Genomic DNA, 54996 nt, shown 5'->3' with positions numbered 1-54996 from the left:
CGGCCGGTCGATGGAGAAGTTGTGCGGATGCGCGAAGAAGTAATGGGTCGAGGTCGCGGTCTCTGGCGTCAGGGCCTGGCAGCCGCGGAACTCGATGGCGCCTGCGCGATTGCCTTCCTGCGCGCCGCCGCCGGCCGGGGCCATGCCCGAATCCATCAGCAGGATGCCCGGCAGAGTGAAGTTGTAGATGTTCCAGCGGTCCACCCGGCCGGGCCATTCGCGGACTTTCTTGGCAAAGGCGGGCGCTTCGGTATCGAGCGTCCAGCGCGTGATGCGCACGCCGTCGGGCAGCCGGTCGACCTTGGGCGAGACCGAAGCATAGTCTTCGCTGCCGCCCAGGGTGGTCGGATGCACGAAGGGCAGGTGCGAGAAATCGAGCAGGTTGTCGGCAATCAGCAGATAGTTGACGTCGTAATGGATGTAGCCGTCCAGGCTGCGCCAATCGGGATGATCCAGCCATTGGGTGTCGGGGATGAGGGCCGGATCGGCGCGTTCCGGATCGCCCATCCAGATCCAGATCCAGCGGTGCCGCTCCACCACCGGAAAGGTGCGCACCCGGGCCTGCGGCGGAATGCGCGCCTGCGCCGGCGCTTCGACACAGGCGCCGGTGGGATCGAATTTCAGGCCGTGGTACATGCAGCGCACGCAATCGCCTTCGCGCCGTCCCACCGACAAGGGCGCGCCGCGATGGCAGCAGCGGTCTTCCAGCGCCACCAGCCGGCCGCCGCCGTCGCGGTACATCAGCACGGGCACGCCGGTGATGGTGCGCGAGAACAGGCCGTCGGCGCTGACTTCCTGGTCCCAGGCGGCGACGTACCAGGTATTTTTGATGAACATGGGTTTGCTCCTGTTTATTTGACGTAGCGCCAGCCGCCGTCCTTGATCTGCACCATGACAGCGGCGCGCTCGTCATAGCCCTCGTGGTCGGTGGGCGACATGGTGGACACGCCTTGGGAAGTGACGGCGTCGCGGGTCGCTTCCAGCGCGTCGCGCAGGCCGGCCCGGAATTCCGGCGTGCCCGGCCGGGCCTTGGGCAAGGTGGCCTTCAATGCCTGCTGCAGCACGATGCCGGCATCCCAGGCATTGGCCGCGAACACCGACATGGAGTCCTTGCCGTGGGCGGCTTCGTAGCGCTGCGTCAGGTCCATGGCGACGGCGCGTATCGGGTTGGCCTCGTCCAGCTGGCTGGCGACCACGACCGGGCCCACGGCGAACAGCGCGCCCTCGGCGTCCTTGCCGGCGATGCGCAGGAACTCGCGGTTGGCGATGCCGTAGGTCTGGTAGATGCGGCCGGCATAGCCGCGCTCGCGCAGGGACTTCTGCGGCAGCGCGCCAGGCGTGCCGGACGCCGCGACGATGACCGCATCCGGTCTGGCGGCCAGCAGCTTCAGGGTCTGCGCCGTGACGCTGGTGTCGGTCTTCACGTAGCGCTCGGTGGCGACCAGCTTGATGCCGGCGCGCTGCGCCTGCGCGGAAACTTCGGCCAGCCAGCTGTCGCCGTAGGCGTCGGCAAAGCCGATGTAACCCAGCGTCTTCACGCCCGCGGCCTGCATGTGCGCGACGGTGCTGGCGACCATCAGGTTTTCGTTCTGCACCACCTTGAACACCCAGTGGCGCTGCGGGTCCATGGGCTCGACCAGCTTGGCGCCGGCCGCCAAGCTCATCAAGGGCACCTTCTTCTCCTGGGCAATGGGTAGCAGGGTCAGGGTGGCAGGCGTGACCGAGGTGCCCAGCACCACGTCCACGTTGTGCTCGTCGACCAGCCTGCGGAAGGCGCGGGCGGCGCCGGTGGCGTCCGAGGCGTCGTCCAGCACGATGTAGCGCACCGCCTCGCCCGCGATCGCGCGCGGCAGCAGGTCGATGGCGTTTTTGGCCGGGCCGCCCAGCGATGCGGCCGGGCCGGTGAGCGAGAGGATGACGCCGACGCCGACATCGGCCGAGGCGGCGCTACAGGACAGCAGGGCGCACGAAACCAGCACCGCGCGCACGGGGTGTAGAAGGGGCTTCAAGATCTTGTCTCCTTGTGGAAACGCCGGTCTGCGCGGCGTTTGACAAGACGATAGAGAGCGGCGGAATATGCGTCAATGTCATGAGCATGATTCTGGAAATGCACACTATGCATAACGAGAAGCTAGACCTCAACCTGCTCGCCGTCTTCGACAGCCTGATGCGTGAACGCAGCGTGACCCGCGCCGGCGAACAGCTCGGCCTGTCGCAAAGCGCCATGAGCCATGCCGTGAACCGCTTGCGCGTGTTCTTTGACGATCCGCTGTTCGTGAAGACCGGCCAGGGCATGCAGCCCACCCCCAAGTCCGAGAGCCTGGCGCCCACCATCCTGGCGTTGATGGCGACCATACGCGGACAGGTGTTGTCGCAGGCGCAGTTCGATCCGGCCTCGGCCATGCGCGTGTTCACCCTGTGCATGACGGACATGGGCGAGCTGGTGTTCCTGCCGCCGCTGATCAAGCGCCTGCGGGAACTAGCGCCGCATTGCACGCTGCGCACGCGTCAGGTGCCGCTGCAGCAGGTCGAGCCGCTATTGGCCTCGGGCGAGGTGGATCTGGTGCTGGGGTCGCTGCGCGCGGCGCCGCAGGGCTTGTTCCAGCAGCAGCTCTTCATGCACCGCTTCGTGACCCTGGTCAGCGTGAAGAACAAGGAGGTGGGCGATGCGCTGACGCTGGAACAGTTCCAGCGCATGCCGCAGATCGTGGTGACCTTGGCCGGACGCTCGTCCGAAGCCTATGACAGCGCGCTGGAAGAGCAGGGCGTCAAGCGCAACATCTTCCTGTCCACGCCGCACTTCCTGGTGGTGCCGCTATTGCTGGACCAGCATCCGGACCTGATCGCCACCGTGCCGCAGGAATTGGGCAATGTGTTCAGCGGCTACGGCGTGGTCAAGGTGCTGGAGCCGCCGCTGCCGCTGCCGTCCTTTGCGTTGCGCCAGCATTGGCATCCGCGATTTCACCAGGATCCCGCCATCATCTGGCTGCGGGAGCTGGTGAAGGATACGTTCGATGGGTACCCGTGGGACGCCATGCCCGCCGCAGGCCGGAAGGCATGAGCTGGCGCGCCAGCCTCAATTGATCTTGATGTTGCGTTCCTTCACCAGCGTCTTCCACTGCGCGGTCTCGCGCGCCAGGTGGTCGCGCAGTTCATCCGGCGTGCCGCCGATGGGCTCGGCGCCGATGGAGTCCAGCGTGGCGCGCACCTTGGCGTCGTTCAACGCGGCGCGCATGGCGGCGTTCAGTTTCGCGACCACCTCGGGCGGCGTGCCGGCGGGGGCGAAGGCCGCGAACCAGGGCATCAGCTCGTAGCCGGGCAGCCCGCTTTCGGCCACGGTGGGGACGTCGGGCAGGGCGGCCGAACGCTTGCTGGTGGTCACGGCCAGCGCGCGCAGCTTGCCGGCTTCGATGTGCGGCTTGGCGGAGGTGATGCTGTCGAACATGTAGTCCACCTGTCCGCCCAGCAGGTCGGCGATGGCCGGACCGCTGCCCTTGTACGGCACATGCAGCATGTCCACCTGAGCCATGGACAGGAACAACTCGCCCGCCAGATGGATGGACGTGCCCACGCCGGCCGAGGCGTAGGTGTAGTGGTTGGGCTGAGCCTTTGCCTTGGCGATCACGTCCTGCACGCTGGTGGCGCCGGTGCGCGCGGGATTGGTGACCAGCACATTGGGCACCACGGCCAGCAGCGAGATCGGGGCGAAGTCCTTGATCGGGTCGTAGTTCAGGTCCGCATACAACGCCGGATTGACGGCCATGCCGTTGGCGACGATCAGGATGGTGTAGCCGTCGGCCTTGGCGCGGGCCACGCTGGCCGCGCCGATATTGCCGCCGGCGCCCGCGCGGTTTTCCACGATGAAGGTCGTGTTGAGCTGCTTGCCCATGGATTCGCCCAGGGTGCGGGCGATGCTGTCCATCGCGCCGCCGGGCGGGAAGGGCACGATCCATTTGACCGGATGATCCGGATAGGTTTGCGCCAGGGCGGCGGATGCGCCGCCCAGCAGCGCCAGGCCTACGCAGGCCCGGGCGAGTCGTTGGAATGCAGAGCGCAAGCGCATGATGGTCTCCGTAATGCTGGAATTATTGTGTCGCCGCGCACCGACGGTCCGCAGACCCACGGGAAGATGTTCCCGCGATTCATACTTTCCGCGATCAGGTGCGTGCGATGGCTTAGTATGGCTTGCGTTTTCCCTGCGAGTCCAAGACTATATGGGTTCCGATTGATACCTTTATGGTATGTATAAGGCCATGCCATGCAACTGAGGCAACTGCGTTATTTCCAGGCCGTGGCGGAAGAAGGCAGCTTCACCCGCGCGGCCGCCAGGCTGCACATGGCCCAACCGCCGCTCAGCCGCCAGATCCGCCTGTTCGAGGAAGAACTCGGCGTGCAGCTGTTCGAGCGAACCACGCGGGCGCTGCGCCTGACGGAAGCGGGCCGCTTCCTGCTGGAACAATCGCGCCTGTTGACCGCGCGCCTGGAAGAGGTGCTGGAGGGCACGCGCCGGCTGGGGCAGACGCAGCGGCGCTGGTTCGGCATAGGCTTCGTGCCATCCACCCTCTACGGTTTCGTGCCGGAGCTGATCCGGCAGCTGCGCAACGCCGATCCGCAAGTCGAGGTCGGCCTCACGGAAATGACCACCTTGCCGCAGCTGGAGGCGCTGAAGGCTGGACGCATCGATCTGGGCATAGGCCGCATCCTGTTCGACGATCCCGCCATCGAGCGGCGCGTGCTGATGACCGAAGCGCTGATGGCGGCGGTGCCGCTGGGCCATCCGATAGCGCGGCTGCGGCGGGTGTCCGTTGAACGCCTGGCGCGCGAACCCTTCGTGCTGTATCCGGCGCGCCCGCGCCCGAACTTCTCCGACCATGTGCTGGGCCTGTTCCGCGCGGCGGGACATGCGCCGCAGGTGGTGCAGGAAGCCAACGAACTGCAGACCGCCATCGGCCTGGTGGCGGCGGGGCTGGGCGTGACGGTGGTGCCGGCGTCGGTGCAGCGCTTGCAGCGGCAGGATGTGGCGCACGTGGCGATCGACGCCGATACTTTTGTGTCGCCGGTGATCGTCAGTTACCGCAAGGATGATACGTCGGCGTTTCTGGCGCGGGCGTTGGGGCTGGCGCAGGCGCTGGCGGCTTAGCATCAAGGAAACATGGCCATGCCGGATCAGGCAGCAAAATCCCTCTCCCTCAGACAGCTGGAGCTGTTGCTTTCCTTGTCGTCCGCCGACAGTATCGCGGGCGCAGGCGCGCGGCTGGGCATGACGCCCTCGGCCACCAGCCACGCCCTGCGCACGCTGGAGGCCACGCTGGGGGCGCCCTTGCTCGACCGCAATGCGGCGGGCGTGCACTTCACCTATGCCGGCCAGCAGATCCTGCCGCATGTCAGGGACGTGTTCGCGTCCCTGCAGATCGTGCGGGCGACGGCCAGCGCCAGCGCGGGCCTGCGTTCGGGCCTGCTGAATCTCGGTTCCCTAGGCGCGAGTTCCTCCTTGAACATCCTGCCGCAGCTGTTGGAAATGTTCAAAGCCCGCTATCCAGGCGTCGACGTTTTCGTGACCGAGAAACCGGACCCTGAACTGGAGCGCGCGCTGGTCGAGCGCCGCATCGAGATCGGCGTGGTGGCCTTGCCCAAGCTTGATTTCGACACGCTGCCGCTGGTCACGGATGAACTGATGGTGGTGGTTCCGGCCGGCCATCCGCTGGCCGAGCGCAAGGCCATCGCGGTGAAGGATCTGATCGACTATCCCCTGATCATGACGCGCGCCGGTTCGCAGCCCGTCATTACACGGATGTTCGAACGCGCCGGCGCCAAGCCGCATATCGCGCACGACCTCTCGCAGATCATGTCCATCCTGGAGTTCGTCAGGCGCGGGCAGGGCATCTCCGTGCTGGCGTCGCTGGTGCTGCCGCAGGCCTACGACGGGCTGGTCTACCGGAAGATCAGCCCCGCCTCCAAGCGCAGGATCGGTTTGGCCTGCCTCAACGAACGCAAGCTGTCGCCCGCCGCGCATGCCTTCTGGGCCATGGTCAGGGAGGCCGCGCCCAAGCTGAAGTTTCCGGTCAAGTAAAGCCGCGCATCGCTCTTCCGGCTGGCACGGCGAGGATCGCTTCATATTGAAAAAAAACTCAATTGAAGGTGAGGATTGCGAATTTTAGACTGCATCGATCGACTCTGATGGAGAAGGCGTATGCAGTCAGTGGAAGCTTCCGCGCTCAAGGGCGTGCGTGTCCTGGACCTCTCGCGCATCCTGGCGGGTCCGAGCGCGACGCAGCTGTTGGGCGATCTGGGCGCGGACGTGGTCAAGGTGGAAAAGCCGGACGAGGGCGATGACACCCGGAAATGGGGGCCGCCTTACATCAACGGCCAGGACGGCCGCGCGACCGCCGAAAGCGCCTACTACCTGAGCGCCAACCGCAACAAACGATCCATCGCGCTGGATATCGCCACCGAGGCTGGGCGGGACGCGCTGCATCAGCTGCTGGTCCATGCCGACGTGCTGGTCGAGAACTACAAGGTCGGCGGCCTGGCCAAGCATGGGCTGGACTATGCGCAGCTCAAGAACAGGTATCCGCGCCTGGTCTATTGCTCCATCACCGGATTCGGGCAGACGGGTCCGTACGCCAAGCGCGCGGGCTACGACTTCCTGATCCAGGGCATGGGCGGAATCATGAGCCTTACCGGCGAGCCGCAGGGCACGCCCATGAAGGTGGGCGTGGGCATTGCCGACGTCATGACCGGCATGTATGCCGCGGTCGGCATTCTGGCGGCGCTGCGCCACCGCGACCTGACCGGCCAGGGGCAGCACATCGACATCTCGCTGCTGGATAGCCAGATTGCCTGGCTGGTGAACGCCGGAACCAACTATCTGGCAGAGCAGGAGCCACCCACGCGCCTGGGCAACGGCCACCCCAACATCGTGCCTTATCAGGTGTTCGACGCCGCCGACGGTCCCATGATTCTTGCCGTGGGCAACGATGCGCAGTTCCGGCGCTTCTGCGAGGCCGCTGGCGTCGCCGGCCTGGCGGACGACGCGCGCTACGCCTCCAATGCCGCCCGGGTCGCCCATCGCGCTGAACTCTGCCAGCGGGTACAGGAAGCGCTGGCCCTGCGCCCCAGGCAGGCCTGGCTGGAACAGTTGGAAGCCGTGGGCGTGCCTTGCGGCCCGGTCAACGACCTGTGCGATGTGTTCAACGATCCGCACGTCCAGGCGCGCGGCGCGCATCTGCGCATGCCCTGCGCCTGGGCGCAGGGCGGCGAACTGAACCTGCTGGCCAACCCGCTGAAGCTGTCCGCCACGCCGGTTTCGTACCGCAGGCCGCCGCCCCGCCTGAACGAGCACGCGCAGCAAATCCTGGGCGATTGGACGGCAGACGGTTTGCCGGGCTGACGTCGCACACCTTAGACAACACCGCCCCGCACGAGGGCGGACACATGAGGAGAGAGGCATGGATAGGAGACAGTTGTTGGCGCTGGCCGCATTGACGCCATTGAGCCGCGCATTTGCGCAAGGCAAGTATCCGTCGCAAAGCATCAGGCTGATTGCGCCCTATGCGCCGGGCGGCACCGTGGACATCCTGTCGCGGCAACTGGCCGAGCCGATGCGCGCCAGCCTGGCCCAGTCGGTCATCGTGGAGAACCGTGGCGGCGCCGGCGGCACGCTGGGCGCGGACGCCGTGGCCAAGGCCCGCCCCGATGGTTACGCGATCCTGTTCGGGGCGGTGCATCACGCGATTGCCCAGTCCGTGTATCCGAAGCTGGGATACGACATCCGCGAGATGGCGGCGGTAGGCTTTCTGGGACGCGTCAACCACGCGTTGATCGTCAACAAGGATCTGCCCGCGCGGAATGTGCAGGAACTGGTGGCGCTGCTGAAGGCCAATCCGGACAAGTACAGCTATGCCACGCCGGGCGCGGGCACCATGCAGCACCTGATGGCCGAATACTTCAAGAACGTCACCGGCACCCAGATGATGCACGTGCCTTATCGCGGTTCCGCGCCGGCGATCGTGGACATCATTGCCGGGAACGTACACATGATGTTCGAAACCATGCCGTCGGCCATCCAGCACATCAGGGCAGGCAGCGTGCGCGCGATCGCGGTGACATCCAAGGTGCGCTCGCCCAGCCTGCCCGACGTGCCCACGGCGGCGGAGAGCGGGGCGGCCAACTACGACGCGACCAGCTGGTACGGCATCTATGCGCCGCCGTCCACGCCGGCGGAAGTGGTGCGCGTGCTCAACGCGGCGGTCAATGCCGCATTTGCGGACCCGGGTTTCGTGCAGCGCTGGATCGCTTTGGGCGCGGATGCGGGCGGAGGCACGCCGCAGGAACTGGCCGCGTTGACGCGCAGCGAGGTGGAGCGCTGGGCCGAAGTGGCGCGGCGCGCCGATATCAAGGTGGGTTGATGCCGGCGGGCCTCGCGGCCCGGCCGGAGTTTGCATGGAGCAAGGATGAACGATGACTGAACTTTCGAAAGAACAATTGGCGCTGCGGCAGCGCGCGCGCGAACTGGCGCAGACCGTATTCAAACCGACGGCCGCGGCCACCGACCAAGCCGAACAATATCCCTGGAACAATGTGGGCCTGCTGCGCGAAGGCGGCTTCATGGGCATGACGGTCCCGCGGGAATACGGCGGGCAGGGACTGGGCTATCTCGATACCGTCCTGGTCGTGGAGGAAATGGCCCGCGCCTGCGCCACCATGGGACGCATCACGGTCGAAGCCAACATGGGCGCAATCGGCGCCATCATGCAGTACGGCACCCATGAACAGAAGACGCTGGCCGCCGGCTGCGTGCTGGCGGGCGACAAGCCCGCCATCTGCATCTCGGAGCCCCAGGCCGGCAGCGCGGCCAGCGAAATGGGCACCCGGGCTGACCGCCTGGGCGACGACTATCTCATCAACGGCGAGAAATACTGGATCACCGGGGGCGGGGTCTCGCGCCTGCACCTGATCTTTGCGCGCGTGTTCGACGAGGGCGTGGATCTGGGCATAGGTGCCTTCATCCACGTGCGCGAGCCGGACGCGGCCGACGATGGCCTGGAAATCGCCAAGCGCTCCTACGCCATGGGCGTGCGGGGCATACCCGAGACCTACATCAAGTTCCGCGACCTCAAAGTGCACAAGTCCATGCTGGTGGTGCCGCCCGAGGGCTTGAAGCGCGGCTTCGCCGGCCTGATGCAGGCCTACAACGCCCAGCGCGTGGGCGCGGGCACCGTGGCGCTGGGCATCGCGCAGGGCGCCTTCGAGGAAGCCGTCGACTACGTCAAGCAACGCCAGCAATTCGGCCGGCCGATAGCGGAGTTCCAGGGTTTGCAGTGGATGGTCGCCGACATGGCCATCCAGCTGAATGCGGCCCGGCACATGCTGCACGCGGCCGCGCGCAGCGGCACGCCGCAAACCTTCGGCTTCCCGGACCTGTCACAAGCCGCGCAGGCCAAGATATTCGCGGCCGAAACCGCGCAGCGCGTGACCAACGACGCCTTGCAGCTGCATGGCTCGTCCGGCTATGGGCGCGACCTGCCGATGGAACGCCACGTGCGCGACGCGCGCATGTTCACCATCGCGGGCGGCACGGCGCAGATCCTGCGCACCCAGGTTGCTTCCGCCGTGCTTGGGATGAAGCTGCCGCAGACGCGGGATGGGTATATCCGAGGGCGGTGATGCTTGACGACGAATTCCACCGCGCGTAGTATCTTTTGAACCGATCGGTATAAAAGGAGCTTTAGCGATGGAATTCCAAGGCAAAGTCGCGCTGGTCACCGGGGGGACGCGCGGCATCGGCGCCGCCATCGTTCGACGGTTCGCAGAACGGGGCGCCGATGTGGCCTTCACCTATGCCAGGTCGGATCAGGCCGCAAAAGACCACGTCCGCGAACTTGGCAAAAGCGGCGCCAAGGTCCTGGCCTTCAAGGCGGACAGCCGCGATCCAGCCGCCGTCCGGGCGGCGGTGGAGCAGACTGCCCAGGAACTGGGCAGGCTGGACATACTGGTCAATAGCGCTGGCGTGTTCCCCTACGGGCCTGTCGAGGACGCCACGCTCGAGGAAATCGACGACACCCTGGCGATCCACTCCAGAGCGGTATTCGTGGCCTCGCAAGCCGCGCTGGCTCATATGGGGGCCGGCGGGCGCATCATTTCCATCGGTTCCTGCTTCGCGCAACGAGTGCCTTATGGGGGCGTGACGCTCTATGCGATGAGCAAGTCGGCGCTCATCGGATTCACCAAGGGCCTGGCTCGCGAGGTCGGCGGCCGCGGCATCACGGTCAATATTGTCGATCCGGGATCGACCGACACCGAGATGAATCCCGCCGATGGTCCGGCGGTAGCCGCCGAGTTGGAACTCATGGCGGTCAAACGCTACGCCGAACCCGAGGAAATTGCCGCCGCCGTGGCCTATCTTGCGGGGGCCGAGAGCCAATTCATCACCGGCGCATCGCTCGCCATCGATGGCGGCTTCACCGCCTAGGGTTTCGGGAAGTCCAACAGAAATGGGGATTCAGATGGCCTGGGTATTTCTGATTCTGGCCGGCATGCTTGAAATCGTCTGGGCATTGGCGCTGAAGCAGGCCGATGGATTGACGAGGTTCTGGCCGAGCCTGATCGGCATAAGCGTCGCCATGCTGAGTCTCGTCCTGCTTTCCCTGGCCCTGAAGCATCTGCCGGTGGGCACCGCTTACGCCATCTGGGTAGGCATCGGCGCGTTCGGCGTGGCGGTTTTCGGTACATTGGTGCTTGGCGAGCAGATGCCGCCGGCCAAACTGTTGTGCCTGGGGTTGATAGGCATGGGCGTAGCGGGCCTGCGGATAATTGAATCGTGAATTCTGGCAATCAAGCAAAATCGGCCACCGCGCCGAAAATCGGGCGTCCGAAGGAGTTCGACAAGGACCTGGCCTTGCTGGCGGCCATGCGCATCTTCTGGACGCAAGGATATGAAGGCACCTCGATCCAGGATCTCGTCAGCGCCACGGGCGTCAACAAACCCAGCCTCTATGCGACCTTCGGTTGCAAGGAGGAGATCTTCCGGCAGGCGGTCGAGCTGTACGACCGCGTCGAGGGGCGAGCGACGTCGCAGAGCCTCAGCGCAGCCCGTACGGCCCGCGATGCCGTCGAAACCATGCTGCGATCGAACGCACGAGCCTATGCCGTCGCCGAGGGGCCGAGAGGCTGCATGATCGTATTGTCTTCGCTGCTGGGCGCGCCCGAGAACGAAAGCGTGCGCGCGTTTCTGGCCGCAAACCGGGAGGACGGGGAATCGATGCTGAGGCAACGGCTATCGCAAGGCATGGCAGAGGGCGACCTCTCGCCGTCCGCGGACGTCCATCAGCTTGCCGCCTTCTATACGACCGTGCTCGAAGGCCTGTCGATCCAGGCCCGCGACGGCGCGGGCGTGAAGAAGCTCAACATGATCATCGATGCCGCGATGCTAGCGTGGCCGGCCGATTGACGTACGTCAGCGTAGCCACGCAGGGTTCATGCCGGCGCTGCCCAGCCTATGGCTGGACCACCATCCAGGCGACGATCCGCCGCACGACGGGCAGCAGGAGCAATAGGCTGGGAAAGGCCACGATCCAGGAGGCCCCCCAGGCACCGGGCCAACTGATGACAAAATCCGGGCCCACGCCCACGCTCGCGGCAGTCGCCACCGCTGAGACGATGGCCGACATGAAAACCGAAAGAACCAGCGGCATCAAGAAGGGGGCATAGCGCTGCGGGAGTCTTTTCCGCGCGGGTCTGGGCGTGTGCTCAGGCATCTGGATACTCCTTGCGGTTGGGTGCGGACTGTTTCTCGGCCACCAGGTCCTTGATGTACCCGCGCAGTGAACGAGGGTCCCGTCCGAGCGCGGCCTTCAGCGCAAGGCTGTTGCCCCCGAGCCCGCAGGCCCGATAGTGATCGAAAACCTTGGACAGCAGACGCAACTGCTGCTCGCCATAAGGCAGGCGCGCGCTTTCCGCCCATGCGCTGAAACCGGGCTCCAGCGCGACAACCGGAGATCCCAGTTCCTCGCCCAAGGCCGCCACGATATCCATGCGGCTGTACATGCCGGCGCACAGCTCCAAGGTCGCGTAGGCCAGTCTGTCTTCGGTCAGGGCGATTGCGGCGACCTCCGCCACATCGCGATAGTCCACGCGAGCGATTCTGGTGTTCTTGGGAAAGGGTTCGCCGAAACTGGAATGGTTGCGGATCGATGGCCAGGCCAAACCGATGTTCTGCATGAAGTTCGCGGGATGCAGGATCGTATAGTCCAGCCCCGACGAGTAAAGCGCGTCCTCCACAGGGATCTTGCTGGCGTGATTGGCCAGGCGCACGTTCGTCGGCTGGATGACCGATGAAAAGACGAATTTCCTCGCGCCGCTGCGCTTGGCCGCGTCGACCAGGGCAACGCCCATCGGCGCTTCGTCAGCGGTGAACGCGGGGCCGATATGAAAGACCCCGTCCACGCCTTGCGTCGCAGCCACGAGGCTGTCGACGTCGCGGAGGTCGCCGAGGGCGGTCGCGGTCGCTCCCAGCGAGCGGGCCTGAGCGGCGCGTGTTTCGTCGCGGACGAGCGCCCGGACAGCGACCTTGCGCCGCTGCAATTCGGGAACCACCAGGCTGGCGAATTTGCCGGTGGCGCCGACCACCAGAACGATAGGCTGAGTGCCGTTCACAGGTTTCTCCTTCGTATGCGTGTGAGTACGAAGGCAGTGTATTTTCTACTGTTTGGTGGAACAATACGTGCAGAAATTGAAAATGAATCACGATATTCGAGATAAATAATGAGCCGCCTCGAAGACCTGGAAGCGTTCATCCATATCGCTGAAACGGGAAGCCTGACGAAAGCCGCCCGCCGCCTCGGCCGCTCGCTGCAGGCCGTCAGCCGTTCTCTGGCAGCGCTGGAAGAGGACGTTGGAGTGCAACTGGTCCATCGCACCACGCGCCATTCCTCGCTCAGCGAAGCCGGCGAGGCGTTCTTTCGGCGGGTCAAGCCGGCGATGGAGGAAATCGGCGAGGCCCGGCTCGAGGTCGCGGACCGTAGAGCCGCGCCGTCGGGCATATTGCGCGTGGGCGCCCCGGTGCTGTTCGGTCCGGACTTCCTGGTTCCGATCATCGCGCAGTACATGCGCGCGTACCCGCAGATCGAAGTCGATCTGCAACTGACGGACTCCTTTGTCGACCTTTCCGCCGCAGGCCTCGATCTGGTCGTGCGCATCGCAGACCTGCCGGATTCCGGTTTGCAAGGCAGGCGATTGGGAGCCTTGCGCAGAGTCGTGTTCGGCGCGCCTTCCTATTTCGAAGAGCATGGCCGTCCCGCGCATCCTTCGGAACTGCGGCAGCACGACTGCATTGTCAGGACCATCGATCAACGCTCGGGGCAGTGGGCCTTTGAGATAGACGGCAAACGGCGCAGCGTCGGGGTTCGTGGTCCGTTTCGGACCAACACGATGGCGGCGATCTATTCTGCCGTCAGCGCCGGGCTCGGGATCGGCTATTCGCCTCTGTGGCAGATCAGGCATCTGCTGGATGCGGGGCAGGTGGAAGTCATACTCGAAGACTTCGAGTCCAAGCCTGTGCCCATACACGTGCTTTGGCAGGAGCACAGGCTTCCCCCCGCCAAGGTGCGCGCTTTCATTGATTATCTGGCGGCGGGGCTGAAGCTCGATCGGTTCTAGCTGGCACGGTAGACTAAGAATCCTCCCATCCTGATGCCCGGCGATCATGTCTGCCCAAACGCACGTCCGAATAGCCCAGAGCGGAGACATCGATTCGATGGTTGAACTGGATCCGATCGCCAGGCAAGAACCGGGCAGGAGGACCTTTATCGCCCAGGCCGTGGCTGCTGGCCAATGCTGGGCCGCGACAGAAGCGGAGGATGCTTCGGCGCTGATCGGTTACGGGGTGCTTGACCGCTCGTTCTTCGAACACGATTTCATCCCGTTGATCGTCGTCAAGCATTCGGCACGACGCCGTGGCGTCGCTACGGCCATCATGCGGACGCTGGAATTGCAATGCCGGGGAGGAAAGTTGTTCACGTCGACCAATACTTCCAATATCGCGATGCGCCAATTGCTCGGCCAGCTTGGCTTTATCGGAAGCGGCCAAATCGACAACCTGGATGACGGCGACCCCGAGCTCGTGTTCGTGAAGCTTCGATCATCCCGTTGAGGGGTGCCATACGTCTGGAGTTGGCCAATACCAACCTTATCTCTCTCGGCCCAGGAGGATCATCATGCCGGCATTTCAGATCAAGCACTTGGACCACGTCGTGCTCAGGGTTCAGGACCTGGCGCGTAGCGTGGACTTTTACACGAAAGTACTAGGCTGTGAGATCAGCAAGAAGAACGATAAGTACGCGATGATCCATCTGCGCGCCGGCGCTTCCATGATCGATCTGGTCGATGTGCAAGGGCCATTGGGTGCCGCGGGCGGGGGAGCGCCAGGGAAAGACCGGCACAACCTGGACCACTTTTGCCTGCGGGTCGAGCCGTTCGATGAAACGTCCATCCTCGAGCATCTGCGTACTTTCGGCATTACGGCGGACAAGGCCGTGATGCGATATGGCGCGGAAGGCGAAGGGCCTTCGATCTATTGCTTCGATCCCGACGGCAATCAGATCGAACTGAAGGGGCCGGCGAGCTAGGGCAGGCGCATCCGTTTCGCACCTGCACCATGGATTCAGATCGGACCTCTGTATTTGGTCAGCGCACCGGCAGCAGATACTTCAGGGCCTGCATGAAACCGCGCGGCGCCACGGTGAGATGGTCCTCGTCATTCAGGACCACGGACTTCAGTTTCAGGCCCGGATATTTCCGGCCTTGCAATGCTGCCTCCAGCGCCCGGTTGTCGGCGACCATGTCCACCGTCTGGTTGTAGCGCCGGTCGCCTTTGCGCAGGGCTTCGTAGGCGCCGACGTAAAGATAGACATTCGCCGTCAGGTCCCGATGCTGCTGGGCATAGCGGGCTTCGAGCTTCAAGGCATGCCGTTTGTCATACCAGAGGGACGGGCTGCCGAGGACATAGCCGTTGAACATGCCGGGCTCGGTGAACAGGATCTGTGTCCCCAACAACGCCCCATAGGAGTGGCCGAGAAAGAAGGCTCTGTCCGGCTCGGTCCGGTAGCGGGCGGTAACGTATGGCTTTACCTGATCGCGTAGATACGCTTGATAGGCGCGCGCCTGGCCATGGACCGCGTTGGCCGGCGCGGTGCTTGGGCCGTTCGGCGTAGGCGTGTAGTCGCGCTGGCGGCTGACTCCGCCATCCTCGCCTTTGCCATATGACAGGCCGACAAGAACGAATTCCTCGATCTGCGGTCCTTCCACGTTCAGGCGGCGCGCCAACTGCCGGATGATAGGGAAGGCGTAGTCGGCGTCGGTCACATACAGCACGGGGTAGCGCCGCTGCGGCTGCTTCGCGTAGGACGGCGGCAAGGCGACGTAGACCTGGTAGCCCCGGCCTGACACCGGATCGGGCACGTCCCATACTTCGCTATCGGCGATTTCGTATGGGCGGCCCTCGCCAGGTTGTATCTTTGGCGTCGATTGGGGCTGGGCTTGCGCTGGAACGCCAGGCATGCCGACGTTGACGAGGAGGGCAATCAACAGGGCATTCAGAAGGCGTCGTTGCATGTGGGGAAGCGGTGTCAACCAGCGAATTTTTGAGCGCATGAGGTGGGCGGAATTGTAGACTGAAACCATTATTCCAATCCGTTGGGGCCGGCAAGCGCGATGAGTTCTTCATGGCGAGACTGGCTGCCAGGAAGACCGCCCGTTAGACCCGCCGCGGCGCCCGTACCGCAAGGAGCAAGATCATGTCCACTAGCCTGCGCGCAATCCGTTCAGATATTACGAAGCTTCATGTGGACGCCATCGTCAACGCCGCAAACTCCTCGTTGCTGGGCGGGGGCGGCGTCGATGGCGCCATCCATCGCGCCGCGGGCCCGGATCTTCTGCATGAATGCAGCTTGCTGGGCGGCTGCAAGACGGGGGATGCGAAAGTGACCCAAGCCTATCGCCTGTCCGCGCAGTACATCATCCATACCGTGGGTCCGGTATGGCGGGGCGGCGATCGCGGGGAACCGGCGCTGCTGGCCAGCTGCTATCGCCGATGCATCGAGCTGGCGGAGGAACGGGCGGTCAAGTCGATTGCGTTCCCCAGCATCAGCACGGGGATATACGGGTATCCCATCGAATTGGCGGCGCAGGTGGCCGTCGAAAGCGTCCGCGTAAGCCTGGCCGAAGACTCATCCATACTGGAGGTGATCTTCTGCTGCTTTTCGGCGGAAGACCTGCTTCAGTACGAAAGCATCTTGAACCGGCCGCTTGCATGACTAGATGCTGGGGCGCGGCCAGCGAGGCGCAACTTACAGCCGCTGCCCACCTGTCGCATCGATACTCTGCCCCGTAATCCAGCGCCCCTCATGCGACGCCAGAAAGGCGACGATGTCCGCGATATCCTCAGGCTGTCCCACGCGTCCCAATGCAATCGTCTTGGCGATGACCTTGCTCTGCTCCGGATCGCGGGCGCGGGCATTGAGGTCGGTGGCCGTGGCGCCCGGCAGCACCGCATTGATGGTGATGCCGCGTGCGCCGAGTTCGCTCGCCAGCAGCAGGGTCAGCGCTTCCAGCCCGGCCTTGGCGGGCGCGTAGACGCTCATTTCCGGATAGGCGGCGCGGGTGCCCATGGAGGACACGTTGACGATGCGGCCATGGTCGCGCAGGAAGGGCAGGGTCTGCTGGATCAGGAAGAAGGGGGTCTTCAGGTTGACTTGCAGCACCCGGTCGAACGCGTCCGGCGTGACGTCCGGCAGGCGGGCGCGCAGGCCCACGCCGGCGTTGTTGACCAGGATGTCCAGGCCGTCGTCGGCGTAGCGTTCCTTGAGCGAGGCGCGCAGCTCGCCCGCCAACGCTGACGCGGCATCCGCTTGTGCCAGGTCGGCCTGCAAGGCCCAGGCTTGGCCGCCGGCTGCCTGGATCTGGCGCACGACTTCGTCGGCGGCATCGCCTGCGTTGTTGTAGTGCACCGCGACGCGCGCGCCGCGCCGGCCCAGGGCCAGGGCGATGGCGCGGCCGATGCCGCGGCTGGCGCCGGTGACCAGGGCGGTCTTGCCGGCGAGGCTGTCGGGGGTTTCAGTCTGGCTCATGCCGTTTCCGTTTCGGGTTGGGTCCACGCATGTTGCGCTTCCAGTTCGCGCGCGGCAAGCAGCAGCGCATTGCGGTCGACTTTGTTGGTGCCGGCCCAAGGCAGTTCATCCACGAAGCGGATGCGGCGCGGGTGCTGGTAGGCCGGGCCGTGCTCGAGCGCGTGGCGCTTGAGCGCGTCGGCATGCAACTGGCTGCCGTCGCGGCGCACGACGAAGGCGACGGGGATATGGCCGCGTTCCTCGTCGGCCAGCGGCACGACGCAACTTTGGCGCACGTCGGGATGAGATTCCAGTAGCTTCTCGACCTCGACCGGATAGATGTTCTCGCCGGAGCAGACGAACATGTCGTCGGCGCGGCCCACGAAGTAGTAGAAGCCGTCGGCATCGCGCCGCAGCACGTCGCCGCTGTGGTACCAACCGTCCTTGAGCACCTGGGCGCTCTTTTCGGGCAGGTTGTGATAGCCGGCGAGCACGGCAGGGTTCTTCATCAGCAGCACGCCCTGGTCCGGGCCGGGGCCGTCCGCGAGCCGCACCTGGGTGGGATCGAGCGGGTAGCCCAGCGCCAGCGCGGGCGTGGGCAGGCCGTCGGGGTGCGGGCCGAACACCGCCGGGCCGGCCTCGGTGGTGCCGTAGCCGTGGGTCACGCGCACGCCCGGCAGGGCGCGCTGGATGCGTTCCAGCAGCGCCGCGGTCATGGGGGCCGAACCCAGCATGACGCGGGTCAGCGCCGACAGGTCGCGTTCTTGCAGCAGCGCCGGATCCTTGACCAGCCGCGCGAACATGGTGGGCACGGCGGTCAGGACGGAGATGCGGTAACGCTCCAGCGCGGCGGCGTAGGCGGCGACGTCGAACGAAGGCTGGATCACGAGCAGGCTGTTGCTGGCGAAGGCGCGCTTGGCCATGAACAGGCCGTTCATGTGGAATAGCGGCTGGGCCAGCAGATAGCGTTCCTGCGTATCGGCGCGTGCGACGACGGCGCCGGAGGTGGCGGCCAGCGCCCACAGCTGGCCGCGGTGCGTAAGCGGCACACCCTTGGGCTTGCCGGTGGAACCCGAGGTATACAGCATCTGGGCGATATCGTCGGCCTGCGGCGTGACGAAGCCGAAGTCCGTGGGCGCGATCTGCGCGGCAAAGCCCTGCGGACCGGCGTCGTCGAAGTCCAGCACCGGCACCTTGGCCTCGAAGGCGGCGCGGCGTGGTCCGTCCACCAGCGCGAGTGCGATGCCGGCGTCGCGCAGCACGTAGTCGATGTTCTCCTGTGACTGCTTGATGTTGACGGGGACGGCCACGTAGCCCGCGCGCATGATGCCGAAGTAGGCGATCAGGTATTCGGCCCGGTTCAGCGCGGCGATGGCGATGCGGCTTCCGGCTGCGAGGCCGCGCGCGGACAGCCAGGCGGCCACGCCGCCCGCCAGCAGGCGGACCTGGGCATGGGTGTAATGCAGCGGCGCGTCGGACTGGCGCAGGTCGATGATGGCGGGCAGATCGGAAGACAGTTCCGGGTCGGCCAGATGGCCCAGATTGAGTAGGGAGTGCGTCATGGAATTTTCCGAAGAGAATGCGGCTCAGCGCTTTTGCAGCTTGGGATTGAGCGCGTCGTTCAGGCCGTCGCCGACCAGGTTCAACGACAGCACGGCCAGCATGATGGCCACGCCCGGCACGGCGCAGATGTACCAGGAGGAGCGGATCAGGCTGCGGCCTTCGCCGACCAGCCGGCCCCAGCTGGCGATGTTGGGGTCGCCCAGGCCCAGGAAGGAAACCACCGATTCGTAGAGGATGGCGCCGGCCACCACCAGCGAGGACATCACGATGACGGGCGGCAGGGCGTTGGGCAGGATTTCGGCGGCGACGATGCGCAGCGGACTCATGCCCAGCGCCCGGCAGGCCTGCACGAACTCGCGTTCCTTGAAGGACAGGAACTCGGCCCGGGTCAGGCGCGCAATGGGCGGCCACGACACCAGCCCCACGGCCAGCGTGATGTGCTCGATGCGCGGTCCCAGGATGGACACCACCGTCAGCACGAACACGACGTTGGGAATGATCTGGAACAGTTCGGCCACGCGCATCAGGCCTTCGTCCACCCAGCCGCCGGCCCAGGCCGCGGCCGCGCCCACGCTCACGCCGATCAGCGTGGCGGTGGCCGCGGCCACCAGGCCGATCAGCAGGGTGGCGCGCGCGCCATGGGCGATCATGGCGGCGATGTCGCGGCCCATGGAATCGGTGCCCAACGGATGGTGCCAGGACTCGAACGGCCAGATCTCGGGGGCGCCGACGATGCGCAGCGGGTCGGTGGGATACAGCCAGCCGGCGCCCACCGCCAGAAAGGCGACCAGGACCAGCAGCGCGGCGCCCGCGACGGCGCCCCGGTTGCGCGCAAAGCGCGCGGCGAACGAGGCGCGGCGGTGGGGGGATGCTGCGGGAAGGGCGAGGGTAGGGGATGCGGACATGTCAGGCAGCCTTGATGCGCGGGTCCAGCCGCGTGTAGATCAGGTCGACGGCGATGTTGGCGATGATCACCACGAAGGAGCTGAGCACCAGGATGCCCAGGACGACGGGATAGTTGCGGCTCATGACGCTGTCGAACAGTACGGCGCCTATGCCGGGCCAGCTGAACACCGCTTCGACCACGATGCTGCCGCCCAGCACCGCGCCCAGTTGCAGGCCCAGCAGCGTGACGATGGGCAGGAAGGCGTTGCGCAACACATGGCGCAGGACCACGGCGCTGCGCGTCAGGCCCTTGGCGTAGGCGGTGCGCACGAAGTCCATGCGGCTGACCTCCAGCATCGAGGCGCGCATCACGCGGGCATAGGCGGCGGAATAGAACAGCCCCAGGGCCAGCGCCGGCAGCGCCAGGTGATGCAGCACGTCCAGCGCCTGGCGCCAGGCGCCACCGGACAGGCCGATGGTGACCATGCCGCCGACCGGAAACCAGCCCAGCTTCACCGAGAAAAGAACGATGAGCATGATGCCCAGCCAGAAACTGGGCGCGGCAAAGCACAGCACCGCGAACACCGATACGGCGCTGTCCCACCAGGTGTTGACCTTGACAGCCGAGACGATGCCCGCCGCCATGCCCACCAGCACCGCGATGGCCAGGCTGGCGCCCATGAGCAGCAGCGTGGCCGGCAGGTGCGCCAGGATCACGTCCAGCACCGGCAGGTTGTGGCGGTAGGAATAGCCCAGGTCGCCGCGCGCTACCGAGCCCACGTACTTCAGCAGCTGCACCGCGGGAGGCTGGTCCATGCCGTAGGTCACGCGCAGGCGCTCGATGAGCGCCGGATCGGTGACCTGCTGCTCGGCCGTCATCACGTCCAGGAAGGTGCCAGGCACGGATTGGATGAGCGCAAAGTTCAGCACCACCACGCCCAGCAGCAGCGGCACGGCCTGGGCCAGCCGGCGCAAGATCAGTCGGATCGGCATGCGCGCGCCTCAGGCCTGCAGCCAGACGTCGGCCAGGCTTTCGCCCTGGACGTTGGCGCCGGTGGTGAAGTTGCGCACGTTCTTGCCGGCTAGCGTGAACGACTGGATCTCCACCAGTGGCACGTGGGGCACGTCGGTGGAGGCCAGGCGGGCGAACTGGTGCGCCAGCGCCCGGCGTGCGTCCGGGGAGGTTTCCTGGGTCAGCTTTGCGACCAGGGCGTCCATCTCGGGATTTGAGTAGCCGGTGGCGTTGCGGAAGGCGGCGCCCTTGACGATGCCGTCGGTGGTGTAGAACTGCGTGACGGTGGGCACCAGTTCCAGCGGCGAGGTGAAGTTGGAGACGGCGATGTCGTAGTCGTAGTCGCCATAGATGCGCTTGAGCGCCGTGGCGCGGTCCACCGAATCCAGCTTGACCTCGATGCCCACGTCTTGCAAGGCCTGCTTCAGGTACTGGCCGAGCTTGGCGTTTTCCTCGAACCAGGCGGCGGCCACCAGGTTCACGGTGAAGCGCTTGCCGTCCTTCACCGGCAGGCCGGCGGCGTCCAGCAGCGCGGCGGCCTTCTTGGGGTCGAAGGGATAGCGCGGCACGTCCTCGGTGTAGAACAGCGGGTTGCTGCTGAAGACCGGCGCGATGGCGGGCTTGCCGCGGCCGTAGTAGATGGTGTCGACGATGAACTGGCGGTCGATGGCGTGCAGGATGGCCTGGCGCACCTCGCGGCGGTTGACGATGTCGCGGCGCTGGTTGAATTCGGCGGTCACGGTCCAGGCCGAGTTCTGGTAGCCGCGCGTGTCCACCACCACCTTGCCGGTCTTGAGCAGGCGGTCGATGTCGCGCGCCGGCACGGGATTGGAGTAGGCCAGGCCCAGCTCGCCGGTCTCCAGCGCGGCGCCGCGCGTGGCGGGGTCGCCCCACCAGCGGATGATGAGGCGGTCCAGGTTGGGCTGGCCGGCATTCCAGTAGCTGTCGTTGCGCAGGTATTCGACGTGGCTGCCGCGCACCCATTTGCCGTACTTCCAGGGGCCGGTGCCGACCGGCGTGTTGTTCAGCGGATTGGTGATGATGTCGCGGCCGTCGTACAGGTGCTTGGGCACCAGCAGCTGGAACTGGCCGGCCAGGGTGGATTTCAGGAAGAACTCCGGCACGGGCGCGTCGAAGTTCAACACCACGGTCAGCGGATCGGTCGCGGTGGCGCCGGTCAGCGATTTCAGCGCGATGCCGGCGGAGACCGGCTTCCAGTGCTGCAGCACGTTGTAGACCACGTCGGCCGAGGTGAAGGGAGCGCCGTCGTGCCAGGTGACGCCTTCGCGCAGTTTGATGGTGTAGCTGCGGAAGTCCGCGGCCGGCGTGACGGACAGGGCCAGCGCGGGCTGGAACTTCAGGTCGGCGTCCAGCTTGAGCAGGCGTTCCAGGATCTTGGTCGCGGTCTGGAACGGGCTGGACCCGCCGCCGCCGGGGACGAACAGGGCCTGAGGCTCCAGGCCGCCCCAGCTTGCCACCAGGGTGCCGCCCTTGCGGGCGGGGCCGGCGTCGACGCCGGGCTGGGAAGTCGCGGCCAGCAGTGCCTGGGGCGCAATGCCCAGGCCGGCGGCCAGGCCGCCCGCGGCGGTACGGGTCAGGAAGGCGCGCCGTCCGGGGCGCTGCGCAGTGGTCATGATGGTGTCCTTGAAGATGAGAGTCCGCTCAGCCCTGGCTGAGCGTGGCGTAGGTGGCGCGGCCGATGGCCACCAGCGCGCCCTGGTCGTTGTAGAGATCCACGTCGGCCACGCCCACGCTGCGGCCGTTGCGGCGCACGCGGGCCACGGCGGTCAGCGCGGTGTTGACGGCGGGACGCAGGTAGTCGACGCGGAAGTTGATGGTCGGCAGGCCGCGGCCCAGCAGCATGCCCACGGCGAAATCGCCCACCGTGTCGATCACGGCGGCCAGTGGTCCGCCATGCCATTGGCCGCTGGCCGCGCCGCGCTCGAATTCGGGGCGCATGGGGGCCAGCACGGTCAGTTCGCCTTGTTCATGGTTCACGTCGCGCACCGACAGGCCGAGCCAGGCGATAAACGGCGAATCGTCGAACTTGGCCTGGATGGCGGCGGCGTCCAGGGTGGCGGCGGGCGCCAGCGCCTTCGGGTTCGCGCTCATGCCGACACCAGCACTTTGCCGACGATCTTGCGGTCTTCCAGCGAGGCCAGCGCCTGGGCGCCTTGTTCCAGCGGCCACTTGCGGTCCACGTGGACGCGCAGCCGGCCGTCGCGCACCAGCGCCAGCAGCTCATGCAGGTCCTCGCGTTCCCAGCCGTTGGAGCCGCGGATCTGCAGCTCGAAGGTCCAGATGTAGCGCAGGTCTTCCTTGGGATCGAAGCCCGCGGTGGCGCCGCAGGTCAGCAGGCGGCCGCCCAGGCGCAGGCAGCGCAGCGATTTGACCCAGGTGTCGCCGCCCGTGAAGTTGACCACCACGTCCACGCCTCCGGGCTTGCCGCTGCGGCGGCGCGACGGCTTGCCGAAACGCTCCTGGACTGCCTTGAGGAAGTCTTCCTCGGTGTACAGGATGATGTGGTCGGCGCCCAGGGCGCGCAGCGTCTCGGCCTTTTCGGGGCTGCCGGCGCAGGCGATGACCTCGGCGCCGGCCAGCTTGGCCAATTGCACGGCGCACACGCCCACGCCGCCGCTGGCGCCCAGGATCAGCACTTTTTCGCCGGGCTGGATCTGGCCGATGCGGTTCATCATGCGCAGGGCGGTGCCGTAGGCCACGGGCAGGGCCGCCGCCTGGTCGAAGCTAACCTCGTCGGGCAGGCGCAGCAACTGGTGCGCCGGCACGCGGCACAGCTCGGCCAGGCCGCCGTGGATGGTCTCGCCCACCAGTCCGCCGTCGACCCGGTCTATCGGGTCGACCAGCACGCGGTCGCCCGCCTGCCAGTCGCGCACGTTGGCGCCGGTCTGCACCACCACGCCGGCCACGTCCAGGCCGATGATGACGGGAAAGGGCAGCTTGATGCCGGGCATGCCGCGCCGGGTGAACACGTCGTGGTAGTTCAGGGACGAGGCCCCGACGCGGATGACCACGTCATCGGGACCGGCGACGGGATCGGGGAATTCGGTTTCCAGGCGCAGCTTGTCGCTGCCGCCGTGTTCACGCAAAACGATGGCTTTCATGAGTTTCTTGAAGTGTGGATAAGGGAAAGAATCACCACGCGGCCAGGCCGGCTATGGCCTGACGCGTGATCTGCAGGCCGTGGGCCACCACATTGCGGCGCCAGACGCTGGAAACGGGAACGAAGGCGTCGACCAGGTCGGCGCGCAGTTGCGCATCGCGCACCGTGTCGGGCGCGGCCGGTGCCTTGAAGCGCAGCCACTGGTCCAGGCGCAGGGCCGGGCGCATCTGTAAGCCGCGGGTGCCGAATTCGACCACCGCGCCGGCCAGCGGCCGCTCGCCCAGCGCCTGCTGCACACCACGGAATACCAGGCCTTGGTAATCGGGGCGGGCCAGGCCGTGCGGGCGCTGGCCCAGCACGCGCCCCGCGCCCCACCAGGCTGCGGCCTGTGCCTGCTCCGTGCTGCCATCCGGGTTGAAGCACAGAAAGAAGGGTTCGCCGTATTCGCCGATGCCGGTGTGCCAGTCGATGAAGGCCACGCGCTCGCTTGCGCCCAGGTGCTCGTCGACGATGCGGCGCAGGGTGCGGTTGGACCATTCGGGACCGCTGCCGCCGTAGACCAGGCCGTCCGGATGCGTGTATTGGCCGCTGGCCGTCGCGTTGAAGAGCGCGTCCGCGCCATGTTCCTGGCGGAAGCGCTCCAGCGCCTCGGCGCCGGCGTCGAGCGTGGCTTCGGTCCAATGTGGCGGAATCAGGTGTGGATGCAGAACGCCGTAATGCGGGTTGGTCGGCGCGGGCCGGGTGTGGTCGATGAAATTGCGGTTCAGGTCGACGTTGTTTTCGGTGGTGCGCGTGTCGTGCGCATAGCCGTAGGGATTCAGCGCATGCACCAGCACCACGTTGACGTCGTCCGGCAAGGGCAGGCCGCCGTCCACCTGCAGCCAGGCCAACTGCACCGCCGAGCCCGCCGCGCCTTCGAGACCGTGGGTGCCGCTGATGGCCAGATGCGTGCGGGCGGCGGCGGGGCGGCCCAGTACCGCCACGTCCACCGTCAGCGGCCGGCCTTGCGGGTCCCGCGCGGTGGGATGCTCGTGGCGCGAGAGCGCCGCGCCGTGCGCGGCGGCGGCGGCCACGAAGGCGCCGCGCGCCGCGGCGTAGTTGGCGGAAAAGCAGGTCCAGTAGTCGGGCAGGGGCTGGCCCATCATGCCTCCTGCACGAAGACTTGCAGCGCGCCCGCGGCATGCTCGGGCGCCACCGCCAGTTCGCCTTGCGCGTTGGCGCGGTAGGGGACCTTGTTGGCGTCGAGCCACGCGCGGGTCTGTCCGATATCGCGCACGCCGATGACCGAGCCCGCGAACCAGCCGCCCTGGCTGCTGGCGGGCAGGCCCGCAGGCACGCGCACTTGGGGGAAACGCTGCTCGAAGGCGGCGGGTGCAAGGAAGTCGATGCGCAGGCTGCCGCGCCGCACTTGCAGGCCCAGGCCGGGAAGTTCGCTGATGGCAATCGGGCCGAGCACGCGTTCATACGCGGCGCGCAAGGCGCGCGGCTCGGGATGCACGACGATCAGGGACTCGATGCGGCGCGCGCCGTTGGCGTGATCCTGCCATTCGGGCCGGTAGACCAGATGGCGCGTGAGGTGGCCGCAGGTGAAGAAGTCCGGCACCGCGAACAGCCCCGCGGGAAACTGGGTATTGTTCCAGGCCGCGTCCTCGCTGCCTTTGGGCAGGTGCACGGGACGGCCGCCGCGCTGAGGCGGTTCGGCGTCTATGCCCAGGTACGCAAGCTCCGCATGCACTGCGGTGCTGTCGGTGGTTTGCAGTGCGACGGAAACCGGGCCTTGGTGGGCGTCGTCGAATCCCGCGAAGCGCGACTGCTCGCGCAGCTCCGGCGGAAAGGCCAGCAATTCCAGATAGTTGGCGTCCAGGATCAGCGTCTGGTTGCGCGTGCCGCGATGGTGCCGGCCTTGCGGCGCCAGGGCGAAGCCTAGCTTCTGATATTGCTCGGTTGCGGCCTGCAAGTCGTGCACCCGGATAATGTAGTGGTCCAGGCCGGTGACTGAGGGTAGGGACATCGAATTTCCTGATTGCGCTTGAGTGAAGGGCAGTCTGTCCGATGCAGGGCCCTGCTAGAACGATTGAATTCGCATGTGGATATCTGTTTTCTGATGACGAACCGCAGGCGGAGATAGAATGCGCACTTCCACATGCGTCATGACATACAGGACCGCCGTGCCCGCTTCCCGCCCACCCGTCTCACGCCGCTGCGCAACGCGCGCCAGCATTGCGCTGACGCTCGCGTTGCTGATTGCCGGCGGCGCGCAGGCGCAGGGCGCGACGCCCGCGCCGGGCAAGGTCAGCGAGGCCATGGGCGATTTCCGGATCGAGGGATATGAAGGTTCGAGGCTGCGGCAGATCAAGTACCGCGGCAAGACGTATCGGCCGCTGAACGCGTACGAGTTCATCCGCGTGCAGGCGCTGGGCCCGACGATGGGCGGCCAGCCGGTGCTGTTGGCCGTGTCGAACGATTTCATGGGCGTGGGCACGATTTTGATTGCGGTACAGAACGACACGCCGCTGGCGCGCGTGCTGAGCCCCACCATCGACATGCGCGATCCCGACCTGGGCCTGCCGCAGCCCGGGCGACAGGACTTGTTGCTGTTCACGGCGGGCTCGCGCGCGCTGGTGACGTCGACCGGGCAGGTGCTGTGGTTCGAACATCTGCTGCCCAAGGAGTACCAGCCGTCAGGGGTCAGGCTGGTGTCGGTAGCGCCGGACAACCGTAGCGGCGCCTTGCTGCTGGACAACGAGATCCGCCTGAGCAAGCAGGACGACGGCGTCTATGCGCGCGTGCCGTTCACGAGGGCGATGCAGAGCAAGGCCTTCAAACCGCTATGGGACGAGAGCTATGCGACTGCGGGCAAGGCGCTGGACGAGGGCAAGCGCATCGACCAGCGCCGTCTGTACGACAACCTGAAAGCCGAATGGATCAACCGCAATTTCCGCTGGCACGAGACCCGGCAAGGCTGGCAGCTGCGAGGGCAGGGGCTGGATTCATCGCCGGTCCTGGCTCAGGAACCAGGAGAAGTTCGATGATGGCGCGCACCATGTTCCAGCTGACCGCAAGGCGCGCGGCGCGCTTGGCGGCGCCCGCGCTGCTGGCGGCGCTGATGGCGGGGTGCGCGACGCAGGCCGATGTCTTTGAGAAGCACTTGCGCAGCGAAGACGCGAAACCCACGGATGCCGCGCTGACGCTGGACGTCACCTTCGCCCGCGCGCCCGACCACACCCCCAAAACCGACGTCTACGGCGCCGAGAAGCGGGTCGAGTATTCGGGCTATCCCAGTATCGACGTGCCCTTCTATCGGAAGGGCCTGGGTTTCGAGCTGGGCGTGCTGGGGGATCCGCGGGCGCTGCTGGCCTTGCCCTATCCGTCGCCCAAGACCGATTCGTCCTTGGCCCGCCTGAAGATCTTCGGCCAGCGCCTGGATGCCCGGCACTATCGTTTCCTGGTCCTGCCCCGGCCCGGATGGCGCAGCCTGGACAGCTTCCAGGTGTCGTTCGCCATCAATGGCCGGCGCGAAGGCATGACCTTCGCCTACAGCGCCCAGACCGTATGCGACAGCAGCTTCGACGTGACGACGCCCACCTATGGCTTCGGCATGTCGGTGTCGGCGAGCTTTCCCGGCGGCAAGCCGGGCTGCCTGAAGGCATGCGATGCGCGGCCGGGTTACCCGGGCCATTGCGCGTTCTTCTCCGACTTTGACACGGTGTCCGGCCTGTAGCGCCGGTTTCAAGCGCTATCGGCCGTCCGCATATTCATATCTGAAAGTCTTCTTTGTCGTGGACTGCGCGGACAAGCAGCATGGAGGTCCGTTCAATGCACATCCATCGACAACGACATGGCAACTCGCAAGACTCCGGGCGGCGCCCGCATCGCAATCTCCCTGGCGCTGGCTTTGGCCGCCGGCGCGGCGCAGGCCGACGCCACGCTGGACAAGGTCAAGGAACGCGGCACCATCACCATAGGCGTGCTGGCCAATGGCGGGGTGTTCGGTTCGCTGGATCCCGCCACGCAGCAATTGGTGGGCTGGAACCCTGAGCTGGCGCGCGAGCTGGCCAAGGGCCTGGGTGTGAAGGCGGAACTGGTGCAGGTGCAGACCGCCACGCGCACGCAATTCCTGATCTCCGGCAAGGTCGACCTGCTGATCGCGTCCATGGAGCTGAACCCGGAGCGCGCCGAGATCCTGGGCTACGTGCCCACGCCGTTCTTCCGTGTGGGCGGCACGGCCGCCACCCTGAAGACCAGCGGCATCGCGAAGTGGGAGGACCTGCGCGGCAAACCGGTGTGCGTGTCGCAGGGCAGCAGCTTCGCCCGTCCCCTGTCGGCCGACTATGGCGCCGTGGTCAAGGGTTACAAGAGCTCGTCGGATTCGCTGCTGGCGCTGCGCGGCGGCCAGTGCGTCGCGGCGGTGCACGATTCGACCTTGATCCAGCCGCTGCTGCGCAGCAACCCGGAATGGAAGGACTATCACGCGCCCATCGCCACCGAGGTGCTGCCGGCCAACTCGGTGGTCTGGACCCGCAAGGGCGAGGCCGACACCATCGCCGCCGTGGACAAGGTGGTGCAGGACTGGCACCGCACAGGCTGGCTGATTGCCACGGAAACGCGCCTGGGCATCGCTCCGCCGCAGCCGCTGCTGCAGGAACTGCACGCGAAGTACAAGCAGGGAAGCTGAGGCGGGCCGGGACATGTTGGAATCGGCATTGCAAGCCTGGGTCGGCTTTTTCAAGCCACTGGGCCTGAACTACGGCTTTGTGCTGGACGCGGGCGAGCTGTCCGCGTTCGGCCGCGGGCTGCTGGTGACGCTGCAGCTGTGCGCGTGGACCATACCGGCGAGCCTGCTGTTCGGCGTCCTGATCGCGGCGGGCCTGACCAGCGGCCGTGCCTGGCTGGCCCGGCCGTTGCAGGCTTTTGTGGAAGTCACGCGCAACACGCCCACGCTGGTGCAGCTGTACTGCGCTTTCCTGGTGCTGAACATGCTGATCACGCAAAAGCTGGGCGGCGGCAGTCCGATAGCGCCGTTCGCATGGGTGGTGATCGTGGTGGCCCTGCACAAGGGGGTGTTCCATGCCGAGGCCCTGCGCGCGGGTATCGAAGCGGTGCCCGCGGTGACGATGGAGGCGGCGCGCTCGCTGGCGTTTTCGCGGCGCCAGATCCTGACCCAGGTGCAGCTGCCGCTGGCATTGCGCTTTGCCTTGCCGGCACTGGTCAACAACCTGGTCGACCTGGTGAAGATGACCGCCATCGCCTCGGCCATCGCGGTGGGCGACGTGACCTATGAAGCCATCATGATCTGGTCATACCGCGACAACGTGCTGGAACTGTTGCTGTTGATCCTGCTGTACTTCGGCTTGCTGACCTGGCTGGTGGGCCTGGGCGGGAAATGGCTGGAAGAACGTTTGAGGATGCCTGGCTATGGCCAATGACCTGGTCCTGGACGCAGGGGCCGCGGGCCGACGGCTGCCGGCGGCCTTGCGCGATCCCTGGCTTGCGGTGTTGTTGGCGCTGGCGGCGCTGAATCTGGCGTGGGCGGCTACCGGCACCGCGCCCGCCGCGGTACAGGCCTTGTGGCATTGGTCGCCCGCCTTGCTGCGCGGGTTGGCGATGAACATCCAGATCAGCGTGCTGGCCATGGCGCTGGGCACGCTGGCCGGGCTGGTGGTGGGCGCGCTGTCGCTATCGCCGTCGCTGCCGTTGCGCCGCCTGACGCGCGCCTACGTGTTGCTGTTCCGCAATGCGCCCATCCTGGTGCTGGTGTACTTCACCACCTACGTATTTCCTTTTGAGTTGCGGCTGGGCGGATGGAGCCTGCCGTTTCCGGAGTGGATCAAGGTGGTCATCGGCCTGGGCCTGCCTGCCAGCGCCAACGTGGCCGAGATCTTCCGGGGTGCGATCCAGTCCATCCCCAGCGCGCAATGGGAGGCCGCGCAGTCGCTGGCATTCCGGCGCACGCAGATTTTCCGCATGATCGTCTTGCCGCAGTGCCTGCGGCGGATGCTGCCGTCATGGATGAACCTGTACGCCAGCATCACCATGAGCACCTCGCTGGCTTCGCTGGTGGGCGTGCACGATCTGGTCGACGCGGCCACGGTGGCCAGCAATACGGTGTCGCGCAGCGACTTCACCATATTGGTCTACTTCACGCAATTGGCGCTTTTCTTCGCCTATTGCTACCCCATCGCGCGCTGGACGCGGTATCTGGAAAAACGCCATGAGCATCATTGAGTTCGAGGCGCGCGCAGCGGCCTCCCTCGGCGCGGCTGCGCCGCCGCTGGTCAGCCTGCGGGACGTGCATCTGGCCTTCGGCCAGACGGAGGTGCTCAAGGGCATAGACGTCGAGATCCAGCAGGGGCAGGCGGTGTCCATCATCGGACCCTCCGGGTCGGGCAAGTCCACCATCCTGCGCTGCATTACGGGACTGCTGCGCCCGCAGCGCGGCCGCATCGAGGTCGGCGGCGTGCGCGTCGACGCCTTGAAGACGGAAGCCGAGCTGATCAGCCTGCGCAAGCGCGTGGGTTTCGTGTTCCAGCAGTACAACCTGTTCCCGCACCTGAGCGTGCTGGAGAACCTGACAATCTCCCCCGTCAAGGTGGGCGGCGTGCCGCGGGCGCAGGCCGAGGCGCGGGCGCGTGAGCTGCTGGCTCAGGTGCGGATGGAGCACAAGCAGGACGCCTATCCCGGCGAGCTGTCCGGCGGCCAGCAGCAGCGCGTGGCGATCGCGCGCGCGCTGGCGTTGCAGCCCGAGCTGATCCTGTTCGATGAAGTGACTTCCGCGCTGGATCCCGAGATGGTCGGAGAAGTGCTGAGCGTGATCCGCGAACTGGTGGAGGACGGCCTGACCTGCGTGCTGGTGACCCACGAGATGCGCTTTGCCGAAGAGGTCAGCGACATCGTGTATTTCACCGAGGCCGGCCGCATTGTCGAGTCTGGGCCGCCGGCGCGCTTGTTCGGAGCGCCGGCCAGCGAGCGCACGCGCGCCTTCCTGCAACGCGGGACCGGCGCGGTTCCTCTGCGGGGGAAGAACCCCGATCCCATACAGACCTATTTGAATTTCGATCCGCTGCGCCTGGCGGTATGAACCCTGATGGAGGTGTGCATGACTTTCGTATCGCTGATCCAGATTCGTACCGAGGTGCGAGCATGAGCCTGGCCAGTGCCCGCATCCAGACCCGGCTGGTGCATGCCGGCGCGCCCGACCTCAAGCAGGGTGCCGGGCCGGTGAATGTGCCGGTGGTGCGCACTAGCACTGTGCGCTTTGCCGATACCGCCGCACAGGCGGCCCTGGGCCGGCAGCGCGCGGCCGGCGAACGCGTGGCGACCTACGGGCGCCATGGTCTGGACACCCATCAGGCGCTGGAAGAGGCGGTGGCGTTGCTGGAAGGCGGCCATCGCACCCTGTTGGCGCCTTCTGGGCTGTCGGCCATCGTGCTGGTGCTGCTGGCGACCCTGGCACCGGGCGAGCACGCCTTGGTGGCCGACAGCGTCTATTCGCCGGTGCGCAAGGTGGACCGCGCGCTGTTGCAGCGCTATGGGATCGAGGTGGAGTATTTTTCCGCCGCGCGCGACGACCTGGAGCCGCTGATCCGCCCGAACACGCGCCTGCTGTACCTGGAATCGCCCAGCTCGCTGCTGTACGAAGTGCAAGACCTGCCGGCGCTTGCCGCGGTGGCGCGGCGGCATGGCGTGCTGGTGGCGGCGGACAATACGTGGAGCGGCGGCCTGTACTATCAGCCGCTGGCGCTGGGGGCGCACATTTCCATCCAGGCGGCGACCAAGTATCTGGCAGGGCATTCCGACGTGATGATGGGCGTGGTCACCGTGGACAGTCCCGAGTTGGCCAGGCGACTGGGCGCGACCCACGACGCCCTGGGCCTGTCGGTGGGCGCGGACGACGCCTACCTGACCTTGCGCGGCCTGCGCACGCTGGATGTGCGGCTGGCGCGCCACCATGAAAACGCGCTGGCCGTGGCCGAGTACCTGGCGCGGCACGAGGACGTCGCCAGAGTCTATTACCCCGCGCTGGAACAGGATCCGGGCCATGCCCTGTGGAGGCGGGATTTCAGCGGCGCCAGCGGCCTGGTGTCGTTCGCGTTCCGGCATCCCGATGCCGCGGCCGCTGCGCGCTTCATCGATGTCTTGCGCTATTTTTCGATCGGCGCGTCCTGGGGCGGCTACGAAAGCCTGGCGCTGGAGGCCGCGCCCGAGCGCCTGGCCGAGCACAGCCATTGGCGGGAGGGCCGGCAAACCCAATCGGTGGTGCGCCTGCACATCGGGCTGGAGAGCCCACTGGATCTGGTGGCCGACCTGGGCCGCGCGTTCGAGGCCACGCGCCAGGCCCTGCGGCGCAGCGCTTGATGCATATGCAAATGAGTGATTTTCTTTAGGGTTTCGGGCTATGTAGAAGCAACGTATACCTCTTTGTCCGTCAGTACCCGCGACCACTAGAATTTGCCCTGTTCCATGATTGGCGGCAGGGCATGTCTACTATTCTTTCCATCGGATCGGTACAGCTTCCTTTTCTTGCGCAACGGCAGGAAACGGTACGCGAGTTCTATAGCAACATCATCGGCCTGGACGAAATGGCCGGCGCCGGCGGCCAGCGCTTGCTGTTCGCGCTGGGCGAGGCGACCTTGTCGCTGTCTCCCGTGGAGGAAGTCAGCCGGGAAGTGAAGCCCGATTACCTCGCCCTCAGAACCGGCGCCTACGACGAGATCCTGGCGCGTCTGCGCCTGGCAGGACACCATCCGGTCTGCTCCTTGCCCGACGCCGAGGCGCGCGTGATGTATGTGAAAGACCCCTCCGGCAATCAGCTGGCTTTCCTGGGCTGAGGCGCGCGATGAACTTTCAGCAATTGCGCTCCGTGCGCGAGGCCGTGCGCCAGGACTTCAACCTGACCGACGTGTCCGAGAGCCTGCATACGTCCCAGCCCGGCGTCAGCCGGCAGATCCGCGAGCTCGAGGAAGAGGTGGGCGTCGACATCTTCGTGCGCTCGGGCAAGCGGCTCATTGGACTGACCCCGCCCGGTGAACTGATCCTGCCGCTGGTCGAGCAGATCCTGCAATGCGCCGACAATATCCGTCACGCGGGCGCGGAATACGCGGACAGCCGGACCGGGGTGCTCTCCATCGCGGCGACCCATTCGCAGGCGCGCTACGCCTTGCCGCCTGTCATCAAGGAATTCCGCGAGCGCTATCCTGACGTGGTGCTGCACCTGCATCAGGGTTCGCCCAAGCAGGTATCGGAGATGCTGCTGGAAGGCGAGGCCGACATCGGCGTGGCGACGGAAGCGGTGGCCGACTATCCAGGGCTAGTCAACCTGCCGTGCTACCGCTGGAGCCACAGCATCATCGTGCCTCGCGGCCATCCGCTGGAACGGCAGCAGGATGGCGTGACGCTGTCGCAGCTGTCGCGCCATCCCATCATCACCTATGGGCGCGGCTACACGGGCCGGGCGCATATCGACGAGGCGTTCGCGCGGGCCGGCATCACGCCCGACATCGTCATGACGGCGATGGACGCGGACGTGATCAAGACCTATGTGGAGCTAGGGCTGGGCCTGGGCATCGTGGCCTCGGTGGCCTGGGATGCCGAACGCGACACGCGCCTGTGCGCCATCGACGCCCGCCATCTGTTCGAGATCAACCTGACGCGGCTGGCGATACGGCGCGGCGCATGGCTGCGCGGCTACGCCTTCCATTTCGTCGAGATGTTTGTGCCGACCTTGACGCGCGAGATCGTCGAACGCGAGCTCAAGGGCGAAGGCTGAGCCAGGCGGCGGACTGGCCGTCGTCCTGCGCATATCGTTAGTTGCATCGCTTCGTTCCCGTCGCGGCGCAGCGCACGTAGGCTGACCTTTTCTTCGACACGGAATCCAGGGTCATCCCATGAGCACATCTGTACCGACGTCAGCGGCCGAGAACATCCACGACCAACGCGCAGAGGCGGTGCGCGAATTCATTGCCCAGGCGCGGCGGCTGGCGCCCGACGCAGCCAGCGCCACGCCCGGACAATTGGCCGAAGTGGCAACCCTGCTGGAAGCGCTGGGACGGCGCCGCGAGCTGTTTCCGGCGGAAGCGTTCGCGGTGGTCCCGGGCCGGCCGACCGCCATCTACCGGCTGGCCGAGGACCTGGACGGCGGCCACGCCTTGTACCTGTCGCTGGGAGCGCCGGGCAAGGCCCAGCCGCCGCATGACCACACCACCTGGGCCATCATCGCCGGCGTGCAAGGCAATGAGCGCAACGAGGTCTATGCGCGCGAACGCAGCGCCGATCCCCTGCGCGACGTGCTGACCCACGTCAAGCGCGTGGAGGTGCAGCCGGGCAGCTCCATCGTGCTGGGACCGGCGGACGTGCACACCATCGAACTGGTGGACGACGAGCCCGGCGCGCATCTGCATTTCTATGGGCTGGCGCTGGACCGCCTGCATGGCCGCGTGGTGTTCGAGAGCACCGCGGGCGGTACCTACCGCACATTCTCGCCGCCTGCCGCGATCTACCATGCGCGCATCTCCGCCTCCGCCCTGCAGGACGAACTGCGCGGCGGGGGCGAGATCGCCTTGCTGGACGTACGCGAGGCCGGCCGTCATGCGCGCCGCCATCTGCTGCATGCCGCGCCCGCGCCCTTGTGGCGCCTGGAGCTGCTGATCGACAGGCTGGCGCCGCGCCGCGGTGCGCGCATCGTGCTGGTCGATGACGATGAGACGCTGGCGCACCAGGCCGCGGCCAAGCTGGCGCGCCTGGGCTGGACCAATATTTCGGTGCTGGCGGGCGGAACGGACGCGTGGGAGCGGGAAGGGCGGGAGCTGTTCTCCGGCACCAATGTGCCCAGCAAGGCCTTCGGCGAAGTCATCGAACACGAGAAGCGCACGCCGTGGATAGACGTGGACGAACTCGATGCGCGCGTGGCGCGCGGCGACGACATCGTGGTGGTGGACAGCCGCACGCCCGAGGAATTCCATAACTTCACGCTGCCCTTCGCGCACAGCCTGCCCGGGGCGGAACTGGTCTATCGCATCCGCGAGCTGGCGCCGGATCCAGGGACCTTTGTGGTGGTGAACTGTGCGGGGCGCACGCGCAGCATCGTCGGCGCGCAGACGCTGATCGACGCCGGCATACCCAATCGCGTGGCGTCGCTGCGCAACGGCACCATGGAGTGGCTGCTGTCGGGCCGCGAACTGGCCTATGGCCGGCATGCCGCGCTGCCCGAGCCGGACGGCCAGGCGCTGGCCGCGGCTCGCCAGCAGGCGGCCGAGGTCGCGCGCCGCGCAGGCATCGCGCACATCGATACCGCCACCTTGCAGGCATTCGAGGCGGAACAGGGCGTGCGCACGCTCTACAAGTTCGACGTGCGCACCCGTGAGGAATACGAGGCTGGCCATCTGGAGGGCTGGCGCTGGGCGCCCGGCGGCCAACTGGTGCAGGCCACGGACGAGTACCTGGCCACGCGCCGCGCCCGCGTGGTGCTGGCGGATTGGGACGGCGTGCGCGCCTTGACCACCGGCGCCTGGCTGGCCCAGCTGGGCGCGGTGGAGGTCTATCTGTACCAACCCGCGGCATCGGCCGCGTTGCAGAGCGGGCCTGAGCCGCGGCGCGTGCTGCGGCACCGTCCCGATGCGCCCGGGCTGCGGCCGGATGCGTTGCGGATCGCGCTGGACCGCGGCGAGGCCGTGCTGTTCGACGTGGATTCAAGGCTTGCATACGAGCGCGGTCACGTGCCGCGCTCCCGCTACAGCGCGCCCGATCGTCTGGCCGAGTTCCTGCCCGAGGACCGCGACCGGACCATCGTGCTGACCTCCGCCGATGGCGTGCTGGCAAGCATCGTGGCGGCCGAGCTGGCGTGGCGCATTCAGCGGCCGGTGCACTACCTGCTGGGCGGCACGCGCGCCTGGAAGGAACAGGGCCTGGAACTGGCCCGTGGCGCGCAAGGCGTGCTGACCGGAGACGATGACCAGAGCATCAGTCCTTATCTGTTCGACGATCTGGCTGCGCGGGATCAGGGCTTCCGGGACTATCTGGATTGGGAGCTGGGTCTGGTGGCGCAGCTGGAGCGCGAAGGCAGCCGGGATTTCCGGCTGATCGAGCGGGAATGACCTGATCGGCCAGCGCGCGCAGGCCTCAGGCCGCGGCGCTTTCGATCGCGGCCATCAGGTCATCCGGGTGCGCCATCAGTTCGCGCGCCTGGCATAGCGTCGGGTACTGCTGCAGCACGCCGCTCCATTGTTCCGATTGCAGCAGCTGCTGCCAGACTGGCTCCAAGGTTTCCGGGGCCGCGTCCGGGCCCTGCGCCAGGCGGCCCGCATATTCCAGGCTGGACGGCGCCGACAGCAGCTGCATGCGGCTGGCGGCGCTGAGCAGGCGCGGGATCGCGTCGGCCGGACCGTCACAGCAATACAGCACGGTGCTGTCGAGCTGCGGGCCTTCGGCAGGCAGCGTGCACAGGGCTGCGCCGCGCAGGGGGAACAGGCCCTGGCGCGTGCTGAAGGCGTAGTCGGTCCGAGGATCGGCCTGCGCCAGGAGGCGCAGCCCGCGCAACAGGCGCGGGAAGTCGGTGGCGGCCGCGTCGGCCGAGGCCTTGGCTTCGAGCAGCAGGCACGGATCCCAGGCCGGCGGCGCGCCATCGGAGTGGGCGCGGCGCAGCAGCGCGGCATCCCATTCGGTCTTGGCGCGTTCGGCGTTGGCGGGCATCGATGACGGCACGCGCATGGAGGACACGGCCTGGTAGGCCTTGCCGCCATCCGCGTCATTGAGACGGCTGGCCAGGGCTTGGAGCGCATGCAGGGCCTGCGCCTCGACGGCGTCGCCGCGCAGCCGCGATGCGTTGCCCTCGGCGAGGGCGGTGGCGCTGCCCGGTCGCGGGCCTTGCCGTTCCCACAAGGCGCGGTAGCGGCGCACCTCACTGTCGCAGGCCAGGACGTCCAGCCGTTGCAGATGCTCCAGCGCAGGACTGGCAAGCAGCCGGTCGAGGGCGAGGGCAGCCGGCTGTGCGTCGGCGGGCAGACTCAGAAGACGATGCGCGGCTGCGGGCAGCGCCGCCCATGACTCCGACGCCGCCGCCGCTTGCAAGGCGGCCATGGCGTCGCGCGCCGGACCTGCCGGCATGCGTTCGACCTTGGCGGGATGGGCGATGGCGTTGGCGGCGGCGATGATCTCGCGGCGGTCCTGGGCAGCGCGCGCGGCCAGGGAGGCATACTCGCGCACGAGCGGCAGGCGGTGCCGCAGCAGCATGGCCTGGAACACGGGATCGCCGTCGGACTCGCGCATGGCGTCGCGGATCAGGCGCGACAGGGCGTCGAGAAAGGCCTGCTTGATCGCTGGCGGCGGCGTGGCGTTGGTTGCGAGCGACTGGCGCGCCTGTTCGATGGCGATGGCCAGCGCGGTCGCGGGCGAGGCGCCCTCGGCGGGTATGCGTGACATGGCCGGCACGCGATAGCGCCGGGCGGTGCGGCGCAGGATGGCGTCGAGCAGGGAGATAGAGGGCGGCTGGGGCATGGCGCCCCAAGCCTACCGCGATGCCGCCGGCGCGGCAAACGCGCCGCGAGCCGGCCAGCAGCGGTTTACTTGAACAGCGCGGCGTTCTCTTGCAGGGCGGTGTCGGCGCATTGCGCGTCGAGGTTGCCGCCGGGGGCGCCTGCCACGCCGATGGCGCCGATCACGGCCGAGCCGGCCTTGACGGGGACGCCGCCGCCCAGCACCAGGAAGCCCGGAATGTCGGTCAAGGTGGCCGCGGCCGGGTTCTTCTGGACGTTTTCCAGCATCGTCAGCGTCGGGGTCTTGGCCGATGCGGCGGTGTAAGCCTTGGCGCGGCTGGCTTCGACGGTGTGCGGGCCGGCATTGTCGGCGCGGGCGAAAGCCTTGAGCAGGCCGGCGCGGTCCACCACCGAGGCGCTCACGTTGTAGCCCTTGGCCTGGCAGGCGGCGACGGTGTCCGCGGCCAGCTTCTGAGCGTCGGCCATGGACAGATTGCTTTCGTTGAGCACGGCGGCGTTGGCGGCGCCGGCGCAGGCGAACAGGGCGGCGAAAGCGATGAATTTGGGCGACATGTCTGTGTCCTTTGTGGGTCGGTGACAGGAACAGACAGATTAAAGATGGCGGCCGTTCGGCGGTATTCGGTCGGCTACGCTGGGGCCTCCGTAGGGCTACGGAGGTTACCTGTGCAAGTCCTAACCCAGCAGCCCCGCATACTCGCGGATCAGCCCGGCCAGGTTTTCCGCTTCCAGCTTGGCGAAGACGTTGGCGCGGTAGGTTTCGACGGTGCGCGGCGACAGGTCGAACTCGCGCGCGATCTCCTTGTTGCTCAGGCCCTGGACGATGCGTTCCAGCACGTCGCGCTCGCGCCCGGACAACTTGTCCAGCCGTTCCTGCGCGGCCTGGGTCACGGCGAGCTTGTCGCGGCTGGCGATGTGGGTGCGCACGGCCGCCTGCACGGCGTCCAGGAAGACGTCGTCGTCCACGGGTTTTTGCAGGAATTCCATGGCGCCGCCCTTGAACGCGCGGCGGCACAGGTCCACGTTGGCGTGGCCGGTCAGCATGACCACGGGCAGGTCGGATTGCTCGGCCAGCCGGCTCAGCACATCCAGGCCGCTGATGCCGGGCATGCGGATGTCCAGGACCACGCAGCCGATGGATTGCGGGTGCAACTGGGCCAGGAATGCCAGCGGATCGCCGTGGCTCTCACTGCGCAGGCCTACGCTGCGCAGCAGCAGCGCCAGGCCGTCGCGCACGGCGTCGTCGTCGTCGACCAGATAGACCAGAGGGGATTGTTCGAGCATGGGAGATTCCTGCGTCGTCAGGCGGCGGCGCGCGGCAGGCTTACCGTGAAGCAGGCGCCTGCCGGGCTGAGGTTGCGCGCGGCGATGCGGCCGTCCATGGAGCCGGCCAGCGTGTCGCACAGCGCCAGTCCCAGGCCCATGCCTTGTGGCCGCGTGGTGTAGAAGGGGGCGAACAGGCGCGGCAGCGCATCGGCGGCGATGCCGGGGCCGGTGTCGCTGACGCTGAACAGGTAGTCGTCGCCGTCGGCGCGGCCCTCCAGCGAAATCTGGCGCGGCCCTGGGACGTCGGCCAGCGCATCGGCGGCGTTCTGCACCAGGTTGTGCAGGATCTGCTCCAGCGCCACTCGGTCGCCCAGCGGACGGACGCCGGGGCTGGCGTTGTGCCAGTTCAGCCGTATGCCTTGCCGGGCCAGTTCCGCTTCGCGCAGAAAGCGCAGCGACGCCACCAGCGCGTCGGGGTCCAGCGCTTCGCGCCGGGCGGGCGAGCTGGGCTGCACCAGGGCGCGCATGCGGCTGATGATGTCGGCGGCGCGCTTGGCCTGTTCGGCGCTGGCCAGGAGCGCATGGCGCACGGCGGGGCGTTCCTCTTCGTCGTCCAGCAGCCGCTGGGCGGCCCGGGTCTGGGCCAGGATGGCGGTCAGCGGCTGGTTCAGTTCGTGGGCGATGCCCGCGGCCATTTCGCCCAGCGTGCTCAGGCGGGCCATGGCGCCCAGGCGCAGCTGTTCCTGCTGGCGGCGGGCCTGGGCGCGCGAACGCTGCCAGGCCGCGGCGCCGGCCACCAGCAGCGCGCTGGCCAAGCCCCAGGCCAGCCAGGTGGCCCACGGCCAGGCGTTCGGGGTCAGCTTGCGCGTGCTGCGCATCTGGAAGGGCTGGCTGGCCGCGCCCAGCGGTTTTTGCAGGGCCAGCGGCCAGCCGAGGACGGCCGCGTCCGGCTGCTTGTCCAGGAGGGGGAGCGGCGTCTGGTTCACGTTCAAGCTCAGGTTGGCCAGGCCGGGAGGAAAGTCGGCCGCGGGCACCAGCTGGCTGGCGTCCAGCAGCAGGCTCCAGCCCGAAGGGGCCACCAGCCAGTAGCGGGCCTGGTCCACCGGCAGCGTCACCGGCCGGCCCAGGCCGCGCGCGCGTTCAACGGCCGCCGCCAGGCCCGCAGGTTCCGCCACGCTGCCGGACCAGGCGCCGCCAGGCAGGTAGCCCAGCCCCAGGAGTTGCGGCATGGCCGGTTGCAGGCTGGGATACAGACGTTCGGGCGCCGGGGGATGGGACAGGGCGGCCAGGGTCGCCAGCACGGCTTCATGCTGCACCGTCTTCTGGCTCAGCATGCGCTGCGCCACGCTGGTGCTTTGGGTGAAGCGTTCGTACTGGTCCACATAGTCCTGCCGCCCGATCCAGAAGGCGCCGAGGGCGAACAGGACCAGCCAGCAGAAGAAGGCGCGAGCGCGCGATAGGGGATTCACGCCTGAAATTATGCCTTGCGGCCGGCGCGGGCAGGAATCCGTAGGGCTACGGAGGGCTGGCGCTCAGGCCGCCAGCCGCTGGGCGTCAGGGTCCGGCGCCTGCGAGCTGGCCGCGAGCGCGATCTGGTACAGCGCCGCCACCAGGTCCGATTGCGTTACCAGTCCGACCAGGTTGCGCGCTTCATCCAGCACCGGCACGCAATGCAGGCTGTCGGACATGGGGCGCGCCAGTTCGATGACGGGCAGGCCGGGGGTGGCGAAGGGGACTTCGCTGCGCATGCAGTCGGCCACCAGCAGGTCGGGCGCGGCGTCCGCGTCGACGGCGGCCAGCCGGGTCCGGCGCGCCAGCACATCGCCCTGGCTGACCATGCCGGCGTAGCGGCCGGCCGAATCCAGCACCGGCAAGGCCTGCAGGCGATGCTTGTCGAACAGGCGCACGGCGTAGTCCAGCGGATCCTGGGCCTGCACCGTGACCACGTCGCGCGACATGATGTCGGCGCAATGCACGTCGCCGAAGCGGCGCACGCTGGCGCGCATTTCCGCGGCCAGGACGATTTCTTCCAGGTCTTCCTTGCTGATGTCCAGCAGCTCGCCGCGCTGCGTGAGCGCTTCGTCCAGGTCGGTCAGGCTGAAGCCCAGGCGGGCGCTGGGAGCGAGGTCGCGCGTATTGTGGCCGGCGGCCGGATCGGCATGGCGGCGCGGATAGTTGCGCTTGAGCGCGCCATTGAAGACCACGGCGATGCACAGCAGGATGGCGGAATTCAGCGCCACGGGCCACAGCGCGAAGCCATAGCCCAGGCTGGCGACCGCGGGGCCGCCCAGCACCGCGGTCAGCGCCACCGCGCCGCTGGGCGGATGCAGGCAGCGCAAGGAGAACATGGCGCCGATGGCCAGGGCCACCGCCACGGCGGCGGCCACGCCGGGCACGGGGATGAATTGGGCGCAAAACACGCCAATCAGGGCCGAGACCAGATTGCCGGCCATGATGGACCAGGGCTGGGCGAGCGGACTGGCGGGGGCGGCGAACAGCAGCACGGCGGACGCACCCATGGGGGCGATGAACCAGGGGCTGGCGTCGCCCAGCGCGTGGCGGCCCACCCATTCCGTGCAGAACAGGCCGAGCAGCGCGCCCAGCGCGCCGTACAGTTTTTCGCGTCCGTTGACACCTACCGGCGCTGGCGCGAACGAGCCCAGCCAGCGCTTGATTGCTACACCCAAAACGATCTCCTCGCGCATCGATATGTCGCGGGGCGATAATTTATCACGCGGGGCAAAGCTGCACTGCATAAGCTTATGCAGCGGGGCGGGATTCAGGCGCTGCCGGAGTCGTCGCCGATGCGCGTGAGCAGGCGCGTCAGCAGCGGGCGCATGGCGCGCAGCTCTTCCAGGTGCGAGGCCGACAGGTCTTCGAGCATGCGTTCGGCGCGGGCGGTCAGCACCACCTCGACGCGGCGGCCATCCTCGGGATCAGCTTCGCGGCTGACCAGGTCCAGGCGCGCCAGGCGGCCCACCAGTTCGGCGGCGGTGTGGGGACGGATCAAGAGGCGTTCGGCGATCTCGCCCACGTACAGGCCGCGGCGGCCCGGGGCGTTCTTGCGGGTGCCCTTGATGGCGAGCAGGGCCTGGTGCTGTTGCGGCATCAGGTCCAGTCCGGCGGCCGCGTTTTCGCTGAACGCGGCGAAGCGGCGCAGCGCGTAGCGGAAGTCGGCCAGCAGTTCGTAGTCCGTGGAGGTCAACTGGGTAGGGGGCGGGGGCTGTTTCACCTGGCCGATTCTAATATATGTCGTGATACGATATATATGACGTATCGCAAATCCCTGCGGAATTCTTCCTCTCTTCGAACATGCCTCCCACTTCTTCCTCCGCCCGGGCCGCGTTGCGCCTGGGCGACTTCACCACGGACAAGCGCGTGGTCCTGCTCATGGGCCTGGCCATTCCGGTTGGCCTGGCCAGCGTGGCTGCGGCCTGGGCCTTGCTGCGCCTGATCGCGCTCTGCACCAATCTGGCCTACCACCACCAGTTTTCCTTCGAGGACCAGCCCATCACGACAGGCCACCTGGGACTGGCCTCCGTGGCCATTCCAGTGGTGGGCTGCCTCATCATCGGTCTCATGGCGCGTTACGGTTCGGAAAAGATCCGCGGCCACGGGATTCCGGAAGCGATGGAGGCCATCCTGATCGGCAAGAGCCGCATCCAGCCCAAGGTGGCGGTGTTGAAGCCGGTGTCTTCCGCCATCTCCATCGGCACGGGCGGCCCGTTTGGCGCCGAGGGCCCCATCATCATGACGGGCGGCGCCATCGGCTCGCTGTTGGCGCAGACCATCCACCTGGACGACGGCGAGCGCAAGACCCTGCTGGTGGCCGGCGCCGCCGCGGGCATGACGGCCATCTTCGCCACGCCATTGGCGGCGGTGCTGCTGGCGGTCGAGCTGCTGCTGTTCGAATGGAAGCCGCGCAGCTTCCTGCCGGTGGCGATGGCCGCGTTGGTGGCCGCGGCCACGCGCGCCTTCATGCTGGATGGCGGGCCGATATTCGCGTATTCGGGTTCGCTGACGTTCACGCCCGCGCATCTGCTGGCCTGCGCCGCCGTGGGCGTGCTGGCGGGGCTGGGTTCGGGCGTGCTGACCTCCATGGTCTACGCCGCCGAGGACCTGTTCGAAAAACTGCCGCTGCACTGGATGTGGTGGCCGGCCTTCGGCGGCCTGGTCATCGGCGTGGGCGGGCTGATCGAGCCGGCGGCGCTGGGCGTGGGCTATGACAACATCCGCCATCTGCTGGCGGGCGACCTGGCATTCCGGGCCGTGCTGCTGCTTCTGGCGGTCAAGGTCATCATCTGGTCCGTCGCGCTGGGCTCGGGGACCTCGGGCGGCGTGCTGGCGCCGCTGCTGATATTCGGCGGCGCGCTGGGCGCGCTGGCCACGCCGCTGCTGCCGCAGGCCGATCCGGGCTTCTGGGCGCTGCTGGGCATGGCGGCGATGATGGGCGGCACCATGCGCGCGCCGCTGACCGCGACCCTGTTCGCGGTGGAACTGACCGGCGACATGGGCGCGCTCCTGCCGGTATTGGCAGCCTGCGTGTTCGCGTATGGGATGACGGTGTTGCTGCTCAAGCGCTCCATCCTGACCGAGAAGATCGCGCGGCGCGGGCACCACATCAGCCGCGAGTACCGCGTGGACCCCTTCGACCTGCTGCGGGTCAGCCAGGTGATGACCACGCCGGTGCAGACCCTGCCGGCCGACTGGACGGTGGCGCAGGCCATCGCGCATTTCACGACGGCGCAGCCGGTGCACACCAGCTATCCGGTGCTGGATGCCGAGGGCGCGGTGGTGGGCGAAGTCACGCGCGCCGATACGCTGGCCTGGGCCATCGACGACGAGCAGACCGGGCGCACCCTGGGCGAGGCGCTGCAAGGCCGCGACCTGGTGTATGGCCATCCCGAGGAACTGGCCAGCCAGATCGCCGACCGCATGGCGCTGACCGGCGCGGGCCGCGTGCCCATCCTGGACCGGGCCAACGGCCGGCTGGTGGGCATCGTCGGGCGCAAGGACCTGTTCCGCTCCCGCGCGCGGCGCCTGCGCGAGGAAAGCCAGCGCACCGCGTACTTCCGCCGCACGCCCTCAGCGGGCGGGTGAGGCGCGCAGCTCCCACAGCACGTCCAGCACGTGCCGGGTGGCTTGCTCTACCTGCCCGGCGCGGTGCGCGATGCCCAGCGGGCGCCATAGCGCGGGCCGCAGCGCGCGCATCTCGATGCGCGGATCCAGCTGCGGCGCGGTAGCCTCGTGCGGCAGCAGCGTGGCGCCGTAGCCGGCGGCCACCAGGCTCTTGATCGCGTCGTTGTAATTCAGCTGGATGCGGGCGCGCGGGTTCAGGCCCGCCGCGGCGAACCATTCTCCCGTCAGGCGCGACAGCCGCGTGCTGGCGTCGTTCAGGATCAGCGGCCGTTCGGCCAGCCAGGCCGGCGTCAGGCGCGCGGGCGCTTTCCAGCCCGCGGGCAGGAAGGCCACGACCGGGTCGCGCCGCCAGGGGCGCAGCACCAGGCCTTCCAGCGGCGGTTGGGGCAGGGCCACCAGGCCCAGGTCCAGCGAACCGTCGGCCAGGCGCAACAGGGTTTCCTGCGAAGTCAGCACGGCCACCTGCACGTCGATGCCGGGGTGGTTGCGGCCCAGCGTTTCCAGGGCCTGCGGCAGCAGATGGGCGATGGCGCCGGTGGAGGCGCCCAGCCGCACGCGTCCGGCCAGTCCCTGCACCTGCCGCTGCACGTCGTCCAGCGCCTGGTCGGCCTCGGCCAGCAGGCGGCGCGCGCGTTCCAGCAGGGTTTCGCCGATGGAGGTGGGGCGGACCTGGCCGCGCTTGCGCGTGAGCAGCGGCGCGCCGATGCGCGCTTCCAGGTCGGCGACGTGCAGGCTGACGGTGGGCGGCGCCAGATGCAGGGCGCGGGCGGCGTCTGCGAACGAACCCAGGTCGGCGATGGCGACCAGGGTGCGCAGGCGGTCCAGGCTGATTTCACGCATGGTGGTGTCGTTCAGGAAAGCTGAATTGGATAGTCATGATATTCGACTTTTATTATCTAGTATCCGGGCCGATGATGGAGTCCTGCGCCCGGAACCTTCAGGCGCACCCTTTGATCCAGGATGCAAGCGCCATGACCCAACCTCTAGTTTTCATCGACGGCGACCAGGGCACCACCGGCCTGCAGATCCACGAACGCCTGCACGGGCGCACGGATCTGCGGCTGTTGACACTGCCGGAGGCCGAACGCAAGGACCCGCAGCGCCGCGCGCAGGCGATCAACGGCTGCGACATCGCCATCCTCTGCCTGCCGGACGAGCCGGCGCGCCAGGCCGCCGCTTCCATCGTCAATCCCGCGGTCCGGGTGATAGATGCCAGTTCCGCCCACCGCACGACGCCGGGCTGGGTCTATGGTTTTCCGGAAATGAACGCGGAGCAGGCCGGGCTGATCGCCCAGGCGCGGCGCGTCAGCAACCCCGGCTGCTATCCGACGGGCGCGGTCGCCTTGCTGGGCCCCCTGGTGCGTGCCGGACTGGTGCCGGCCGACTATCCGGTGGTGGTGCACGCGGTGTCCGGCTATTCGGGCGGCGGTCGCACGGCGGTGGACGCCTACGAAGCCGCGGACGGCGTGCCGGGACCGGCGTTCCAGCTCTACGGCCTGGGCCTGGCGCACAAGCACACGCCCGAGATCGAACGGCATGCGGGCCTGACGCAGCGGCCGGTGTTCGTACCGGCCTATGGCGCCTACCGCCAGGGCATCGTCCTGACCGTGCCGCTGCAGCTGCGCCTGCTGCCGGCGGGCGTGGCCATGGAGCGCCTGCACGCCTGCCTGCAGCAGCACTACGAGGGCGCCAGGCACGTGCAGGTCGTGGCGCCGCAGGACGCGGCCGCCCATACGCATCTGGATCCGCAGGCGCTCAATGGCACCAACGATCTGCGCCTGGCCGTCTACGGCAATGCGCAGCACGGGCAGGTGCTGCTGACGGCGGTGTTCGACAACCTGGGCAAGGGCGCGTCGGGCGCGGCGGTGCAGAACCTGGGCCTGATGCTGGGCGCGATGCGATAAGCGTCGCGCCTGCGCGGGCTCAGGCCGGGTCCGCCAGCGTCTCCACCACTAGGCGGCGCAACCAGACGGTGCCCGGGTCGCTTTCGAAGCGGGCGTGCCAATGCACGGTCACGGACAGCGGCGGCAGCGCGATGGGCAGCGGGCGTATCTGAAACGCGTCGTCCTGGTTGAACCAGACCGCGGCCCGCAGCGGCAGGGTCATGGTGAGATCGGTGCGCCGCACGATCTCGGCCGCGGCCGAGAAATGCGGCAAGGTGAGATAGGGCCTGCGCGGCAGGCCGGCCTCGCTCAGCACATCGTCCAGCAAGCGGTGGGCGCTGGCGCGCGAGGCCACCAGGATGTGGTCCAGGCGCTTGTACTGGCTGCGCGTGAGGCCCGCCGACAACACCGGATGGCCGCGCCTGCCCATGCAGGTGTAGCGTTCGCTGAACAGTTCCGCGTGGCAGGTTTCGCTGCCCAGTCCGGCCAGATTGCCGATGGCGAGATCGACCTCGCCTTCTTTAAGCGCCTGCGGCAGCCGTTCCAGCGGGATCTCCAATACTTCCACCTGCAGGCGCGGCGCCAGGGCGTGCACGCGTTCCATCAGCGACGGCAGGAACACCATTTCGCCGATATCGGACATGGACAGGCGAAAGCGCCGGGTGCTGCTGGCCGGCTCGAAGCGCTGCCGCAGGCTGACGGCTTCCGCGAAGCTGTTCATGCCGCGCTCTATGGGTTCGGCCAGGGCAAAGGCGACCGGCGTGGGCTGCATGCCGGAGGCCGTGCGCGCAAACAAGGGATCGTCGAATTTTTCGCGCAGGCGCGCCAGCGCGTAGCTCACGGCGGGCTGCGTCAGGTTCAGGCGTTGCGCCGCGCGGGTGACGCTGCGCTCGTGCAGCACGGTCAGGAAAACCCGCATGAGGTTCAGGTCGAAGTCCATGCATGCCCCTTATATCAGCCTGATTTATAAGATAAATAATAGCCATAAATTTGACATATAAATAGTTGATTCCTAGACTAATTTCATAGGGCTGGGGCAACGCTTGCCGATGGCCGCAACACAGGGGAAGCACCGCCATGCATGCGTTGACACTGCCGTCGTTGTTGCTGGAGCAGGGCGCCCGTTGGGGCGAGCGCATATGGGTGCAGGCGCCGGGCGGCTCGCTGCGGTATGGCGACGCTCCCGGGCATGCGGCCGCCTGGGCGGCGCGCCTGGCCGCGGCCGGCGTCGCCCGGGGCGACCGGGTCGGGTTGATGGCCGGCAACCGGCACGAGTTCCTGTCCATCGTGCTGGGCTGCGGCTGGCTGGGCGCGGTGGTGGTGCCCATCAACACGGCGTCGCGCGGCATGCAGCTGCAGCACATCCTGGCCAACAGCGGTTGCCGCTTGCTGGTGGCCGACGCCGCGTCCTGTCCGGCGCTTGCGGCGCTGGACATGCAGCCCCTGGCCTTGAACCGCATCTGGTTGCTGGACGGGAATGCCGACGCGCTGCCGGTGCATGCGTGCCCGCCACCCCCTGTGCCGGATACGCCGCTGCCGCCGGCGGCCGAGCTTGGGCCGGGAGACACGTTGGCCATCCTGTACACCTCGGGCACGTCCGGCCTGTCCAAAGGCGTGTGCTGTCCGCACGCGCAGTTCTATTGGTGGGGCAGGATCGCCGCGCGCAACCTGGAAATCAGCGCGAGCGACGTGCTCTACACGAGCCTGCCGCTGTTCCATACCAATGCCCTGAACGCCTGCTTCCAGGCGCTGGTCACGGGCGCGACCATCGTGTGCGACGAGCGCTTCTCGGCCAGCCGCTATTTCGACCGGCTCGAGGCCGCGGGCGCCACGGTGACCTATCTGCTGGGCGCCATGGTGCCCATGCTGCTGGCGCAAGCGCCTGCCCCGGCCGAACGGCGCCACCGCGCGCGGATCGCGCTGGCGCCCGGGGTTCCGGAACGCTTCCATGCGGCGTTTTCCGAACGCACCGGCATGGCGTTGTTGGAGGGCTACGGTTCCACCGAAACCAATTTCGCGCTGGGTGGCACGCTGGCCGAACAGCGCCCCGGCACGATGGGGCGCGCCGCGCCCGAATTCGACGCGATGGCGGCCGACGAACACGACGCGGCGGTGCCCGACGGCACGCCGGGTGAATTGCTGCTGCGCGCACACACGCCGTACGCCATCGCCACTGGCTATTTCGGCATGGACGGCAAGACGGTGGAAGCCTGGCGCAACCTGTGGTTCCACACGGGAGACCGGGTGGTGCGCGATGCGGACGGCTACTTCCGCTTCCTGGACCGCATGAAGGACGCCATCCGCCGGCGCGGCGAGAACATTTCCTCGTATGAGGTGGAGCAGGTGCTGCTGGCGCATCCGTCGGTCGCGGCCGCCGCGGTCTATGCGGTGCGTTCCGAGTTGGCCGAGGACGAGGTCATGGCGGCGCTGGTCTACAAGTCCGGGCAGGCCGTTGCGCCCGAGGCGCTGCTGGATTTCTGCCAGCCTCGCATGCCGTATTTCGCCGTGCCGCGCTATCTGCGCGTGCTGGACGATTTGCCGCGCACCGAGAACGGCAAGATCCGCAAGTTCCACTTGCGGGATGAGGGTATCACTGGCGACGCCTGGGACCGGGACGCCGCTGGCTATCGCGTGGCGCGCTGAGCGCCGCAGGTTCATTCAAACAGACTAGGGGCGGCAATGACGATGGCATACAAGGGGGCGGCCGCGGCCGCTGGCGACGATGCGCGCAGAAAGCGCACGCGGCGCGTGGTGATGGCGTCCGTCGCGGGCAACGCGATGGAATGGTATGACTTCTTCATCTACGGCACGGCGGCGGCGCTGGTGTTCGGCGAACTGTTCTTTCCCAAAGGCACCGACCCGCTGCTGGGCACCATGGGGGCGTTCGCGGGCTTTGCCGTGGGCTTCCTGGCGCGGCCGTTGGGCGGCGTGATCTTCGGCCATATCGGTGACCGCTGTGGCCGCAAGCTGGCGCTGGAATGGACCCTGGGCCTGATGGGGGTAGCCACCTTCCTGATCGGGTTGTTGCCGACCTATGAGCAGGTCGGCTTCTGGGCGCCGGCGGCCATGGTGCTGCTGCGCATCTTGCAAGGCGCGGCCGCGGGCGGGGAGTGGGGCGGCGGCGTGCTGCTGATCAGCGAGGCGGTCGGAGGCAAGCGCCGCGGCTACTTCTCGTCCTTCAGCCAACTGGGGGTGGCGGGCGGCTTCGTGCTGTCGTCGGGCGTCTTCATGCTGGCGCAGCAGCTGCCGCAGGAAGCCTTCATGAGCTGGGGCTGGCGCCTGCCGTTCCTGCTGAGCGTGCTGATCTTCGGCGTCGGCCTGTACATCCGCAAGCACATCCCCGAAAGCGATGAGTTCGTGCAGGCCGCCAAGACCGCCAAGCGCGGCATGCCGGCGGTGGAGGTGTTCCGCCGCTATCCGCGCCAGGTCTTTACCGCGATGGGACTGCGCGTGGCCGAGAACGGCGGGTCGTACATCTTCCTGGCGTTTGCACTGGCCTATGGCAAGTTCCTGGGCATTCCCAACGATGTCATGCTGGGCGGCGTGCTGGTATCGATGTTCATCGAGCTGGGCACGCTGGTCTGGTTTGGCCATCTGTCCGACCGCATCGGGCGGCGCACGGTGTACCTGATCGGTTCGGCTGGCCTGGTGCTGGTGGCCTTTCCGTTCTTCTGGCTGGTGCAGACCAAGGAGCCGGTGTGGATATTCCTGGCCTTTTTCCTGGGCAACACGGTCTGCCACGCCGCCATGATAGGTACCCAGCCGGCATACTTCGCCGAGCTGTTTCCCGCGGAGGTCCGCTATACCGGCCTGGCGTTGGGTCACGAACTCGCTTCTGTGTTCGCCGGCGGACTGTCGCCGTTGATCGCCATGGCGCTGCTGCGCAAGTATGAGTCGGCGACGCCGGTGGCGTGGTTCCTGGTGGGCATGGCCGCGGTCACCGTGGTCACCTTGCTGCTGACGCGCGAACCGCCGCGGCAGGAGTCGGAGTGAGCGCGGTGCGCGGCCCGGGCATCGTTGGCGTGGGCGAAACGCCTTCGCTGCGTCATCCCGGCCCCGGGACCAGCACGGCCGGCCTGTTGGCCGAGGCGATCGCCCAGGCGCTGCGCAGTGCAGGGTTGGAGCCCGGCGATGTGGATGGGCTGGGCGTGGCTTCGTTCACGCTGCGCCCCGACCGCGCGATCGATCTGGCGTGGCGCCTGGGACTGCGGCTGAACTGGTGCATGCAGGATGAGATGGGCGGCGCCAGCGCCATCAATCTGCTGCGCCAGGCCTGGCTGGCGTTGGAAGCCGGGCAGGCCAAGACCATCGTGCTGGTGGCGGGAGACCATTTCACGGGCGCGGATTTCGCCGGGCTGGTGCGCGGCTACAACCGCAGCGCGCAGGACTATCTCAGCCCCTTGGGCTGCGAGGGGCCGAATCCCTTGTTCGCCATGCTCACGCAGCGGCAGATGGCGCATACCGGCCTCACCCGCGAAGACTATGGCGCGTTGTGCGTCGCGCAGCGGCTATGGGCGGTGGGCAACTCCAACGCGGCGTATCGCGAGCCCTTGAGCCTGGCGCAGTACCTGGCCGCGCCCATGGTCGCGCCGCCGCTGGGGCGCCTGGATTGCGTGCCGGTGGTCAGCGGCGCTTGCGCGCTGGTGCTGAGCGCGCGTCCGGCAGCGATCAGCGTGCGGCTGCTGGCCAGCGATGCCCGCTACAACGGCGACCAGCAGGAAGGCGATGGGCTGCAGACGGGCATCGCGGCGTTTGCGCCCGCGCTCTGGCAGCGCGCGGGCCTGGGGCCGCAAGATATGGATGTGCTCAGCGTCTACGACGACTATCCCGCCATGGCGCTGGCGCAGCTCTGCGATCTGGGCTTGGCCCGCGCGGACGATCTGCCGGGCTTCATCGCGCGCCGCCTGGCCACCCGCGATTTGCCGGTCAACACCGCGGGCGGCCAGTTGTCCGCCGGGCAGGCGGGTACGGCTGGCGGCATGCATGGCCTGGTCGAGGTGGTCCGCCAGTTGCTGGGGCAGGCAGGAGATCGGCAGGTGCGCGGCGCGCGCCACGGCGTGGCCACCGGCTACGGCATGGTGCAGCTGCGTTACGGCATGTGCGCCAACGCCGCGGTGCTGGCCCGGGAGGAAGCATGAGCGTCAACGTCAGCCAGTGCTGCAGCTGCGGCCATCTGGTCTATCCCGCCCGCCTGTGGTGCCCGGCCTGCGGCCATGGGCAGGCGCGGCCGGCGGCGGTGGAGCATGCGGAATTGCAGGCATGGACCGAGTTGCCGTCCCGGGACGGCGGGCCTGCCGCGCTTGTCGCCACGGTCCGGGCGCTGCCGGCGGGACCCGTCCTGGTCGTGCGGCTGGAAGAACCTCTCACGCATGTGGGCCAGCGCCTGCGGCTGTTCGAACGCGAGATGCATGGGCGGCCTTTGCCTTGGGCCCGTGCCGCGGCCGAGCCGCAGGCCTGAAACCCCAACGCGTCAATCGCCGCTGGCCGGCGTCTGGATCGCCTCCAGGCGCTGGGCCAGCGAGGCCGCCGACAGCTCGCCCACGCGCAGGTCCACCAGACGTCCCTGGGCATCCAGGAACAGCGTGGCCGGCAGGCCGCGGTTGCTCATCTGGCGCGAGGCCGCGCCTGCCGGATCGAGCAGCACATTGCGCAGCGACGGCGCGTGCCGCGCCAGGAACGCCGTGACGTCCGGCGGCGCTTCGGCCTGATTCAGGAAGACGAAATTCACATCGGGATGCGCCGCTTGCGCCGCGGCGAAAGCAGGCATTTCGCGGCGGCAGGGCGGACACCAGCTTGCCCACAGATTGATGACGGTGGGCCTGCCTTGGTAGGCCGCGAGCGCCGCGGGCGCGCCATCCAGCTGGCGCAGGGCAATGGCGGCCAGTTCGGGCTGGGCCTGCGGCGTGGGCGCCAGCCAGCGGCCGCCGCCTATCCAGACCGCGCTGGCCAGCGCCAGCGCGCCCAGCAGCGCGGGCCGCGGGGCCTGCCGGCGCAAGGCCGCGTACAGCGTATAGATCCAGGCCGCGCCAAGTCCGGCCATGCCGGCCCAGCCGCCATCGCGCAGGTCCAGGATCCTGAGCGGATTCTCGATGAAGTGGGCCTGGTATTGCCAGACGAAGCCGAGCCGGGCGACGACCAAGCCGATGATCAACGCGCGCCATGGCACCGCAGCCGTATCGGGCCGTGGCTGTTGCTTGCGGGCGAAGATCCGGGCGGCCAGCAGCCCGACGGCGGCGGCGGCGATGAGGACCAGCAGGTCCGAGGGAAAGACGAGGGGACCGATGCGGATGGCGGGCGTCATGCGTGAACCTGGGACTGGCGCGGCGGGGATCAGGCAGCTTGCTGCAGCTTGGCCGGGGCCTGGGCGATGCGGCGGGTGATTTCGTCGGCGGCGCGGCAGATCAGGCCGGCCAGGTAGTCCTCGCGGAAGGCCGCGAAGGCGTCCTGCATGCCGATGAGCGTGATGCTGCCCAGCACATGGTTCTCTTCATCGAAGATCGGCGCGGCGATCCCGGTCTTGCCGGAATCCAGTTCGCCCGACGAGATGCAATAGCCAGCCTTGCGCACTTGCAGCATGGCCCGGGAAAAGGACTTCCAGTCCTGGCCCAGCCGCTGCATGTCGGGCGCATCGGCGTGCTCGTCGTAGACGCGGCGTAGTTGGCGCGGCCCCAGATTGGCCAGGATCACGCGGGCGGTCGCGCTGCGCAAAAGCGGCATGTGCCGGCCGCGGCCGAAGTTCAGGGCCTGGGTATTGCGCCCCGCCTGCTGGTGCACGTTGATCACCTTGTCGTCGTAGCGCGCGCTGAGCAGCACGTCCAGCCCGGTCTGGCCGGACAGCTCCTCGATCAGGTCGCGGCTGACCGTCAGCATGGGGTCGTACTCACGCATTTGCAGGTCCAGCGCGATGATGCGCGGGCCCAGCGCGTAGCCGGCGGGCAGGCGCACCAGCAAGCCGCAGGCGCACAGTTCGCGCACGTAGCGGTAGGCGGTGGCGGGCGCGTAGCCCTGCAACTGGCAGATGGCGTCGACGTCCAGGACCGGCCGGTCGGGCTGAAAGAGGTCCAGGACATCGAGCATGCGGCGAAGACTGTTCATGTGTGTGAGACGTGGGAAGGCAGACGTGCTGCGAGGGTGCACCAAGGGACGCGTATTGGCAAATCGCCCCGCGGCGCGCGCCGCGCACGCGTGTGTATAGGAGATTTTTTCGGATCTATCAAATAGATAATTCTAATAAATTATCACGCATCAATCTGCCAAAAGAAATTGCACATTTATCAAATTACGATAAAGTAGCAAAAAAAGGAGGCAGTAATCATGACCGGAGCTAGTGCCTTGCTGGAGGCTCTGCGCAAGCAGGGCGTGGAAGTCTGTTTCGCCAATCCCGGCACGACCGAGCTGGACCTGGTGCGTGCGCTGGAGGAGGTGCGCGGCATGCGCTGCGTCGTCGGCCTGCAGGAAAACGTCTGCACTGGCGCGGCCGACGGCTATGGCCGCCTGGCCGGCAAGCCTGCCGCGACCCTGCTGCATCTGGGACCGGGCTTCGCCAATGGCATTGCCAATCTGCATAACGCGCGCCGCGCCCGCACCCCCATCGTCAACATCATCGGCGACCACGCCAGCTGGCACCTGGAATGCGACGCGCCCCTGACCTCGGACATCGAATCTCTGGCGCGTCCCGTGTCCGGCTGGGTGGAACGGATCGCGTCCGCCCAGGACGCGGCGGACGCCGCGCGCGCCGCGGTGCGGGCCAGCCTGGCCGATGGCGGCCAGGGCGCGACGCTGATCTTTCCCGCCGACTTCCAGGCGGAAAGCGTGGCGGAGGATTGCGCGGACGCCGCCGCCGAGGCCGCGGCGGAACCTGAGGCATTCGACGCGTCCGCCGCATGGCAGCGCTTGAGCCGCGCGCAAAAGCCGCTGTTCCTGCTGGGCGGAGGCGGCCCAGCCAGCGGCCTGGGCCGGCGCGCGCAGATCGCCGCCGCGCGCCTGTGCGCGGCCCTGGGCGGCACGGCTTACGCCGAGACCTTCCCCGCCAGATCGGAGCGCGGCCGGGGCCTGCCGGACTTCGACCGGCTGCCGTATTTCCCGGAACCGGCTCGCGCCGCGCTGGATGCCGCCGACCTGGTGGTGCTGGTGGGGGCGCTGCCGCCGGTGACGTACTTCGGCTATGCCGGCCATCCCAGCCGGCTGGTGCCGGCGGAACGTCTGCTGGAACTGGCTGCAACCGGCCAGGACGCGGCATCGCGCCTGGAGGCGCTGGCCGAATTGGCGGGCGCGCCGGCTTTCGAACCCGCCGCCGCGCCGTTGCCCGAACCGGCGCCGGGAGCCTTGACGCCGCAATCCATCGCGGCCGTGGTGGCGCGGGCCTTGCCCGAAAACGCCATCGTCTCGGTCGAAGGCGGCACCTGCGGCTATCCGCTGTATGCCGCGTCCGCCGGCGCCGCGCCGCACTCCGTGCTGACCAATACCGGCGGCGCCATCGGCCAGGGCCTGCCCGTCGCCATGGGCGCGGCCATCGCCTGCCCGGAGCGCCGCGTGGTGGCCGTGCTGTCCGACGGCAGCACCCAATACACGATCCAGGCGCTGTGGTCGCTGGCGCATGAAAACCTGCCGGTGACGGTGCTGATCGCCGCCAACCACCAGTACGCCATCCTGCGCAACGAGCTGCGCCGGGGCAATGCCGTGCTGGGCGAGCGCGCGGCCGAACTGACCGCGCTGGACCGCCCGCGCATCGACTGGGTGGGGCTGGCGTCCAGCTACGGGGTGCAGGCCAGCCGCGCCGCGACGTCGGAAGAACTGGCCGCGCAGCTGGAATCCGCGCTGCGCCAGCCGGGACCGGTCCTGATCGAGATGGCGCTGTAGGCGCCGCCATATATACAAGGAGCATCAAAGCATGGACTTGCAACTCAAGGGGAAAGTCGCGGTGGTCACGGGCGGCAGCCTGGGCATCGGGCGCGCGGTGACCGAAGCGCTGGCGGCCGAAGGCGTGCGCGTGGCCATCGTGGCGCGCCGCCAGGCGCAGCTGGACGAAGTGGCCGCCGACATCACCCGCGCCACGGGCGTGGAAGTGCTGGGCGTGGCGGCCGACGTGTCGGACACCGCCCAGGTCAACGCCATGATGCAGCGCGTGGCCGAACACTTCGGCCGCATCGACATCCTGGTCAATGGCGCGGCCCATCCGGGCGGGCTGGTGCGCAGCGAGATCGACGAGGCCGACCCCGAAGGCCTGCTGGAAGACATCAACATCAAAGTGGTGGGCTATATGCGCTGCGCCAAGGCGGCCGCGCCGCACATGCGCCAGGGCGGCTTTGGCCGCATCGTCAACATCGGCGGCCTGACCGGGCGCGGCAGCAAGCAGCTCTCGGGCATGCGCAACGTGGCCATCTGCCACATGACCAAGACCCTGTCGGACCAGCTGGGTCCGCACGGCATCACGGTCAATGTGATCCATCCGGGCGTGGTCGAAACGCCCCACATCCACGAGCTGTACGAAAAGGAAGCCGCCAAGCAGGGGCTGACCGCCGCCCAGGTCGAGGCCAACTAT

At 67.6% G+C, this 54996-nt stretch carries 56 protein-coding genes (2 of these 56 running past the window's edge); 31 read left to right on the top strand and 25 right to left on the bottom strand.

Annotated features, from left to right (window positions below; all coding sequences use genetic code 11):
- On the bottom strand, window positions 1–837 hold the 5' portion of the coding sequence (locus FOC84_RS30755; RefSeq protein ID WP_173149021.1) for an aromatic ring-hydroxylating dioxygenase subunit alpha. Its footprint begins 234 nt before the window's first position; only the first 837 of its 1071 coding nucleotides appear in the window; it begins with the start codon at window positions 835–837; the stop codon falls past the left edge of the window.
- A 14-nt stretch (window positions 838–851) separates the two neighbouring features.
- Window positions 852–2009, bottom strand: a complete 1158-nt coding sequence (locus tag FOC84_RS30750; RefSeq protein WP_254241831.1) for an ABC transporter substrate-binding protein — start codon at window positions 2007–2009, stop codon at window positions 852–854.
- Window positions 2010–2116: 107 nt separating this feature from the next.
- Here FOC84_RS30750 and FOC84_RS30745 point away from each other — a divergent pair, with 107 nt between their 5' ends.
- On the top strand, window positions 2117–3061 hold the full coding sequence (locus FOC84_RS30745; protein ID WP_254241830.1) for a LysR family transcriptional regulator: 945 nt from the start codon (window positions 2117–2119) through the stop codon (window positions 3059–3061).
- Between the two features lie 15 nt (window positions 3062–3076).
- Here FOC84_RS30745 and FOC84_RS30740 read toward each other — a convergent pair whose 3' ends face one another.
- Window positions 3077–4063: a Bug family tripartite tricarboxylate transporter substrate binding protein gene (locus FOC84_RS30740; RefSeq protein ID WP_173149017.1), complete on the bottom strand. Its 987-nt coding sequence runs from the start codon at window positions 4061–4063 to the stop codon at window positions 3077–3079.
- A 195-nt stretch (window positions 4064–4258) separates the two neighbouring features.
- Between FOC84_RS30740 and FOC84_RS30735 the strand changes: the two genes are divergently transcribed.
- The 8 genes from FOC84_RS30735 to FOC84_RS30700 all read left to right on the top strand — a co-directional run bounded on the left by FOC84_RS30735 (window position 4259) and on the right by FOC84_RS30700 (window position 11449).
- A complete protein-coding gene (locus FOC84_RS30735; protein WP_173149015.1) occupies window positions 4259–5140 on the top strand; it encodes a LysR family transcriptional regulator in 882 nt (293 codons plus the stop codon).
- 18 nt (window positions 5141–5158) lie between these two features.
- Window positions 5159–6070: a LysR family transcriptional regulator gene (locus FOC84_RS30730; protein WP_173149013.1), complete on the top strand. Its 912-nt coding sequence runs from the start codon at window positions 5159–5161 to the stop codon at window positions 6068–6070.
- A 120-nt stretch (window positions 6071–6190) separates the two neighbouring features.
- Window positions 6191–7390, top strand: coding sequence for a CaiB/BaiF CoA transferase family protein (locus FOC84_RS30725; protein ID WP_173149011.1), 1200 nt, complete (start codon window positions 6191–6193; stop codon window positions 7388–7390).
- Window positions 7391–7448: 58 nt separating this feature from the next.
- Window positions 7449–8408 (top strand): Bug family tripartite tricarboxylate transporter substrate binding protein, encoded by a 960-nt coding sequence (locus FOC84_RS30720; RefSeq protein ID WP_173149008.1) that lies wholly within the window; start codon window positions 7449–7451, stop codon window positions 8406–8408.
- Window positions 8409–8460: 52 nt separating this feature from the next.
- Window positions 8461–9666, top strand: a complete 1206-nt coding sequence (gene acdA, locus FOC84_RS30715) for a 3-sulfinopropanoyl-CoA desulfinase (RefSeq protein WP_173149006.1) — start codon at window positions 8461–8463, stop codon at window positions 9664–9666.
- A 67-nt stretch (window positions 9667–9733) separates the two neighbouring features.
- Window positions 9734–10471, top strand: coding sequence for an SDR family oxidoreductase (locus tag FOC84_RS30710; RefSeq protein WP_173149004.1), 738 nt, complete (start codon window positions 9734–9736; stop codon window positions 10469–10471).
- 34 nt (window positions 10472–10505) lie between these two features.
- Window positions 10506–10823, top strand: coding sequence for a DMT family transporter (locus FOC84_RS30705; protein WP_173149002.1), 318 nt, complete (start codon window positions 10506–10508; stop codon window positions 10821–10823).
- Window positions 10820–11449, top strand: coding sequence for a TetR/AcrR family transcriptional regulator (locus FOC84_RS30700; protein WP_173149000.1), 630 nt, complete (start codon window positions 10820–10822; stop codon window positions 11447–11449). The genes FOC84_RS30705 and FOC84_RS30700 overlap by 4 nt, the downstream gene beginning before the upstream one ends.
- Window positions 11450–11495: 46 nt before the next feature.
- On the opposite strand, the gene FOC84_RS30695 is transcribed toward FOC84_RS30700, so the two are convergent.
- Together FOC84_RS30695 and FOC84_RS30690 are read right to left on the bottom strand one after the other, a co-directional pair.
- Window positions 11496–11756, bottom strand: coding sequence for a DUF2798 domain-containing protein (locus FOC84_RS30695; protein ID WP_173148998.1), 261 nt, complete (start codon window positions 11754–11756; stop codon window positions 11496–11498).
- A complete protein-coding gene (locus FOC84_RS30690; protein WP_173148996.1) occupies window positions 11749–12654 on the bottom strand; it encodes an NmrA/HSCARG family protein in 906 nt (301 codons plus the stop codon). Before FOC84_RS30690 ends, FOC84_RS30695 begins: the two co-directional genes overlap by 8 nt.
- Before the next feature lie 108 nt (window positions 12655–12762).
- Between FOC84_RS30690 and FOC84_RS30685 the strand changes: the two genes are divergently transcribed.
- The 3 genes from FOC84_RS30685 (at window position 12763) to FOC84_RS30675 (ending at window position 14624) form a co-directional block, all read left to right on the top strand.
- On the top strand, window positions 12763–13656 hold the full coding sequence (locus FOC84_RS30685) for a LysR family transcriptional regulator (RefSeq protein ID WP_173148994.1): 894 nt from the start codon (window positions 12763–12765) through the stop codon (window positions 13654–13656).
- 97 nt (window positions 13657–13753) lie between these two features.
- The gene (locus FOC84_RS30680; RefSeq protein WP_254241829.1) at window positions 13754–14149 is read left to right on the top strand and encodes a GNAT family N-acetyltransferase; all 396 of its coding nucleotides are present in this window, start codon (window positions 13754–13756) and stop codon (window positions 14147–14149) included.
- Window positions 14150–14213: 64 nt separating this feature from the next.
- Complete coding sequence (locus tag FOC84_RS30675; RefSeq protein ID WP_173148990.1) at window positions 14214–14624, top strand: VOC family protein; 411 nt, start codon at window positions 14214–14216, stop codon at window positions 14622–14624.
- A 58-nt stretch (window positions 14625–14682) separates the two neighbouring features.
- Here FOC84_RS30675 and FOC84_RS30670 read toward each other — a convergent pair whose 3' ends face one another.
- On the bottom strand, window positions 14683–15678 hold the full coding sequence (locus FOC84_RS30670; RefSeq protein WP_254241828.1) for an alpha/beta hydrolase: 996 nt from the start codon (window positions 15676–15678) through the stop codon (window positions 14683–14685).
- A 113-nt stretch (window positions 15679–15791) separates the two neighbouring features.
- On the opposite strand from FOC84_RS30670, the gene FOC84_RS30665 reads away from it, so the two are divergent.
- Entirely contained in the window at window positions 15792–16310 is a 519-nt protein-coding gene (locus tag FOC84_RS30665) for an O-acetyl-ADP-ribose deacetylase (protein ID WP_173148988.1), read from the top strand.
- 33 nt (window positions 16311–16343) lie between these two features.
- Here the strand turns inward: FOC84_RS30665 and FOC84_RS30660 are convergent, their stop codons facing one another.
- Genes FOC84_RS30660 through FOC84_RS30620 form a run of 9 tightly spaced genes read right to left on the bottom strand, consistent with a single transcriptional unit; the run spans window position 16344 to window position 25694 of the window.
- Window positions 16344–17123 carry an SDR family oxidoreductase gene (locus FOC84_RS30660; RefSeq protein WP_173148986.1) on the bottom strand — a complete coding sequence of 260 codons (780 nt, stop codon included), beginning with the start codon at window positions 17121–17123 and terminating at the stop codon, window positions 16344–16346.
- Window positions 17120–18664 carry a class I adenylate-forming enzyme family protein gene (locus FOC84_RS30655; protein WP_173148983.1) on the bottom strand — a complete coding sequence of 515 codons (1545 nt, stop codon included), beginning with the start codon at window positions 18662–18664 and terminating at the stop codon, window positions 17120–17122. Before FOC84_RS30655 ends, FOC84_RS30660 begins: the two co-directional genes overlap by 4 nt.
- Before the next feature lie 24 nt (window positions 18665–18688).
- Window positions 18689–19570, bottom strand: a complete 882-nt coding sequence (locus FOC84_RS30650; RefSeq protein ID WP_173148982.1) for an ABC transporter permease — start codon at window positions 19568–19570, stop codon at window positions 18689–18691.
- A gap of 1 nt (window position 19571) precedes the next feature.
- Entirely contained in the window at window positions 19572–20543 is a 972-nt protein-coding gene (locus FOC84_RS30645; protein ID WP_173148980.1) for an ABC transporter permease, read from the bottom strand.
- A gap of 9 nt (window positions 20544–20552) precedes the next feature.
- Window positions 20553–22196, bottom strand: a complete 1644-nt coding sequence (locus tag FOC84_RS30640) for an ABC transporter substrate-binding protein (RefSeq protein WP_173148978.1) — start codon at window positions 22194–22196, stop codon at window positions 20553–20555.
- A gap of 28 nt (window positions 22197–22224) precedes the next feature.
- Entirely contained in the window at window positions 22225–22674 is a 450-nt protein-coding gene (locus tag FOC84_RS30635) for a PaaI family thioesterase (protein ID WP_173148976.1), read from the bottom strand.
- Window positions 22671–23684 (bottom strand): quinone oxidoreductase family protein, encoded by a 1014-nt coding sequence (locus FOC84_RS30630; RefSeq protein WP_173148974.1) that lies wholly within the window; start codon window positions 23682–23684, stop codon window positions 22671–22673. The genes FOC84_RS30635 and FOC84_RS30630 overlap by 4 nt, the downstream gene beginning before the upstream one ends.
- 31 nt (window positions 23685–23715) lie before the next feature.
- Window positions 23716–24825, bottom strand: a complete 1110-nt coding sequence (locus FOC84_RS30625) for a DUF2817 domain-containing protein (protein WP_173150524.1) — start codon at window positions 24823–24825, stop codon at window positions 23716–23718.
- Window positions 24825–25694: a VOC family protein gene (locus FOC84_RS30620; RefSeq protein ID WP_173148972.1), complete on the bottom strand. Its 870-nt coding sequence runs from the start codon at window positions 25692–25694 to the stop codon at window positions 24825–24827. The genes FOC84_RS30625 and FOC84_RS30620 overlap by 1 nt, the downstream gene beginning before the upstream one ends.
- Before the next feature lie 157 nt (window positions 25695–25851).
- Between FOC84_RS30620 and FOC84_RS30615 the strand changes: the two genes are divergently transcribed.
- From FOC84_RS30615 to FOC84_RS30570, 10 genes are all read left to right on the top strand, one after another.
- Window positions 25852–26715, top strand: coding sequence for a hypothetical protein (locus FOC84_RS30615; RefSeq protein ID WP_254241827.1), 864 nt, complete (start codon window positions 25852–25854; stop codon window positions 26713–26715).
- Entirely contained in the window at window positions 26712–27404 is a 693-nt protein-coding gene (locus FOC84_RS30610) for a hypothetical protein (protein WP_173148970.1), read from the top strand. Before FOC84_RS30615 ends, FOC84_RS30610 begins: the two co-directional genes overlap by 4 nt.
- A gap of 117 nt (window positions 27405–27521) precedes the next feature.
- Window positions 27522–28358 (top strand): transporter substrate-binding domain-containing protein, encoded by an 837-nt coding sequence (locus FOC84_RS30605; protein ID WP_173148969.1) that lies wholly within the window; start codon window positions 27522–27524, stop codon window positions 28356–28358.
- A gap of 13 nt (window positions 28359–28371) precedes the next feature.
- Window positions 28372–29109, top strand: a complete 738-nt coding sequence (locus FOC84_RS30600) for an amino acid ABC transporter permease (RefSeq protein ID WP_173148967.1) — start codon at window positions 28372–28374, stop codon at window positions 29107–29109.
- Window positions 29099–29908, top strand: coding sequence for an amino acid ABC transporter permease (locus FOC84_RS30595; protein WP_173148965.1), 810 nt, complete (start codon window positions 29099–29101; stop codon window positions 29906–29908). The genes FOC84_RS30600 and FOC84_RS30595 overlap by 11 nt, the downstream gene beginning before the upstream one ends.
- The gene (locus tag FOC84_RS30590; protein WP_173148963.1) at window positions 29895–30761 is read left to right on the top strand and encodes an amino acid ABC transporter ATP-binding protein; all 867 of its coding nucleotides are present in this window, start codon (window positions 29895–29897) and stop codon (window positions 30759–30761) included. Before FOC84_RS30595 ends, FOC84_RS30590 begins: the two co-directional genes overlap by 14 nt.
- Window positions 30762–30823: 62 nt before the next feature.
- Window positions 30824–32038: a cystathionine beta-lyase gene (gene metC, locus FOC84_RS30585; RefSeq protein WP_173148961.1), complete on the top strand. Its 1215-nt coding sequence runs from the start codon at window positions 30824–30826 to the stop codon at window positions 32036–32038.
- A gap of 122 nt (window positions 32039–32160) precedes the next feature.
- Window positions 32161–32511: a VOC family protein gene (locus FOC84_RS30580; RefSeq protein ID WP_173148959.1), complete on the top strand. Its 351-nt coding sequence runs from the start codon at window positions 32161–32163 to the stop codon at window positions 32509–32511.
- Between the two features lie 8 nt (window positions 32512–32519).
- The gene (locus FOC84_RS30575; protein ID WP_173148957.1) at window positions 32520–33449 is read left to right on the top strand and encodes a CysB family HTH-type transcriptional regulator; all 930 of its coding nucleotides are present in this window, start codon (window positions 32520–32522) and stop codon (window positions 33447–33449) included.
- 118 nt (window positions 33450–33567) lie between these two features.
- A complete protein-coding gene (locus FOC84_RS30570; RefSeq protein ID WP_173148955.1) occupies window positions 33568–35772 on the top strand; it encodes a rhodanese-like domain-containing protein in 2205 nt (734 codons plus the stop codon).
- Between the two features lie 25 nt (window positions 35773–35797).
- On the opposite strand, the gene FOC84_RS30565 is transcribed toward FOC84_RS30570, so the two are convergent.
- The 6 genes from FOC84_RS30565 to FOC84_RS30540 form a co-directional block, all read right to left on the bottom strand.
- Window positions 35798–37171 (bottom strand): 3-deoxy-D-arabino-heptulosonate 7-phosphate synthase, encoded by a 1374-nt coding sequence (locus tag FOC84_RS30565; RefSeq protein WP_173148953.1) that lies wholly within the window; start codon window positions 37169–37171, stop codon window positions 35798–35800.
- Window positions 37172–37236: 65 nt separating this feature from the next.
- Complete coding sequence (locus tag FOC84_RS30560; RefSeq protein ID WP_173148951.1) at window positions 37237–37722, bottom strand: GlcG/HbpS family heme-binding protein; 486 nt, start codon at window positions 37720–37722, stop codon at window positions 37237–37239.
- Window positions 37723–37842: 120 nt separating this feature from the next.
- On the bottom strand, window positions 37843–38451 hold the full coding sequence (locus FOC84_RS30555; RefSeq protein WP_173148949.1) for a response regulator transcription factor: 609 nt from the start codon (window positions 38449–38451) through the stop codon (window positions 37843–37845).
- A 17-nt stretch (window positions 38452–38468) separates the two neighbouring features.
- Window positions 38469–39902 carry a sensor histidine kinase gene (locus FOC84_RS30550; protein ID WP_173148947.1) on the bottom strand — a complete coding sequence of 478 codons (1434 nt, stop codon included), beginning with the start codon at window positions 39900–39902 and terminating at the stop codon, window positions 38469–38471.
- Between the two features lie 63 nt (window positions 39903–39965).
- Complete coding sequence (locus FOC84_RS30545) at window positions 39966–41120, bottom strand: HPP family protein (protein WP_438800853.1); 1155 nt, start codon at window positions 41118–41120, stop codon at window positions 39966–39968.
- 92 nt (window positions 41121–41212) lie between these two features.
- Window positions 41213–41665: a MarR family winged helix-turn-helix transcriptional regulator gene (locus FOC84_RS30540; protein WP_173148943.1), complete on the bottom strand. Its 453-nt coding sequence runs from the start codon at window positions 41663–41665 to the stop codon at window positions 41213–41215.
- Window positions 41666–41745: 80 nt separating this feature from the next.
- Here FOC84_RS30540 and FOC84_RS30535 point away from each other — a divergent pair, with 80 nt between their 5' ends.
- Window positions 41746–43533: a chloride channel protein gene (locus tag FOC84_RS30535; protein ID WP_173148941.1), complete on the top strand. Its 1788-nt coding sequence runs from the start codon at window positions 41746–41748 to the stop codon at window positions 43531–43533.
- Here FOC84_RS30535 and FOC84_RS30530 read toward each other — a convergent pair.
- Window positions 43519–44412, bottom strand: coding sequence for a LysR family transcriptional regulator (locus tag FOC84_RS30530; RefSeq protein ID WP_173148939.1), 894 nt, complete (start codon window positions 44410–44412; stop codon window positions 43519–43521). The two genes, FOC84_RS30535 and FOC84_RS30530, sit on opposite strands and share 15 nt — an antisense overlap.
- A 131-nt stretch (window positions 44413–44543) precedes the next feature.
- Between FOC84_RS30530 and argC the strand changes: the two genes are divergently transcribed.
- Window positions 44544–45476 (top strand): N-acetyl-gamma-glutamyl-phosphate reductase, encoded by a 933-nt coding sequence (gene argC / locus FOC84_RS30525; RefSeq protein WP_173148937.1) that lies wholly within the window; start codon window positions 44544–44546, stop codon window positions 45474–45476.
- A 19-nt stretch (window positions 45477–45495) separates the two neighbouring features.
- Here the strand turns inward: argC and FOC84_RS30520 are convergent, their stop codons facing one another.
- Window positions 45496–46395, bottom strand: coding sequence for a LysR family transcriptional regulator (locus tag FOC84_RS30520; RefSeq protein WP_173148935.1), 900 nt, complete (start codon window positions 46393–46395; stop codon window positions 45496–45498).
- 137 nt (window positions 46396–46532) lie between these two features.
- Between FOC84_RS30520 and FOC84_RS30515 the strand changes: the two genes are divergently transcribed.
- The 4 genes from FOC84_RS30515 to FOC84_RS30500 are packed head-to-tail and all read left to right on the top strand — an operon-like array spanning window position 46533 to window position 50913.
- Window positions 46533–48098, top strand: a complete 1566-nt coding sequence (locus tag FOC84_RS30515) for an ATP-dependent acyl-CoA ligase (protein WP_173148933.1) — start codon at window positions 46533–46535, stop codon at window positions 48096–48098.
- Window positions 48099–48134: 36 nt separating this feature from the next.
- Window positions 48135–49448 carry an MFS transporter gene (locus FOC84_RS30510; RefSeq protein ID WP_173148931.1) on the top strand — a complete coding sequence of 438 codons (1314 nt, stop codon included), beginning with the start codon at window positions 48135–48137 and terminating at the stop codon, window positions 49446–49448.
- Window positions 49445–50593, top strand: a complete 1149-nt coding sequence (locus FOC84_RS30505) for a thiolase family protein (protein ID WP_173148929.1) — start codon at window positions 49445–49447, stop codon at window positions 50591–50593. The genes FOC84_RS30510 and FOC84_RS30505 overlap by 4 nt, the downstream gene beginning before the upstream one ends.
- Window positions 50590–50913, top strand: coding sequence for a zinc ribbon domain-containing protein (locus tag FOC84_RS30500; protein ID WP_173148927.1), 324 nt, complete (start codon window positions 50590–50592; stop codon window positions 50911–50913). Before FOC84_RS30505 ends, FOC84_RS30500 begins: the two co-directional genes overlap by 4 nt.
- A 12-nt stretch (window positions 50914–50925) precedes the next feature.
- On the opposite strand, the gene FOC84_RS30495 is transcribed toward FOC84_RS30500, so the two are convergent.
- Both FOC84_RS30495 and FOC84_RS30490 read right to left on the bottom strand, forming a co-directional pair.
- Window positions 50926–51756: a TlpA family protein disulfide reductase gene (locus FOC84_RS30495; RefSeq protein ID WP_173148925.1), complete on the bottom strand. Its 831-nt coding sequence runs from the start codon at window positions 51754–51756 to the stop codon at window positions 50926–50928.
- Window positions 51757–51785: 29 nt separating this feature from the next.
- Window positions 51786–52550 carry an IclR family transcriptional regulator gene (locus FOC84_RS30490; protein ID WP_254241826.1) on the bottom strand — a complete coding sequence of 255 codons (765 nt, stop codon included), beginning with the start codon at window positions 52548–52550 and terminating at the stop codon, window positions 51786–51788.
- 219 nt (window positions 52551–52769) lie between these two features.
- Here FOC84_RS30490 and FOC84_RS30485 point away from each other — a divergent pair, with 219 nt between their 5' ends.
- Both FOC84_RS30485 and FOC84_RS30480 read left to right on the top strand, forming a co-directional pair.
- The gene (locus FOC84_RS30485; RefSeq protein ID WP_173148922.1) at window positions 52770–54314 is read left to right on the top strand and encodes an acetolactate synthase large subunit; all 1545 of its coding nucleotides are present in this window, start codon (window positions 52770–52772) and stop codon (window positions 54312–54314) included.
- Window positions 54315–54345: 31 nt separating this feature from the next.
- Window positions 54346–54996 carry the 5' portion of an SDR family NAD(P)-dependent oxidoreductase gene (locus tag FOC84_RS30480; protein ID WP_173148920.1) on the top strand. It continues 144 nt past the right edge of the window, so 651 of the gene's 795 nt are visible here — the first part of the coding sequence; its start codon is at window positions 54346–54348; its stop codon lies off the right edge, out of view.

It is taken from the genome of Achromobacter pestifer, assembly GCF_013267355.1.
In the GTDB taxonomy this organism is placed as follows: Bacteria; Pseudomonadota; Gammaproteobacteria; order Burkholderiales; family Burkholderiaceae_B; genus Achromobacter; species Achromobacter pestifer_A.
This window is presented reverse-complemented; position numbering and strand designations above follow the sequence as displayed.

What these genes read in the sequence shown, in the direction of transcription:
- FOC84_RS30745 (WP_254241830.1), top strand. Translation starts at nt 2,117, where the DNA reads ATGCATAACGAGAAGCTAGACCTCAACCTGCTCGCCGTCTTCGACAGC.
- FOC84_RS30740 (WP_173149017.1), bottom strand. Translation starts at nt 4,063, where the DNA reads ATGCGCTTGCGCTCTGCATTCCAACGACTCGCCCGGGCCTGCGTAGGC.
- FOC84_RS30735 (WP_173149015.1), top strand. Translation starts at nt 4,259, where the DNA reads ATGCAACTGAGGCAACTGCGTTATTTCCAGGCCGTGGCGGAAGAAGGC.
- FOC84_RS30730 (WP_173149013.1), top strand. Translation starts at nt 5,159, where the DNA reads ATGCCGGATCAGGCAGCAAAATCCCTCTCCCTCAGACAGCTGGAGCTG.
- FOC84_RS30725 (WP_173149011.1), top strand. Translation starts at nt 6,191, where the DNA reads ATGCAGTCAGTGGAAGCTTCCGCGCTCAAGGGCGTGCGTGTCCTGGAC.
- FOC84_RS30720 (WP_173149008.1), top strand. Translation starts at nt 7,449, where the DNA reads ATGGATAGGAGACAGTTGTTGGCGCTGGCCGCATTGACGCCATTGAGC.
- acdA (WP_173149006.1), top strand. Translation starts at nt 8,461, where the DNA reads ATGACTGAACTTTCGAAAGAACAATTGGCGCTGCGGCAGCGCGCGCGC.
- FOC84_RS30710 (WP_173149004.1), top strand. Translation starts at nt 9,734, where the DNA reads ATGGAATTCCAAGGCAAAGTCGCGCTGGTCACCGGGGGGACGCGCGGC.
- FOC84_RS30705 (WP_173149002.1), top strand. Translation starts at nt 10,506, where the DNA reads ATGGCCTGGGTATTTCTGATTCTGGCCGGCATGCTTGAAATCGTCTGG.
- FOC84_RS30695 (WP_173148998.1), bottom strand. Translation starts at nt 11,756, where the DNA reads ATGCCTGAGCACACGCCCAGACCCGCGCGGAAAAGACTCCCGCAGCGC.
- FOC84_RS30685 (WP_173148994.1), top strand. Translation starts at nt 12,763, where the DNA reads ATGAGCCGCCTCGAAGACCTGGAAGCGTTCATCCATATCGCTGAAACG.
- FOC84_RS30680 (WP_254241829.1), top strand. Translation starts at nt 13,754, where the DNA reads ATGGTTGAACTGGATCCGATCGCCAGGCAAGAACCGGGCAGGAGGACC.
- FOC84_RS30675 (WP_173148990.1), top strand. Translation starts at nt 14,214, where the DNA reads ATGCCGGCATTTCAGATCAAGCACTTGGACCACGTCGTGCTCAGGGTT.
- FOC84_RS30670 (WP_254241828.1), bottom strand. Translation starts at nt 15,678, where the DNA reads ATGGTTTCAGTCTACAATTCCGCCCACCTCATGCGCTCAAAAATTCGC.
- FOC84_RS30665 (WP_173148988.1), top strand. Translation starts at nt 15,792, where the DNA reads ATGTCCACTAGCCTGCGCGCAATCCGTTCAGATATTACGAAGCTTCAT.
- FOC84_RS30660 (WP_173148986.1), bottom strand. Translation starts at nt 17,123, where the DNA reads ATGAGCCAGACTGAAACCCCCGACAGCCTCGCCGGCAAGACCGCCCTG.
- FOC84_RS30655 (WP_173148983.1), bottom strand. Translation starts at nt 18,664, where the DNA reads ATGACGCACTCCCTACTCAATCTGGGCCATCTGGCCGACCCGGAACTG.
- FOC84_RS30650 (WP_173148982.1), bottom strand. Translation starts at nt 19,570, where the DNA reads ATGTCCGCATCCCCTACCCTCGCCCTTCCCGCAGCATCCCCCCACCGC.
- FOC84_RS30645 (WP_173148980.1), bottom strand. Translation starts at nt 20,543, where the DNA reads ATGCCGATCCGACTGATCTTGCGCCGGCTGGCCCAGGCCGTGCCGCTG.
- FOC84_RS30640 (WP_173148978.1), bottom strand. Translation starts at nt 22,196, where the DNA reads ATGACCACTGCGCAGCGCCCCGGACGGCGCGCCTTCCTGACCCGTACC.
- FOC84_RS30635 (WP_173148976.1), bottom strand. Translation starts at nt 22,674, where the DNA reads ATGAGCGCGAACCCGAAGGCGCTGGCGCCCGCCGCCACCCTGGACGCC.
- FOC84_RS30630 (WP_173148974.1), bottom strand. Translation starts at nt 23,684, where the DNA reads ATGAAAGCCATCGTTTTGCGTGAACACGGCGGCAGCGACAAGCTGCGC.
- FOC84_RS30625 (WP_173150524.1), bottom strand. Translation starts at nt 24,825, where the DNA reads ATGGGCCAGCCCCTGCCCGACTACTGGACCTGCTTTTCCGCCAACTAC.
- FOC84_RS30620 (WP_173148972.1), bottom strand. Translation starts at nt 25,694, where the DNA reads ATGTCCCTACCCTCAGTCACCGGCCTGGACCACTACATTATCCGGGTG.
- FOC84_RS30610 (WP_173148970.1), top strand. Translation starts at nt 26,712, where the DNA reads ATGATGGCGCGCACCATGTTCCAGCTGACCGCAAGGCGCGCGGCGCGC.
- FOC84_RS30605 (WP_173148969.1), top strand. Translation starts at nt 27,522, where the DNA reads ATGGCAACTCGCAAGACTCCGGGCGGCGCCCGCATCGCAATCTCCCTG.
- FOC84_RS30600 (WP_173148967.1), top strand. Translation starts at nt 28,372, where the DNA reads ATGTTGGAATCGGCATTGCAAGCCTGGGTCGGCTTTTTCAAGCCACTG.
- FOC84_RS30595 (WP_173148965.1), top strand. Translation starts at nt 29,099, where the DNA reads ATGGCCAATGACCTGGTCCTGGACGCAGGGGCCGCGGGCCGACGGCTG.
- FOC84_RS30590 (WP_173148963.1), top strand. Translation starts at nt 29,895, where the DNA reads ATGAGCATCATTGAGTTCGAGGCGCGCGCAGCGGCCTCCCTCGGCGCG.
- metC (WP_173148961.1), top strand. Translation starts at nt 30,824, where the DNA reads ATGAGCCTGGCCAGTGCCCGCATCCAGACCCGGCTGGTGCATGCCGGC.
- FOC84_RS30580 (WP_173148959.1), top strand. Translation starts at nt 32,161, where the DNA reads ATGTCTACTATTCTTTCCATCGGATCGGTACAGCTTCCTTTTCTTGCG.
- FOC84_RS30575 (WP_173148957.1), top strand. Translation starts at nt 32,520, where the DNA reads ATGAACTTTCAGCAATTGCGCTCCGTGCGCGAGGCCGTGCGCCAGGAC.
- FOC84_RS30570 (WP_173148955.1), top strand. Translation starts at nt 33,568, where the DNA reads ATGAGCACATCTGTACCGACGTCAGCGGCCGAGAACATCCACGACCAA.
- FOC84_RS30565 (WP_173148953.1), bottom strand. Translation starts at nt 37,171, where the DNA reads ATGCCCCAGCCGCCCTCTATCTCCCTGCTCGACGCCATCCTGCGCCGC.
- FOC84_RS30560 (WP_173148951.1), bottom strand. Translation starts at nt 37,722, where the DNA reads ATGTCGCCCAAATTCATCGCTTTCGCCGCCCTGTTCGCCTGCGCCGGC.
- FOC84_RS30555 (WP_173148949.1), bottom strand. Translation starts at nt 38,451, where the DNA reads ATGCTCGAACAATCCCCTCTGGTCTATCTGGTCGACGACGACGACGCC.
- FOC84_RS30535 (WP_173148941.1), top strand. Translation starts at nt 41,746, where the DNA reads ATGCCTCCCACTTCTTCCTCCGCCCGGGCCGCGTTGCGCCTGGGCGAC.
- FOC84_RS30530 (WP_173148939.1), bottom strand. Translation starts at nt 44,412, where the DNA reads ATGCGTGAAATCAGCCTGGACCGCCTGCGCACCCTGGTCGCCATCGCC.
- argC (WP_173148937.1), top strand. Translation starts at nt 44,544, where the DNA reads ATGACCCAACCTCTAGTTTTCATCGACGGCGACCAGGGCACCACCGGC.
- FOC84_RS30520 (WP_173148935.1), bottom strand. Translation starts at nt 46,395, where the DNA reads ATGGACTTCGACCTGAACCTCATGCGGGTTTTCCTGACCGTGCTGCAC.
- FOC84_RS30515 (WP_173148933.1), top strand. Translation starts at nt 46,533, where the DNA reads ATGCATGCGTTGACACTGCCGTCGTTGTTGCTGGAGCAGGGCGCCCGT.
- FOC84_RS30510 (WP_173148931.1), top strand. Translation starts at nt 48,135, where the DNA reads ATGACGATGGCATACAAGGGGGCGGCCGCGGCCGCTGGCGACGATGCG.
- FOC84_RS30500 (WP_173148927.1), top strand. Translation starts at nt 50,590, where the DNA reads ATGAGCGTCAACGTCAGCCAGTGCTGCAGCTGCGGCCATCTGGTCTAT.
- FOC84_RS30495 (WP_173148925.1), bottom strand. Translation starts at nt 51,756, where the DNA reads ATGACGCCCGCCATCCGCATCGGTCCCCTCGTCTTTCCCTCGGACCTG.
- FOC84_RS30490 (WP_254241826.1), bottom strand. Translation starts at nt 52,550, where the DNA reads ATGAACAGTCTTCGCCGCATGCTCGATGTCCTGGACCTCTTTCAGCCC.
- FOC84_RS30485 (WP_173148922.1), top strand. Translation starts at nt 52,770, where the DNA reads ATGACCGGAGCTAGTGCCTTGCTGGAGGCTCTGCGCAAGCAGGGCGTG.